The organism is Cyanobium sp. BA20m-14 (assembly GCF_024346295.1).
Window position 1 is genome coordinate 1 of sequence record NZ_JAGQCR010000003.1, and the last position, 42,098, is coordinate 42,098.

47 protein-coding genes are annotated in these 42,098 nt (G+C 63.8%); 21 read left to right on the forward strand and 26 right to left on the reverse strand.

Features of this window, described 5'->3' with window-relative positions:
* The first annotated feature begins 5 nt into the window (after nt 1–5).
* Entirely contained in the window at nt 6–305 is a 300-nt protein-coding gene (locus KBZ07_RS00560) for a ferredoxin (protein WP_197151379.1), read from the forward strand.
* Nucleotides 306–385: 80 nt separating this feature from the next.
* Nucleotides 386–769, forward strand: coding sequence for a hypothetical protein (locus KBZ07_RS00565; RefSeq protein ID WP_254929789.1), 384 nt, complete (start codon nt 386–388; stop codon nt 767–769).
* Here the strand turns inward: KBZ07_RS00565 and psbV are convergent.
* Together psbV and rnz are read right to left on the reverse strand one after the other, a co-directional pair.
* Nucleotides 760–1,281, reverse strand: a complete 522-nt coding sequence (psbV, locus tag KBZ07_RS00570) for a photosystem II cytochrome c-550 (RefSeq protein ID WP_254929790.1) — start codon at nt 1,279–1,281, stop codon at nt 760–762. The two genes, KBZ07_RS00565 and psbV, sit on opposite strands and share 10 nt — an antisense overlap.
* A gap of 99 nt (nt 1,282–1,380) precedes the next feature.
* Nucleotides 1,381–2,340 (reverse strand): ribonuclease Z, encoded by a 960-nt coding sequence (gene rnz / locus KBZ07_RS00575; protein ID WP_254929791.1) that lies wholly within the window; start codon nt 2,338–2,340, stop codon nt 1,381–1,383.
* A gap of 99 nt (nt 2,341–2,439) precedes the next feature.
* Here rnz and KBZ07_RS00580 point away from each other — a divergent pair, with 99 nt between their 5' ends.
* Together KBZ07_RS00580 and KBZ07_RS00585 are read left to right on the forward strand one after the other, a co-directional pair.
* Nucleotides 2,440–3,636 carry a SpoIID/LytB domain-containing protein gene (locus KBZ07_RS00580; protein ID WP_254929792.1) on the forward strand — a complete coding sequence of 399 codons (1,197 nt, stop codon included), beginning with the start codon at nt 2,440–2,442 and terminating at the stop codon, nt 3,634–3,636.
* Between the two features lie 17 nt (nt 3,637–3,653).
* On the forward strand, nt 3,654–4,394 hold the full coding sequence (locus tag KBZ07_RS00585) for a glucosamine-6-phosphate deaminase (protein WP_396123839.1): 741 nt from the start codon (nt 3,654–3,656) through the stop codon (nt 4,392–4,394).
* On the opposite strand, the gene KBZ07_RS00590 is transcribed toward KBZ07_RS00585, so the two are convergent.
* The 7 genes from KBZ07_RS00590 to kdpA form a co-directional block, all read right to left on the reverse strand.
* On the reverse strand, nt 4,368–4,790 hold the full coding sequence (locus KBZ07_RS00590; protein WP_254929831.1) for a DUF1214 domain-containing protein: 423 nt from the start codon (nt 4,788–4,790) through the stop codon (nt 4,368–4,370). The two genes, KBZ07_RS00585 and KBZ07_RS00590, sit on opposite strands and share 27 nt — an antisense overlap.
* 79 nt (nt 4,791–4,869) lie before the next feature.
* Complete coding sequence (locus KBZ07_RS00595; RefSeq protein WP_254929793.1) at nt 4,870–5,019, reverse strand: hypothetical protein; 150 nt, start codon at nt 5,017–5,019, stop codon at nt 4,870–4,872.
* Nucleotides 5,020–5,242: 223 nt separating this feature from the next.
* Nucleotides 5,243–6,340: a sensor histidine kinase KdpD gene (locus KBZ07_RS00600; RefSeq protein WP_254929794.1), complete on the reverse strand. Its 1,098-nt coding sequence runs from the start codon at nt 6,338–6,340 to the stop codon at nt 5,243–5,245.
* Nucleotides 6,337–6,897, reverse strand: a complete 561-nt coding sequence (locus KBZ07_RS00605; protein ID WP_254929795.1) for a potassium-transporting ATPase subunit C — start codon at nt 6,895–6,897, stop codon at nt 6,337–6,339. The genes KBZ07_RS00600 and KBZ07_RS00605 overlap by 4 nt, the downstream gene beginning before the upstream one ends.
* A complete protein-coding gene (locus KBZ07_RS00610) occupies nt 6,897–7,085 on the reverse strand; it encodes a hypothetical protein (protein WP_254929796.1) in 189 nt (62 codons plus the stop codon). Before KBZ07_RS00610 ends, KBZ07_RS00605 begins: the two co-directional genes overlap by 1 nt.
* Before the next feature lie 10 nt (nt 7,086–7,095).
* Nucleotides 7,096–9,192, reverse strand: a complete 2,097-nt coding sequence (gene kdpB, locus KBZ07_RS00615; RefSeq protein ID WP_254929797.1) for a potassium-transporting ATPase subunit KdpB — start codon at nt 9,190–9,192, stop codon at nt 7,096–7,098.
* A gap of 9 nt (nt 9,193–9,201) precedes the next feature.
* Nucleotides 9,202–10,857, reverse strand: coding sequence for a potassium-transporting ATPase subunit KdpA (gene kdpA, locus KBZ07_RS00620; protein WP_254929798.1), 1,656 nt, complete (start codon nt 10,855–10,857; stop codon nt 9,202–9,204).
* A gap of 247 nt (nt 10,858–11,104) precedes the next feature.
* On the opposite strand from kdpA, the gene KBZ07_RS00625 reads away from it, so the two are divergent.
* Nucleotides 11,105–12,040 (forward strand): proline iminopeptidase-family hydrolase, encoded by a 936-nt coding sequence (locus KBZ07_RS00625; protein ID WP_254929799.1) that lies wholly within the window; start codon nt 11,105–11,107, stop codon nt 12,038–12,040.
* A 31-nt stretch (nt 12,041–12,071) separates the two neighbouring features.
* Here the strand turns inward: KBZ07_RS00625 and KBZ07_RS00630 are convergent, their stop codons facing one another.
* Entirely contained in the window at nt 12,072–12,857 is a 786-nt protein-coding gene (locus tag KBZ07_RS00630) for a YebC/PmpR family DNA-binding transcriptional regulator (RefSeq protein WP_254929800.1), read from the reverse strand.
* Nucleotides 12,858–12,911: 54 nt separating this feature from the next.
* Nucleotides 12,912–13,799, reverse strand: coding sequence for a tRNA pseudouridine(55) synthase TruB (gene truB / locus KBZ07_RS00635; protein ID WP_254929801.1), 888 nt, complete (start codon nt 13,797–13,799; stop codon nt 12,912–12,914).
* Nucleotides 13,800–13,841: 42 nt separating this feature from the next.
* Between truB and KBZ07_RS00640 the strand changes: the two genes are divergently transcribed.
* Nucleotides 13,842–14,546, forward strand: a complete 705-nt coding sequence (locus KBZ07_RS00640) for a queuosine precursor transporter (RefSeq protein WP_254929802.1) — start codon at nt 13,842–13,844, stop codon at nt 14,544–14,546.
* A 63-nt stretch (nt 14,547–14,609) separates the two neighbouring features.
* Nucleotides 14,610–15,353 (forward strand): bifunctional 2-polyprenyl-6-hydroxyphenol methylase/3-demethylubiquinol 3-O-methyltransferase UbiG, encoded by a 744-nt coding sequence (locus KBZ07_RS00645; RefSeq protein ID WP_254929803.1) that lies wholly within the window; start codon nt 14,610–14,612, stop codon nt 15,351–15,353.
* 8 nt (nt 15,354–15,361) lie between these two features.
* Here the strand turns inward: KBZ07_RS00645 and rpmA are convergent, their stop codons facing one another.
* Both rpmA and rplU read right to left on the reverse strand, forming a co-directional pair.
* Nucleotides 15,362–15,625, reverse strand: coding sequence for a 50S ribosomal protein L27 (gene rpmA, locus KBZ07_RS00650; RefSeq protein WP_197151365.1), 264 nt, complete (start codon nt 15,623–15,625; stop codon nt 15,362–15,364).
* 41 nt (nt 15,626–15,666) lie between these two features.
* Nucleotides 15,667–16,080, reverse strand: a complete 414-nt coding sequence (rplU, locus tag KBZ07_RS00655) for a 50S ribosomal protein L21 (protein WP_254929804.1) — start codon at nt 16,078–16,080, stop codon at nt 15,667–15,669.
* Between the two features lie 173 nt (nt 16,081–16,253).
* Between rplU and KBZ07_RS00660 the strand changes: the two genes are divergently transcribed.
* The 3 genes from KBZ07_RS00660 to kaiC all read left to right on the forward strand — a co-directional run bounded on the left by KBZ07_RS00660 (nt 16,254) and on the right by kaiC (nt 19,096).
* A complete protein-coding gene (locus KBZ07_RS00660; protein ID WP_254929805.1) occupies nt 16,254–17,117 on the forward strand; it encodes a circadian clock protein KaiA in 864 nt (287 codons plus the stop codon).
* Between the two features lie 19 nt (nt 17,118–17,136).
* Nucleotides 17,137–17,472, forward strand: a complete 336-nt coding sequence (kaiB, locus tag KBZ07_RS00665) for a circadian clock protein KaiB (RefSeq protein ID WP_254929806.1) — start codon at nt 17,137–17,139, stop codon at nt 17,470–17,472.
* 82 nt (nt 17,473–17,554) lie between these two features.
* The gene (gene kaiC, locus KBZ07_RS00670) at nt 17,555–19,096 is read left to right on the forward strand and encodes a circadian clock protein KaiC (protein ID WP_254929807.1); all 1,542 of its coding nucleotides are present in this window, start codon (nt 17,555–17,557) and stop codon (nt 19,094–19,096) included.
* On the opposite strand, the gene KBZ07_RS00675 is transcribed toward kaiC, so the two are convergent.
* On the reverse strand, nt 19,093–21,078 hold the full coding sequence (locus tag KBZ07_RS00675; RefSeq protein WP_254929808.1) for an ATP-binding protein: 1,986 nt from the start codon (nt 21,076–21,078) through the stop codon (nt 19,093–19,095). The two genes, kaiC and KBZ07_RS00675, sit on opposite strands and share 4 nt — an antisense overlap.
* A complete protein-coding gene (gene purD / locus KBZ07_RS00680) occupies nt 21,075–22,391 on the reverse strand; it encodes a phosphoribosylamine--glycine ligase (RefSeq protein WP_254929809.1) in 1,317 nt (438 codons plus the stop codon). Before purD ends, KBZ07_RS00675 begins: the two co-directional genes overlap by 4 nt.
* A 66-nt stretch (nt 22,392–22,457) precedes the next feature.
* Between purD and KBZ07_RS00685 the strand changes: the two genes are divergently transcribed.
* From KBZ07_RS00685 to msrA, 8 genes are read left to right on the forward strand one after another with little or no spacing between them, the layout of a single operon-like run.
* A complete protein-coding gene (locus tag KBZ07_RS00685) occupies nt 22,458–23,471 on the forward strand; it encodes a hypothetical protein (protein WP_254929810.1) in 1,014 nt (337 codons plus the stop codon).
* A complete protein-coding gene (gene purC, locus KBZ07_RS00690) occupies nt 23,468–24,223 on the forward strand; it encodes a phosphoribosylaminoimidazolesuccinocarboxamide synthase (protein ID WP_254929811.1) in 756 nt (251 codons plus the stop codon). The genes KBZ07_RS00685 and purC overlap by 4 nt, the downstream gene beginning before the upstream one ends.
* A gap of 43 nt (nt 24,224–24,266) precedes the next feature.
* The gene (locus KBZ07_RS00695; protein ID WP_254929812.1) at nt 24,267–26,507 is read left to right on the forward strand and encodes a BamA/TamA family outer membrane protein; all 2,241 of its coding nucleotides are present in this window, start codon (nt 24,267–24,269) and stop codon (nt 26,505–26,507) included.
* The gene (lpxC, locus tag KBZ07_RS00700) at nt 26,508–27,398 is read left to right on the forward strand and encodes a UDP-3-O-acyl-N-acetylglucosamine deacetylase (RefSeq protein WP_254929813.1); all 891 of its coding nucleotides are present in this window, start codon (nt 26,508–26,510) and stop codon (nt 27,396–27,398) included.
* A 5-nt stretch (nt 27,399–27,403) separates the two neighbouring features.
* Entirely contained in the window at nt 27,404–27,922 is a 519-nt protein-coding gene (gene fabZ, locus KBZ07_RS00705) for a 3-hydroxyacyl-ACP dehydratase FabZ (protein WP_396123842.1), read from the forward strand.
* The gene (lpxA, locus tag KBZ07_RS00710; RefSeq protein ID WP_254929814.1) at nt 27,922–28,728 is read left to right on the forward strand and encodes an acyl-ACP--UDP-N-acetylglucosamine O-acyltransferase; all 807 of its coding nucleotides are present in this window, start codon (nt 27,922–27,924) and stop codon (nt 28,726–28,728) included. Before fabZ ends, lpxA begins: the two co-directional genes overlap by 1 nt.
* Complete coding sequence (lpxB, locus tag KBZ07_RS00715) at nt 28,728–29,912, forward strand: lipid-A-disaccharide synthase (RefSeq protein ID WP_254929815.1); 1,185 nt, start codon at nt 28,728–28,730, stop codon at nt 29,910–29,912. Before lpxA ends, lpxB begins: the two co-directional genes overlap by 1 nt.
* A gap of 17 nt (nt 29,913–29,929) precedes the next feature.
* Complete coding sequence (msrA, locus tag KBZ07_RS00720; RefSeq protein ID WP_254929816.1) at nt 29,930–30,565, forward strand: peptide-methionine (S)-S-oxide reductase MsrA; 636 nt, start codon at nt 29,930–29,932, stop codon at nt 30,563–30,565.
* Nucleotides 30,566–30,572: 7 nt separating this feature from the next.
* Here the strand turns inward: msrA and KBZ07_RS00725 are convergent, their stop codons facing one another.
* From KBZ07_RS00725 to KBZ07_RS00745, 5 genes are read right to left on the reverse strand one after another with little or no spacing between them, the layout of a single operon-like run.
* A complete protein-coding gene (locus KBZ07_RS00725; protein ID WP_254929817.1) occupies nt 30,573–30,830 on the reverse strand; it encodes a hypothetical protein in 258 nt (85 codons plus the stop codon).
* Nucleotides 30,831–30,859: 29 nt separating this feature from the next.
* The gene (locus tag KBZ07_RS00730; RefSeq protein WP_254929818.1) at nt 30,860–32,377 is read right to left on the reverse strand and encodes a leucyl aminopeptidase; all 1,518 of its coding nucleotides are present in this window, start codon (nt 32,375–32,377) and stop codon (nt 30,860–30,862) included.
* A 38-nt stretch (nt 32,378–32,415) separates the two neighbouring features.
* The gene (locus tag KBZ07_RS00735; RefSeq protein ID WP_254929819.1) at nt 32,416–33,015 is read right to left on the reverse strand and encodes a GIY-YIG nuclease family protein; all 600 of its coding nucleotides are present in this window, start codon (nt 33,013–33,015) and stop codon (nt 32,416–32,418) included.
* A gap of 4 nt (nt 33,016–33,019) precedes the next feature.
* Nucleotides 33,020–33,763 (reverse strand): hypothetical protein, encoded by a 744-nt coding sequence (locus KBZ07_RS00740; protein WP_254929820.1) that lies wholly within the window; start codon nt 33,761–33,763, stop codon nt 33,020–33,022.
* 32 nt (nt 33,764–33,795) lie between these two features.
* Entirely contained in the window at nt 33,796–34,509 is a 714-nt protein-coding gene (locus KBZ07_RS00745) for a response regulator transcription factor (protein ID WP_254929821.1), read from the reverse strand.
* Between the two features lie 125 nt (nt 34,510–34,634).
* Between KBZ07_RS00745 and KBZ07_RS00750 the strand changes: the two genes are divergently transcribed.
* Together KBZ07_RS00750 and tyrS are read left to right on the forward strand one after the other, a co-directional pair.
* Nucleotides 34,635–34,958, forward strand: coding sequence for a DUF1825 family protein (locus KBZ07_RS00750; protein WP_254929822.1), 324 nt, complete (start codon nt 34,635–34,637; stop codon nt 34,956–34,958).
* A gap of 64 nt (nt 34,959–35,022) precedes the next feature.
* Entirely contained in the window at nt 35,023–36,297 is a 1,275-nt protein-coding gene (gene tyrS / locus KBZ07_RS00755) for a tyrosine--tRNA ligase (RefSeq protein WP_254929823.1), read from the forward strand.
* Here the strand turns inward: tyrS and KBZ07_RS00760 are convergent.
* A complete protein-coding gene (locus KBZ07_RS00760; protein ID WP_254929824.1) occupies nt 36,294–36,536 on the reverse strand; it encodes a hypothetical protein in 243 nt (80 codons plus the stop codon). The two genes, tyrS and KBZ07_RS00760, sit on opposite strands and share 4 nt — an antisense overlap.
* A 56-nt stretch (nt 36,537–36,592) precedes the next feature.
* Here KBZ07_RS00760 and pyrF point away from each other — a divergent pair, with 56 nt between their 5' ends.
* Entirely contained in the window at nt 36,593–37,324 is a 732-nt protein-coding gene (gene pyrF, locus KBZ07_RS00765; protein ID WP_254929825.1) for an orotidine-5'-phosphate decarboxylase, read from the forward strand.
* On the opposite strand, the gene KBZ07_RS00770 is transcribed toward pyrF, so the two are convergent.
* From KBZ07_RS00770 to hpf, 5 genes are read right to left on the reverse strand one after another with little or no spacing between them, the layout of a single operon-like run.
* Nucleotides 37,310–38,512: a glycosyltransferase family 4 protein gene (locus tag KBZ07_RS00770; protein ID WP_254929833.1), complete on the reverse strand. Its 1,203-nt coding sequence runs from the start codon at nt 38,510–38,512 to the stop codon at nt 37,310–37,312. The two genes, pyrF and KBZ07_RS00770, sit on opposite strands and share 15 nt — an antisense overlap.
* Nucleotides 38,513–38,539: 27 nt before the next feature.
* Nucleotides 38,540–39,880, reverse strand: a complete 1,341-nt coding sequence (locus KBZ07_RS00775) for an MFS transporter (protein WP_254929826.1) — start codon at nt 39,878–39,880, stop codon at nt 38,540–38,542.
* 18 nt (nt 39,881–39,898) lie between these two features.
* Complete coding sequence (gene recO, locus KBZ07_RS00780; RefSeq protein ID WP_254929827.1) at nt 39,899–40,699, reverse strand: DNA repair protein RecO; 801 nt, start codon at nt 40,697–40,699, stop codon at nt 39,899–39,901.
* Nucleotides 40,700–40,706: 7 nt separating this feature from the next.
* Complete coding sequence (gene deoC / locus KBZ07_RS00785) at nt 40,707–41,375, reverse strand: deoxyribose-phosphate aldolase (RefSeq protein ID WP_254929828.1); 669 nt, start codon at nt 41,373–41,375, stop codon at nt 40,707–40,709.
* The gene (gene hpf, locus KBZ07_RS00790) at nt 41,372–41,959 is read right to left on the reverse strand and encodes a ribosome hibernation-promoting factor, HPF/YfiA family (protein ID WP_254929829.1); all 588 of its coding nucleotides are present in this window, start codon (nt 41,957–41,959) and stop codon (nt 41,372–41,374) included. Before hpf ends, deoC begins: the two co-directional genes overlap by 4 nt.
* Nucleotides 41,960–42,098: the final 139 nt, after the last annotated feature.

The following is a 42,098-nucleotide window of genomic DNA, read 5'->3' on the forward strand; positions in this document are numbered from 1 at the left end:
TTTTCATGGCTTCCTACAAGGTCACCCTCATCAGCGAGAGCGAAGGCCTCAACAAGACCATCGAGGTTCCTGATGACCAGTACATCCTCGATGCCGCTGAGGAACAGGGCGTCGATCTGCCTTACTCCTGTCGGGCGGGTGCCTGCTCCACCTGTGCCGGCAAGCTGACCACCGGCACCGTTGACCAGAGCGACCAAAGCTTCCTTGACGACGACCAGATCGAGGCAGGCTTCGTGCTCACCTGCGTGGCTTACCCCACCAGCGACTGCACCATCAAGACCCACGCTGAAGAAGAGCTCTATTGAGCGCCCGGGCTTGAGTGCTTGGCCCCTATCTGCCACCCTTCGGGGTGGCTTTTTTGTTGTCGTCCCGGAGTCGTAGATCTGTGTCTGCCCAGGCCGCCACTGCCCTGCTTGACCCAGGCAGCGAGCACGCCAGCCCCGGTGGTCAGTACACCTATCGGGTGCTGGGCCCCTGCTGTCGCTTGTTTGACCGTGAGGAATTGCCCTGGCCCTGCTGCCGGCTGGCCTGGCGCAGCAAGGAGCCCAGCTGGCGGCGGGTTGGACGTCGCTTTGTGGCAGACCTGGCTTCGCGGCGCTGTCCCACCTACGCGGTGGAGCTGCTTCAGCCGGGGGCCCGCCCGACCCGAACCGTGATCACCCTGTTTACGGAGCGACTGGGTTCGGAGTTGCAGGAGTGGTGGTACAGCAAGTTGCCGAGCTCCCTGGATCAGGTCAACAAGGAGCCGCCCCCCCGGGCTCAGAAGTAAATCTTGCCGCCGCCCCACTGGATGCCCTGCACCTTGGGGGCTACCAGGATGTAGCCGGCCATCAGGCGCAGGTCGTCATCGTCGAGGTCGCGCATTTTCACGAAGATGTCGCTGCTGCGCATGCTCGGATGCACGTCGGCGATGCTGTATTCCCCGTCGTAGGAGGTGGGGTCCTTCATGTAGTCCACCAGGGCCTCAACGCTGTCCCGGGATGGGGTGGCCAGGGCCAGGGTCTCGGGATCGAGGCCCACGTTCTGGTTGGTCTTGGTGATGCCACCGGCGTGGCACTCGCCGCAGCTGCTGTTGAACACCTTGCGGCCAGCCTTGATTTCCTGCTCGCTGAAGGTCACCAGGGTGCCGTCGGGTGTGGCGGGCACGGTGAGCTGCTCGCTGGTCCAGGCGGCCGCCAGAGCTGGGCTGCCGAAGCCCGTGAACAGCAGCAGGGCCAGCATGGTCCGAGCAAGAACGCGAACGGCCTTGCGGAGGGCAGCCGAGGGAAAGGAGGAGGCCATTGGGAAAAGCCGGCGGGTAAGCGGTAAAAAACCGCAGCGGAGATTTTGTATCACGGGGAAAGGGCCCTCCGCAGCGGAATCACTTGAACTGTTGCAGGGCTAGGCCGTGGCCGGTTCGGCGGGGGTGATGTCCAGACTGAGAAAATCCTTGGCCACCAAGGTGTTGGCAAAGATGGCGCGGGCCTCCGCCAGCAGGTCGTCCGGGGTCATGGCGTTGCCTGGCATGTAGCGGGGGCTCAGGTGAGTCAGCACCAATTGCTTGACGCCGGCCTCCAGGGCGGTCTGGGCCGCCATGGTGCTGGTGGAGTGCTGGCGCTGGTAGGCCAGTGCCGCCTCGGCGTGGGAGAAGGTGGCTTCATGGATCAGCAGGTCGGCGCCGGCGGCCAGCTTCACCGCCGCCTCGCAGAACACGGTGTCGGTGCAATACACCACGCTGGCGCCGGGGCGATCGGGGCCGCAGAGGCTGGCGCCGTTGATGATCCGGCCGTCATCGAGCGTGACGCTGTGGCCGGCCTTGAGCTCGGCGTAGATCGGCCCGGGCGCAATGCCCAGGGCCCTGGCTCGCTCCACATCGAAGTGACCGGTCCGCGGTTTCTGGTCAACCCGATAGGCAAAGGCCGGCACCCGGTGGTTGAGCGGGGTACAGCGCACGGTGAGGTCGTCGTCGTCGAGCAGCAGGGCGCCGCTGCTGGCGGCGGCCTGCACCCTGTGGGTGCGCAGGGGGTAGCCGATCCGGGTGGAGGAGGTGCGAAGCACCCCTTCGAGGTAGTCGCGCAGGGGATCGGGGCCATAGAGATCGATGCCCGTGCAGCTGCCCGCCAGCCCGAGGCTGGCCAGCAGGCCGGGCAGGCCGAACACATGGTCGCCGTGCATGTGGGTGATAAAGATCCGCCGCAGCTGGCTGACCCGCAGCTCGCTGCGCAGGAACTGGTGCTGGGTGGCCTCGCCGCAGTCGAATAGCCACAGTTCACTGCGCTGGGGCAGGCGCAGTGCCACCGCTGACACATTGCGGCCGCGGGTGGGCACTCCCGAACTGGTGCCTAGAAAGGTGACCTGCACGGTCTTGCCGCCTCTGGCGCATGCTGCCACGCCGGGCAAAATGAGGTCCCTTGCCTACAGCTGGTGTTCCGGATGGCGTCATGGTTGTTCCCCTGGCCCATGGCGACGCTCATGCTGGCCGCGGCCGTGCCTGGGGCCCTTGGAATGCAGTCTATGGAGCCCCAGATGAGGGTGCTGATCCTGGAAGCGGAAAGCCTGCCGCTGGCCGCCCAGCAGCAGCCCCTGGTGCTGCGCATAGGCGGCCAGCGATTGGCGCTAGCCGCCGGTGAGGAGGTCGTGCTGCGCCTGGCCGAAGGTGAGCTGGTGCTGGAGCGCGGCGGTGGAGTTGAGCGGCTGCAAGCGGCGAGGGAAATCTGGCTCGAGCCGGCCTCGCGGCCTGCCGAGGGGGCCGATTTCCAGCTGAAGCAGCGCGGCTACCGGGGCCGGCTGCAGGTGCTGGTTGGAGGTTCTGGCCTGCGGGCCATCAACCACGTCGGCCTCGAGTCATACCTGCCCAGCGTGGTGGGCAGCGAGATGCCGGCCAGCTGGCCCCAGGCGGCCCTGCGGGCCCAGGCCGTGGCAGCCCGCACCTACGCCCTGCGGCAGCGCAAGCCCGCCGATCCATTTGACCTGAGCGCCACCGTGTCGAGCCAGGTCTACAAAGGTGTGGACGCGGAAACCCCCTCCACCCGAGAGGCGGTGCTCAGCACCCGCGGCCAGGTGCTGATGTATGGCTCCACTCTGGCCAATGCGGTTTTCCACAGCAGCAGTGGTGGCGCGACCGAAAACAGCGGTGACCTCTGGAGCCAGCAGCTGCCCTACTTGGTCAGCGTGCCCGATTTTGACCAGGCAAGCCCGGTGCAGGCCTGGCAGCAGCGTCTTGAGCCCGAGCAGCTCCAGCAGGCTTTTGCCGAGATCGGCGGAGCCCAACGCATCGACGTGCTCTCGACCACCAGCACCGGGAGGGTGAGTCAGGCCCGGGTGAGTGGTCCCTCCGGCACCCTGGTGGTCAGTGGAGCCCAGCTCCGCAGCCGCCTCGGCCTCAGGAGCACCATGGTGCGCTTTGAGCTGGTGGCCTCAGAGCTGGCGGTCTTGCCCCCCCTACCCTTGCTGCCGGAGCAGTACCAAGTTGGGGGTGTACAGCCCCAGGTGCAACTGCCGCTCCCATCGCTGCTGGCGGTTGGCCGGGGCTACGGCCACGGGGTGGGCATGAGCCAGTGGGGTGCCCTGGGCCTGGCCCAACGGGGCCAGAGCTATGACCAAATCCTTCGCCATTACTACCGCGGCACGGAGCTGCGCCCCTACGCCAGCCCCTGAGCGTGCAATTGCTTGCATTGGCGGACGCCCAGGCCGTGGCGGCAGCTGCGGCAGAGCGGTTGCTGCAGGCCCGCCAGGCCCAGCCGCAGCGGCCCCTGGGCCTGGCCACCGGGCGCACGATGGTGCCGGTTTATGCGGCGATGCGGCAGCAGTTGGGCCGGCTTGGCAGCCAGCAGCAGCGGCAGACTCGTGCCGACTGGCTGAGCTTCAATCTCGATGAATATGTGGGCCTGGGGCCCCACGATCCGCGCTCTTTCAAGGCTTTCATGGCCGGCCAGCTGCAGGGCCCGCTGGGGTTGCGGCCTGAGCAGGTGCTGCTGCCCGATGGCCTGGCGGCCGATCCCCAGGCTGAAGCCCGGCGCTATGGGGCCGCGCTCGCGGTTGCCGGTGGCGTGGGGCTGCAGCTGCTCGGTCTGGGCTTAAACGGCCATGTGGGCTTCAACGAGCCCCCCTGCGGGGCTGAGGCCCCCTGCCGCTGCCTGACCCTCAGCGCCGCCACCCGGACCCAGAACGCTGGCGCCTTTGGCGGCGATCCCGAGGCGGTGCCGGCCCAGGCGATCACGCTTGGATTGGCGGAGATCCTTGCTGCAGGGCAAATCCTGCTGGTGGTCACCGGCGCCAGTAAGGCCGCCATCTTGAAACGGGCTTTGCAGGAGCCCCCCTGCCCTGAAGTGCCAGCCAGCTGGCTGCAGCACCACCCCCGGCTGGAGGTGGTGGCGGATCAAGCTGCCCTAGGGATGTTCCTGCAGGGCCGGTAGCTGCCATTGCCCTGAGAGGGCCGACGGGCCTGGCCCATAGAGACGGCCCACGAAGAAGAAAGGTCCGGCCGGGGCAGGGAGCCAGTTGGAGGCCTTGGCGGGGCCTGGGTTGTCGTGCTGGAGATAGATCTCCAGGGAGCCATCGGCCCCCAGCTTCAGCCCCTGGGTGCGATCCCCGATCGAATAGCGGTTGATGGGATTGGCCACCAGCAACCGCTGCGGCAGGTTGTACATCGTGATCGACCAGAACTCACTCACCGGTGGCAGCTGGCCGGCGGGGAAGCGCAGCACCCACTGGCGGCGGCCGTCGAGCACCTGGCCATCGGGCCCGGTCTGCTGGCTGGCGTAGAAGGCCTCGGCGTCACTGTTGCCATAGATCCCCAGCAGGGCCCCCATCGAGCGGTAGGTGAGGTAGTCGGCTCCCAGTTCGTCACGGCTGCCGAAGAAGCCCTTGGAACTGTTTTGGGCCAGAGCTTTAGTGCGCAGATTTGTAGCGGCGCCGGCCGGCCTCGATGGCGCTGCGGGTGGCTGGATCCAGCCGGTTCGGATCAAAGGGCCGTCCCGGGCCGATGCCGATGCGGGCGAAGCGGGTCATCATCCCCCGCTCCGACGGCACGGTGGGCATGAACGGCAGCAGGGCCAGGGTTCCCAGGGCGAGCGCGGCAGGGTGAATACGGGGCGTTTAGTGGGGTGGCAGGGGGGACGCAATAGAGGGGTTTGGGCGGCGGTTTGACCGGTGGCTTCACAGGAACAACGACGCTTGTTCCTTGTTGATAGGTCCACCGCCTTGCGTACTCTCTTGGGTGCAGCGGTGCGCTCTGAGGCGATTCGTTAGCCGCCAGTTCGGCTCAATCTATTTCTTGGGTTTTGTGTGGGGTTTCTTCGGCAATCAGGTAGAAGTCGATCTCTTCCTCTTGAAGTTTGCGCCGCAGTTGCTCGTGAATGGAATGGCCGAACAGCGCTTGCCTGCGCGAGGGCTTGCTTTGGTTGAGCACGATTTGGGTGATCTTCTCCTCGCGTGCGATTCGGGCGATCGTCTCCAGGGGATCTGAACTTTCCTCCTCTAGATAGTTTCCTCCAACATCCAGGCACATTTGCTGGCATTCTTCCATGATTAATGTCTCTTCCCGGCCGAGAAATTTGTAGGGATCATGCACGGTCAGGACCGTCAGCTGAGCATCCATGGCCAGGGCTAGGCGAGAAGCACGCCGCAGCAGGCGCTTCCTGTGAATATTTGGAACCACTTTCAGGCACACCATCATCCTCTCTCTTACAGGTTTGATGGCTGCTTCATCGTTTACTCGATCGGCAACTTGTCGCAGTGCAATTTCTCTAAGCGCGACTAGATGTTTTCGTTTAAAAAAATTCGTGAGTGCTTGCGCCACCTTCTCTGGCGCATACACTTTCCCATCCTTGAGCCGCTCTTGCAGGGTTTCCGGCGTTACGTCAACAAGCACAACCTCGTCGGCAGTGGCCAGTACGTGATTTGGAACTCTTTCGCGCACGATCACCCCGGTCAGCTCTGTAACCACGTCGTTGAGGCTTTCGATATGCTGGATGTTGAGAGTTGAGTAGACATCCATTCCTGAAAGTAGAAGGAATTCCACGTCTTCCCAGCGCTTTTCCCTTGCGCTGCCGGGAACATTGGTGTGGGCCAGCTCGTCGATTAGCACCAGCTGAGGACGCCGTGTCGCGATCGCCTCAACGTCCATTTCGTCGAGATCAACATCCTGGTACCGCAAGCATTTTCGAGGAATCAGTTCAAGACCTTCTGATGCAGCGATCGTTTCGACACGCCCATGGGTTACCAGAAGTCCTACCATCACATCGGTACCTTCGCGAAGCGCATACTTGCCTTCAAGAAGCATGCGGTAGGTTTTGCCGACACCTGGAGCCATTCCGATGAATATTTTATGGCGCCCTCGACGCTGGCTGAAGCTGGTCATGACTTCCTGCTCTTCTTTGATGCGGCGTCGAGTTTATCAAGAGCCAAATTGAAGTCCAACACATTGACCACTGGTTGGATGGAACGTAGTGATCTGAGGTCTTCCTGATTTTGTCTGACCAGCCCTTCCAGCTGGGCCATCGATACTCCCCGTTCGCGTGCCAAGGAAGGCAATTGCTGGCGGGCGGCCTCAAGGCTGATGTGGGGGTCCACGCCAGAACCAGATTTCAAGAGCAGATCGGCCGCTGGTTGATCAATTCCGGAGTCATGCCAAGCTTGGGCAGTCTGAGCAACGCGTTCGGCTAGGAGGGGATTTCCTGCAGAAAGGATGACCTTCCCAGAGGGACGTCCGTTCAGATAACGCCTGGAGCTGAACTGTTGACCAATCAGGCGGGATCCCACAACTACGCCATTGCGTTTGAGCAAACTTCCATTTGCTGAATCGGATGTCAAGATGCCTGCTAGCCCCAGCATTGGCAAGCTGATAACCACCACGGTCAGCAGCCATAGAGCGATGGTGAGGCGTGCTGCACGCCAGAGGTGAGCAGGGATTGACATCAGAATTTTTCCGGTTGAGCGATCACAGCGAATAAATAGGCCGACATTGCTGTTGTGCTACTTAGTAGGAGGGCGAGAGTATGGCTCTGCAACGGAGGATTGGAATTGGCAAATTGCGGCGCAATGATCAATGTCCCCGCAACGATCAGCAATGGGAGCAAAAAGCGAATTTGCAGAAAGCGTGTCACTTGTTTGTCCTCAGGTTAGGCGAAGAGAGCTAACGACGATATCGATCAATTTGATTCCTATAAAGGGTGCGACGATTCCACCGGCGCCGTAAATCAGCAGGTTGCGACGTAGCATCTGATCGGCACTCATAGGGTGGAATTCTACGCCGCGCAAGGCGAGGGGGACCAGTGCTGGAATTACTAAAGCGTTGAATATCATCGTTGAAAGGATCGCCGACTTTTGGGAGGTCAGATTTGTGATGTTGAGTGCCTCAAGGCCTAGATCAGAGAATAGGGCTGGCAGGATGGCAAAATATTTAGCAATGTCATTGGAAATCGAGAAGGTTGTGAGTGCCCCCCGTGTGATCAGTAGTTGCTTGCCGATGGTCACAATGTCGATGAGCTTGGTGGGGTCACTGTCGAGATCCACCATGTTCGCAGCTTCCTTGGCTGCCTGGGTGCCTGAATTCATGGCTACACCAACATTTGCTTGGGCCAATGCCGGCGCATCGTTAGAGCCATCTCCTGTCATTGCTACCAGTTTGCCAAGCCTCTGCTCTTGCTTGATGACATTGATTTTGTCTTCCGGTGTTGCTTCGGCAATGAAATCATCGACTCCTGCCTCGCGGGCAATGACTGAAGCTGTAATTGGGTTGTCGCCGGTCAGCATCACCGTCTTGATCCCCATGCGCCGCAGTTGTTCAAACCGCTCACGTATGCCTGGTTTGATAATGTCCTTGAGATAAATTACCCCGTAAATTTCGGACCCACGGCAGACGGCCAAGGGAGTGCCGCCAAGGCTGGAGACCTGCTCGAATAGATGATCAAGCTCAAGGCTGTTTTCCCCGCCACGGGATCGTACAAACCCTTTGACAGCGTCAACAGCACCTTTGCGAAACTCGCTTCCACCGGATACGTCGCAGCCACTCATGCGTGTGCGGGCTGAAAAATCGATCGCCGTAGCTCGAGCTAGATCAAATGGCAAAGCTGCACCCAGTTTTTCTGCCAGTCGCACAATCGAGCGACCTTCGGGGGTCTGGTCAAAACAACTAGATCCAAGCGACACCTCCGCCAGTTCACTCACGCTGCGGCCTGTGACCGGGAGGAACTCTTCTGCCAGGCGATTGCCGACGGTGATGGTACCTGTCTTGTCCAGGATGAGTGTATTGACATCACCGCAGGCTTCCACTGCTCGCCCTGAGGTTGCGATCACGTTGAACTGAGCAACCCTGTCCATGCCAGCGATGCCAATGGCACTCAGCAAGCCACCAATTGTGGTTGGGATCAGGGCCACGAGCAGTGCCACCAGGGTGACCACAGAGGGAGGCTCACCCACGAAATCGGCAATCGGCGAGAGGCTAGCCACACTGATCAGAAAAACCTGCGTGAGTACTGCTAGCAGTACAGTTAAGGCGATTTCGTTGGGTGTTTTGGTTCGTTCTGCGCCTTCCACTAGGGCAATCATCCGATCAATGAACCCTTTACCGGGATCGGAGGATACGCGCAGGGTCAGTTGATCGGAAAGTACCTTGGTGCCCCCGGTAACTGATCCGGCTACATCTGAGCCTGCTTCCTTGAGAACAGGAGCCGATTCACCGGTGATGGCCGATTCATCAACAGAGGCAACGCCTGCAATGACTTCAGCATCTGCCGGAATCACCTCGCCAGCCTGAACCTGCACTACATCACCGCGTCGCAGTTTGGAGGAATCAATCAGCTCAAATGACCCATCTGCGAACTCTCGTCTTGCCTGGGTGCTGGCTTGAGTGCTGCGTAAAGCATTCGCCTGCGCTTTCCCCCTCCCTTCAGCTAGGGCCTCGGCAAAATTTGAGAATAAAAGGGTCGCCAGTAGACTTAGACTGATCAGCCCATTGAATCCTCTCCCTTGGTCAGGCGCCTGGGCATTGAACAATCGGGGTTCAATGGTTAGTAACAGACAAAGTGCCGTCCCGCACCAGACCACAAACATCACAGGGTTGTGGATGGCCTGCCTTGGATCCAGTTTTCTGAATGAATCAACAATGGCTGGTTTGAGCAGCCCCCGGTTGTGGGGTTGATTGAGATGGTGTCGGTTTTCTCTTGGGCCCCGAGGCATGCGGGGGAATTGAACATGCAGGGATGTTGTCATGGATGCCGCTCAGGAAGCGAGTGAGAGGGCTTCCGCGATTGGCCCTAGAGCCATCACAGGGAAGAAGGTCAATGCGCCGAGTATCAACACCACAACTGCGGTCACCCCGGTGAACAATCCGGTGTCCGTGCGTAGCGAGCCTGGGCTTGGTTCCACGGCAGGTTTGCGCCGGAATCCGTCGGCTATCACCAGCATTGCCATTATTGGCAGATAGCGACCGCAGATCATGCATATGCTGGTTGTTAGATTCCACCAGAGGGTGTTGTCAGACAACCCTTCCAGCCCGCTGCCATTGGCTGCCGCAGCAGAGGCAAATTCGTAGACAACTTGCGAGATACCATGAGAAGTGCTCATGCTGACCGTGTTCCGCACAGGCTCAGACATCAGGGCAAAGCCCGTGGGTAGAAGAACTATGACTGGGTGAATTAGGAGCACAACACTGGCCCAGATCACTTCCGATTTCTCAACTTTTCGACCTAGGAATTCAGGTGTTCGACCGACCATTAAGCCGGTTACGAATACCGCCAGTACCAGGAACAAAAGCAGGTAGGCCACTCCAGTGCCCAGGCCTCCAAGAAGTACTTGTAGAAATAGGTTGAAAAGGGCTAGTAATATGGTGATTGGCATCGAGGAGTCCAGAGTTCCATTCAGTGAGCCAGTCATCGTGCCGGTGCTTACCATGCTCCAGAAGCCAGAGAGTTGGGCGCCGAATCTCAGCTCTTTCCCTTCCAGATTGACGCCATCAAGCCACGTACTGAGTAGGGGATTGCCTCCTTGCTCGGCCCACATTGCCAGAACTGCAGCAGTTGAGAGTAGGCAAAATACAAGGAATAGCAATAGGTTGCTCTGGCGCCTGTTGCCGGCAGAGCGACCAAACGCATCAATGGTTGCTGCCGGAAGTGCCATCATGGCCCAGGTGCTGATTAGGTTGCTCAGCAAGTTGGGATTTTCATACGGATGACTTGAATTTCCTCTGACAAAGCCTCCGCCATTGATGCCCAGTTGCTTGATCGCTTCAAATAGGGCGATCGGTCCGCGCGACAGGAGCTGTTTACCTCCCTCGAGGGTGGTGATTTCAAGCGGCGGGGCTAGAGTCATGGGTACACCGCAGAGCAATAAGGTAATTCCGAGTAGGAGTGATCCCGGAATCAGCACTCGCGTTAATGAGCGAATCAGGTCGTGATAGAAGTTTCCGATAGGCTTGCCGGTGAGCCCACGGATAAAGGCATACCCTGTCGCCAGGCCCGTTGCTGCAGAGACGAACATTAAAAATTGTATTGCCCCGAGCTGGGCCAGGTTGCCGAGGCTGGCTTCGGGTATCAGATGTTGCTGATCGCAACTGGTGACGAAGGATATTGTTGTATGAAGAGCCAAGCCCCAGCTCAAGCCCGCGAAGCTTTGGGAATTAAGCCAAGCTGGTTGATAGATCATCACCAGCAATGCGGCGGTGGCAAAAAAGGCATTGCTGATAATTAGCGGCATCAGGTACTCCATCGCCGAATCGGAGTTTTTGCCCTTGTCACCGACCCAGTGCAACAGCCGCTGCTCCAAAGGACTCAGCCAGCGGTCCCATGCCGGCTGTGGCCCTCCATCAAAAACTTCGTAGAAATGACGCCCAATGACTGGAGTTGTAAGGATCACTGCTATCAGTGTGATCAGGGCCAAGAGCCAGGAGTGCAAGCAAATCTCGTCTATCAATACCCTTACTTTTTCACCTTATCCACGATGGCGTCAATGCTTGTTATCTATTCAATACAGTGTGGGAGTAGGCTGACTTCCTTTCGCTAGGCAAAGTAGTTTCCATGACTGCTACGGCTGAGCCTAGGGACTTCCGGTGATCTCTCCCGGCAAGCTGTATGGCCAAATTTTGGTTGCCTAGGTGGCTCGTTTAGTAACTTGATTTGGCTTGCCCATGGTTTTCGATTCTGATCAAGTCCGCAGCATTCCGGTTCGCACTGACTTCGGCACTTTTGAGGTGTGGACACGCCGCAGCGGTGTGAGTCCGCACATCAAGCTGTTACTGCTCCATGGCGGACCGGGCTGCACCCACGAGTATTTCGAGGTGTTTGACAGTTTTCTGCCCCAGGCGGGAATCGAGCTCTATTTCTACGACCAGTTGGGTTCGTATCACAGCAGCCAGCCTGATCACGCTGATCTCTGGGAGATCGGGCGCTTTGTCGATGAGGTGGAGCAGGTTCGTCAAGCCCTGGCTCTCGATGGCAGCAATTTTTTCTTGCTTGGTCATTCCTGGGGCGGGATACTGGCGATTGAGTATGCGCTGCGCTACCAGCAATACCTGAAGGGATTGATAATCTCCAATATGGTCTGGAGTGTGCCGGAGTACAATCGCTACGCTGAAGAGCGTTTTCTCCGTCAGCTGCCAGCGGGTGTTCTGGCCGAGCTCCAGGCCATCGAAGCTGCCGAGGATTACGACAACCCGCGCTACATGGAGTTGTTGATCCCGCACCACTATGAGCACCACGTGTTGCGCAGGCCCTATGCCCAATGGCCCGATTCGGTTCTGCGTGCATTTGAGCACCTCAATCCGAAGGTCTATATCCCCATGCAGGGTCCAAGTGAGCTGGGTGCCCGTGGCAAGTTGGCCCAGTGGGATCGCAGGGCTGATCTATCCCGGATTCAGGTTCCCACTCTCACCATTGGTGCCGCCCACGACACCATGGATCCCCAGCAGATGGCGGCCATGGCCAAGGCTCTGCCGCGCGGTTCCCATCTCCATTGCCCGAATGGAAGCCATATGGCGATGGTTGATGACCAGGTGGTTTACATCCAGGGTCTGATCGATTTTCTGCGGCGGGTTGATGCGGAAACGATCCGAGAGGATCCTTAGATGGGTTGGCAGGTGCTTGGCGCCGCTGCTCTCAGCCCATAACCTCCGCTAGCAGCGCCTCGTCGGCCTCCAGGTTGCTGGCGACGCTGCGTCCATCCTCGAGGTCCTCAAGGGCATCGAGCAGGCGCAGGCAGGCGCGCAGGCTGTCGGCATCGCTGAGGGGGCAGGTTGTCTGGGGAATCCAGCGGTGTTCCCAGCCCACCACTGCCCAGCCCTGGCGGCGCAGGCCGTCCTGCAGGGCCTCCAGGTCGGAGAAGCCGCCGAACACCTCCAGGGTCCCTTGCTCGAGCGGGCTGTAGCCGAGGGCGGCGGGGCCGCCCTGCTCCTCCAGGGCCAGCAACCCCTCCAGCAGGGCCTCTTCATCGATGGCTTGGCCATCCCCAGCAGCCACTTGCACCACCGAGCGCTGCTCAAACAGGTAGCCGACGCAGCCCGTCTCACCCAGGCTGCCGCCCTGTTTGCCGAACGCCAGGCGTACCTCTGCGGCAGTGCGGTTGCGGTTGTCGGTGAAGGCCTCCACCAGCACCGCCACGCCGCCGGGGCCGTAGCCCTCGTAGCGCACGGCTTCAAAGGCTTCGCCGGAGCAGCTGCCCTGGCCCGAACCCTTGGCGATCGCCCGCTCGATGTTGGCGTTGGGCATCCCGGCGGCCTTGGCCTTTTCTATGGCTGTGCGCAGCTGGAAGTTGCCGGCCGGGTCGGCACCGCTGCGGGCTGCCACCGTGATTTCTCGCCCCAGCCGGGTAAATACGGCCCCCCGCTTGGCATCGACCACGGCCTTGGTGCGCTTGATCTGGGCCCACTTGCTGTGGCCGGCCATCTGAGTGGGGGGGAGAATTGAGCGAGGGGGCTGGTCTGGTTCAGCTGATCTGGTTCAGCCAGCGGCGTTGAACACCAGCTTGGGTTGCAGCAGGCCTTCGCCCCTGGCGCGGGCCATGCCGGCCAGGTTGCCATCTTGGCTAAGCACCACCACCGCTTGTCCGTTCTCCAGGGGCAGGATCTGGCCGATGGCCCGCCCGCAGCGCCAGTCCACCTGCTCCGCCTCGGCCAGCTGCCGCCGGGGTAGATGGGCCAGGGCCGCCAGGGGATCCAGCAGGGGCGGCAGGGGGAGCTGATCGAGGTATGCCAGGGGCACGGCCTGCTCCAGGTCAAAGCCCAGGGCCCCGGTGCGGCGCAGCCTGGCCAGGGCACCACCGCAGCCCAGGGCCTCCCCCAGGTCCCTAGCCAGGGCGCGGATGTAGGTGCCGGCCGAGCAGGCCACCTCCACCTCCAGGGCCCCGCTGGCGGGATCCCAGCCCAGCAGTTCCAGGCGATGCACCGTCACCGGTCGGGCTGCCAGTTCCAGTTGTTCCCCCTGGCGCACCCGCTTGTAGGCCCGTTGGCCGTCTACATGCACGGCCGACACCTGGGGAGGCACCTGCTGGATCTTGCCCCGGAAAGCCGCCAAGGCCGCAGTGAGATCCCCCGCCTCGAGGGCAGGCACCGCGGCTCGGGCCAGCACCTCCCCCTCGAGGTCGTCGCTGACGGTGCGCACCCCCAGTTGCACCACGCCCCGGTAGGTCTTGTCCCCCTCCAGGTAGGGCAGTAGCCGGGTGGCTGGTCCCAGGGCGAGTGGCAGCACCCCGGTCACGGCTGGATCGAGGGTGCCGCCATGGCCCACCCGCTTGAGCTTGTAGGCGCGCCGCACCCGGGCGACACAGGCGTGGGAAGTGAGGCCCGCGGGCTTATCGAGCACCAGAAAGCCGCAGGGCTGGTCAGGCATGGATGGGAGCGTCAGCCTTGCAGGGTCCCATGATCCGCTTCGATGACCCTGCAGCAGCGCCGGGACCTGACGTTTTTGGTGCTGGCCGGGATTTTCCTGGGCACCATGGGCATGCTCAATATCCTTGGCCTCACCCGCTTTCTCCAGCTGGGCACGATCGGCTCCTGGCCGATCGTGGTGGCGGTGGGGGCCCTGCCCTATCCGGTCACCTTCCTGTGCACAGACCTGATCAGTGAGCTGTGGGGTGAGCAGAAGGCGGGCCAGCTGGTGTGGGTCGGGCTTGCTCTCAATGGCTGGATCGTGCTGATCCTCTGGCTTGGCGGCATCCTGCCGGGGGTTGCCGGTGCGCCGGATGCCACCTTCTTCGAGGTCCGCCGTCTGGCATTCGGGGCTGTTGGGGCCTCGATGGTCGCCTACCTGGCGGCCCAGTTCACCGACGTGCGGCTGTTTCATTTCTGGAAGCGGTTTAGTGGGGGCAAGGCCCTCTGGCTGCGCAACAACGGCTCCACCCTGGTGAGCCAACTGGTCGATACCAGTGCCGTGGTGCTTATTAGTCACTACGCCAGCGGTGTGTTGCCGGTGCGGCCCGGCGAGCCCGTCTGGCCCCAGCTGGTTTCTTTCATTGCCAGTGGCTACCTGTTCAAGGCCCTGGCCGCTTTGGTTGACACCCTGCCCTTCTACGGCCTGGTGGCCTGGTTGCGCCACTGGCTGGAGGTGCCCGAAGCGGGGGCCGAGCTGCCTGACTGAGCGATGGGGCTTCCGCCCCCTGACCCTTAGCTTGAGCCTGAACTGCTCGGGGTGACTTTGGCCATGGCGGAGACGGGGCTGGGGGTTGGGCGCTTTCTGGCCGATGGTTTTGGCCTGCGCGCCCAGCTGGCCGCCTTCCTGGCGATAGCGCCCGAAGAGCTGGAGCGCCGCCTGCCCAGCAGCACTGACGATCTGGCCGCCCTCCATCCAGGCTCCTTCGATCCCGCGCAGGTGGAGCAGTTTTATGAAGATGCTGTGGGCACTGGCCACCTGCTGGAGCTGGCGGCCTGGCACCTGGGCAGTGCCGACTACATCGCCGACACCCTGCGCCTGCAGCAGCTCTTCGCCCAGGGGCAGCTGCTGGACTTCGGCGGCGGCATCGGCAGCCATGCCCTGGCGGCGGCGGCCCTTCCCCAGGTGGAGCGGGTGTGGTTCGTCGATCTCAACCCCCACAACCGCGCTTTTGTGGAGGCCCGGGCCACCGAGTTGGGCCTGGCGGCGAAGCTGGGCTGTTACCGGGATCTGGCTGATCCGGCCCTACCGCGGTGCTTCGACACGATCGTGTGTCTGGATGTGCTCGAACATCTCGCCGATCCCTCAGCCCAGCTGGAGATCTTTGCCGACAGGTTGGGCCCGGCGGGGACCGCCCTGCTCAACTGGTATTTCTTCAAGGGTTTTCAGGGGGAATACCCCTTCCATTTCGACGCCCCGGAGCTGGTGGAAAGCTTTTTCCGCACCCTCTCTGGCCGTTTCCTGGAGGTGTTTCACCCCTTCTTGATCACTACCCGGGCCTACCGGTTGGCCTGAGCCGACCGTTAGGCGACGGCGATGTTGATGCGTTTGCGGTTGCGCAGGCCGCGCTTGATGCTCTCGAATTTCACCACCCCAGCCACGAGGGCATAGAGGGTGTCGTCCGAACCCCGACCGACGTTGACGCCGGGCAGCACGGAGGTGCCCCGCTGGCGGATCAGGATCGAACCGGCGCTGACGGTTTCACCGCCATAGCGCTTGACGCCGAGGCGCTTGGAGTTTGAGTCGCGACCGTTGCGAGTGGAGCCTGTGCCTTTCTTGTGGGCCATGGATCGGAGAAATTCAGGGGGACTGGAATTTGAAACTTGCTTCAGGCGATCGGCTTGCCGCTGACGCTGATCGACTCGACCATCACCCGGGTCAGTTCCTGGCGGTGGCCGTTTTTGCGCCTGGTTTTCTTTTTGGGGCGCATCTTGTAGACAATGATTTTGGTGCCGCGGCGATGGGCCATCACCTTGAGCTCCACGGTGGCGCCTTTGACGTAGGGCTGGCCCAGGGTGGTCGCCTTGCCGTCGTTTACCAACAGCACGTTGTCGATGGTCAAGGTGCCGTCCACCTCCAGGGCGATCCGGTCGAGGTCGTAGTAGCGGTTGGGTTGCAGCCAGAACTGCTGACCTGAAGTTTCAACAATGGCGTAGGGGCCGGTTGGGGCCCCACCAGCTGGGCTGGGCTGCTCGGCTGTGGGCGAGGTGTTTTGGGAAGTGTTTTCGGGGGTTGGGCTCATGGCGGCAAGGGCGTGGCCAGGCTGACGGAGGCTCCTTGACTAGCTAAGGAGCGGGCCGTCATTGGGCCTGGCGCACAAAATGGGAAAACAAACAACAATCCTCCCGTTCCGGCCTTCCTTTCGTCAACATTTGGTGGCCTTTGCTGCGGGTTGTCCCGCCGTTGAAGCGGTCCATGCCCGAACCGGCCCTCACCATTGCTTCGCTGATCCGCGATTCCTCTCTCCAGGAGGCTTGCGGCCGCTGGCTCGCCGGCGGCCGCTGGCGGATGGTGTGGCTGGATCCCGATGCCAATCCTGTGGCGCAGCTGGAGCTGCGCCGCGAGGAGTTTGATGCCCTGGTGTTGGAGGAGGGCGCCCTGGAGAGCCAGGCCTTTCAGGCCCTTTCGGACCTGGGCCTGCAGCTGCCAGCAGTGGTGATCGGTGCGGTCAGCGGTCAGACCGAATTCCATCAAGCGGAGGTCCACCTGCCCCCAGATCAGCTCGAGCAGCTCAGCTACAGCCTCGATGCCGCCATCTCTCGGGTCCTCCAGCGCGGCCCGAGGGCCGGGGCTAGCCCGCCCCTCGGGCAGGCCAAGCCCGAGACCCTTGAGGGCTGGAAGCTGGCCAACCGGCTGAAGGGCCGCCTGGGCTTTGTGGGAGTTTTCTACAAGCGCGATCCCTCCCGCTTTTTGCGCAACCTGCCCGAGTTGGAACGGGAAGAGCTGTTCCATTCGCTCGAACGCACCTACCGAGACCTGCTGCTCAGTTACTTCCGGGATCCGGCTGCTGCCAACCAGGCCCTGGAAAGCTTTGTGAATACTGCTTTTTTTAGCGATTTGCCAATTACAAAAACTGTTGAGATTCACGTGAATCTGATTGATGCTTTCTCGCAGCGCCTCAAACTGGAAGGACACAAGAACGATTTTCTTCAGGACTATCGATTAGCCCTCCTTGATGTGATGGCCCATCTCTGCGAGATGTATCGCCGCTCCATCCCCCCCGATGCTCCCTTGGCAGCCATCCCGCTCCAGGCAACGGGCCAGCCCACAATGGTTTGAACCAGGACGCTCCTGAAACATGACTCCCCGCAAGACCTACATCCTTAAGCTTTACGTGGCGGGCAATACGCCAAACTCGATGCGCGCCCTCAAGACCCTGCGCAACATTTTGGAAACGGAGTTTCTCGGCGTCTATGCCCTCAAGGTAATAGACGTGTTGAAAAACCCCCAGTTGGCTGAAGAGGACAAGATCCTGGCCACCCCCACCCTGGCCAAGATCTTGCCCCCCCCGGTGCGGCGCATCATTGGCGACCTCTCCGATCGGGAGCGGGTGCTGATCGGCCTGGATCTTCTCTATGAGGAGCTCACTGAAGAGGGCTCGGACGAGCAGGGGCCAGAGGAAAATCCAGCCTGAGCCACGCCCGTGGCTCCTACAGATCTTCTCCCTTCTCATGGGCCGCTGCCTTGAGTAGCTTTTGATCAGACCCCAACTGTCGATGCAGGAACCAAGCCCCACCAGTAATTCCCTGATGCAGGTTCAGAAGCTCCCGACTGGGATCGAGGGCTTCGATGATGTCTGCCATGGGGGCCTGCCCATTGGCCGCTCCACCCTGATCAGCGGCACTTCCGGCACCGGCAAGACGATTTTCTCGCTCAATTTTCTCTACAACGGGATCCGCCAGTACAACGAGCCTGGCATTTTTGTGACATTTGAGGAATCGCCTCTGGATATATTGCGCAATGCGGCTAGTTTTGGCTGGGATCTTCAGAGCATGGTTGAGCAGGATAAGCTGTTTATTCTTGATGCTTCGCCGGATCCTGAAGGCCAGGACGTGGCCGGCAGTTTTGATCTCTCGGGCTTGATCGAGAGAATCAACTATGCCATCCGTAAATATAAGGCAAAGCGGGTTGCGATTGATTCGATAACCGCCGTTTTCCAGCAATATGATGCTGTTTCAGTGGTGCGGCGTGAAATCTTCAGGTTGATTGCCCGGCTCAAGGAGATTGGTGTCACTACGGTAATGACCACCGAGCGGATAGATGAGTATGGTCCGATTGCCCGCTATGGGGTGGAGGAATTTGTTTCTGACAACGTTGTAATTCTGCGCAATGTGCTCGAGGGTGAACGGCGGCGCCGCACTGCTGAGATTTTAAAACTGCGGGGCACCACCCATATGAAGGGTGAATTCCCCTTCACCATGGGTGGCCATGGCATCAGCGTTTTCCCCCTGGGTGCCATGCACCTCACCCAGCGATCTTCCAATGTGCGCATCAGCTCCGGGGTGCCCAAGCTCGACGAGATGTGTGGTGGCGGTTTCTTCAAGGACTCAATCATTTTGGCCACCGGTGCCACCGGTACGGGCAAGACCCTGCTGGTTTCCAAGTTTGTTGAGGATGCTTGCCGCAGCAGGGAGCGGGCGATTTTGTTTGCCTATGAGGAATCCCGGGCCCAGTTGCTGCGCAATGCGACCAGTTGGGGCATTGATTTTGAAAAGATGGAGCAGGACGGCCTGCTCAAAATTATCTGTGCCTATCCAGAATCGACCGGCTTGGAAGACCATCTCCAAATAATTAAAACGGAGATCAGTCAGTTCAAGCCCTCGCGTATGGCGATCGATTCGCTCTCCGCTCTGGCGAGGGGTGTCAGCCACAACGCGTTTCGACAGTTTGTTATCGGTGTGACTGGCTACGCCAAGCAGGAGGAGATCGCCGGTTTCTTTACGAACACCTCTGAGGAGTTTATGGGCAGCCACTCGATTACCGACTCCCACATCTCCACAATTACGGACACGATCCTATTGCTGCAGTATGTGGAGATCCGCGGTGAGATGGCCCGCGCCCTCAATGTGTTCAAGATGCGGGGCTCCTGGCACGACAAGGGCATCCGTGAATTTGTGATCACCAGCAATGGCCCCGAGATCAAGGATTCCTTCTCAAACTTCGAGCGGATTATTTCCGGCGTTCCCCACCGCATCACCACCGATGAGCGCAGTGAGCTCTCCCGCATTGTGCGGGGAGTTGCTGACGACGCGCTCTAGGAGTTGGCTGGCTCCAGCTGGTCGTAACGCCGCCGTTCGGAGAGGAGTTGAAGTTCGTCGTTGTCGGAGCCCTCAAGCGGCAAGTCGAACCAGAAGGTGGAGCCCGTGCCCGGTTCGCTGGCCATGCGCACCTGGGTCCCATGTTTTTCGAGAATGCCCCGCACGATCGAAAGGCCCAGGCCAGTTCCAGCTTCGGTGTGCACCGCGTTTTCGACCCTGTAGAAGCGCTCGAAGATGCGCTCCTGGTCGGCATCGCTGATGCCACAGCCGCTGTCGGAGATTTCGATGCGCAGCCTGGGCAGGGGTGAGGTCAGCTCACAGCTCGGACTTTCGCTATTCGGTTCGGTGCCTGGGGTGAGCTGGCAGAGATCTGGCCAGGGATAGGCCCGCAGTTGCAGCCTGCCACCCTTGGGGGTGAATTTGAGGGCATTGCCCACCAGGTTGTCGAACACCTGCAGCAGCAGGTCCCAGTTGCCCAGAATCCGAGGCAGTTGGGGGTCGGCGTGGAAGTCCAGGCCCACCTCCTTTTCATCGGCATTGAGCCGATAGGTGCGGAGGGTCTGTTCGATGGCGGCAGTTAGCTCCATCGGTTCGAGGGTCCAGACCCGTTCCGATTCCAGCCTGGAGAGGTCGAGCACGTCGTTGACGAGCCGGGTCAGTCGATCGGTTTCATCGTTGGCGATGCCCAGAAACTCCTTTTTCTCCGCTTCTGTGAGCTGGTCGCCCAGGTCGTGGAGGGTTTCCACGTAGCTCTTGATATTGAACAGGGGTGTGCGCAATTCGTGGGAGACGTTGCTGATGAAGCGGCTCTGGGCGGCGTTTAATTCCACCTCGCGGCTGAGATCCTGGATGGTGACGGCGATTCCCTTAAGGCTTTCGCCGGTGGCATCCCGCACTGATTGCAGCACGATCCGCAGGGTGCGGGGCGGTTCGCCAAAACGGCAGCGCACATCAGCACTGTCGCGGGCGCTGCAGATCAGACTCTCCAGGGGTGACTGGAGTTCCATCGCCAACCGTTCGGGCAGTTCGGCGATCAGGTCGCTGCCTTCGAGCTTGCGGCCCTCCCAGCGGAATAGGCGGCGGGCGGTGGGATTGGCCAGCACAATTGCCCCTTCGGCATCGAGCAGCACTGCCCCATCTGCCATGGTGGCAATCAGGGATTCCTGCTTCACCTGGGCCGCGGTCAGCTCCTCGATGTTGGCGGCCTTGTAGTCCTCCAGCTGGGCCGCCATGGCGTTGAAGCCTTCGAGCAGCTCGCCGAGCTCACCGCCCACCGGCAGGGCGAGCCTGGTTTCAAACTTGCCACCGGTGATTGAGCGCACCCCCTGGAGCAGCTCCTTGACCGGGCGGGTGATGGTGAGGGCGTTGAACACGGCCCCCAGGATCACCAGCACCCAGATCGAAATGAATACCGCCACGGTCACCTCCCGGGTGAGGGCAGCACTGGCCAGCAGGGTCTCATTGGGGTTGATGCCCAGTGCCATCACCCCTAGATATTTCCCCTCACTCACCATCGGCACAAAGACGTCAGTCACCTGGCCATCTGGGCTGAGGTGCTGGCGAATCAGGGGGGTGTCCGGGCGCTTGCGCAGATCCTCCGGCAGCTCCAGCCTGCGGCTGAGCAGCAGTTCGCTGCTGCCCGAGCTAGCACCGATGGGGATGCCTAGGTAGATCACCCCCTCAGGATCGGCAAAGAAGACATAGCGAAGGCTGCGGCTGGAGCGCCAGAAGCGATCGGCGACTGCCGCCAGCTCCCGGTCATTGCCCTCCGCCACCAGCGGGGTCACGTTGGCGGAAAGCAGCAGGCCCAGGTCGCGGGCGTAGCGGGTGTCACCCAGCTGGGCGTCCCGTTGAATGCCGTTGAGGGCCAGGAAGGTTATGCCCGTCATCAGCAGGCTTACCACCAGGGTCGCCACCGCCAGCAGCTTGGTCTGCAGGCTGAACTCCTGCCACCAGCGATTCAGGGCCTGGCGCCAGCTCATCGGCTGCGCACCTGGTGGCCGATGTCCCGCCGGTAGGTCATGCCCTCAAAGTGAACCTGGGCCAGGCCGGCGTAGGCCTGCTCGAAGGCAGCATCAAAGCTTTCGGCCTGGGCGACCACGGCCAGCACCCGGCCGCCACTGGTTTGACAGCTGCCGTCGCCGCTGAGCCGGGTGCCCGCGTGGAACAGTTGCAGGCTGTTGCTGCTCTCCAGTTCACTGCTGACCACATCGCCGCTGCGGATCTCGCCGGGGTAGCCCGCGGCGGCGGCAATTACACAGGCGCTGCAGCCGGGATGGATGGTGAGCGGCGGAGCCTGGTCGAGCTGGCCGTTGGCACAGGCCAGCAGGATCTGGGCCAGTTCCGGCCCGAGTAGCGGCATCAGGGTCTCGCATTCCGGATCGCCGAAGCGGCAGTTGAATTCGATCACGCTGGGCCCATGTTCGGTGAGCATCAGGCCGGCATAGATCACCCCGCGGTAGTCGATGCCCCGGGCCCGCAGGGCTGCCACGGTGGGTTCGAGCACCAGGCGCTTCACCTGCTGCAGCCCCCCCCCATCCAGCAGTGGCGCCGGCGCATAGGCGCCCATGCCGCCGGTGTTTGGTCCGGTGTCGCCCTCGCCGATTCGCTTGTGGTCCTGGGCGCTGGGCAGCAACACCAGCCGCTGGCCGTCACAGAGCGCGAACACCGACACCTCGGGACCATGGGTGCGTTCCTCCAGCACCAACCTGGCGCCTCCGCCCTCGCCGAAACGACCGGCAAAAATCTCCTCAATCGCGGCGCGGGCCTCTTCCAGGCTTTCGGCCACGGTCACCCCCTTGCCGGCGGCCAGGCCATCGGCCTTCACCACCAGCGGTCTGCCTGCGGCCTCCAGCACCGCCAGGGCCTCCTCCCTGCTACTGGCGCTCCAATAGCCGGCGGTGGGTATCCCGACCTCCAGCATCAGGGCCTTGGCCCATTGTTTGCTCGCCTCGAGCTGGGCCCCATCGGCGCCGGGCCCGAACACCGGGAAGCCGGCTTCGCGCAGCCGGTCCGCCAGGCCGGCGGCCAGGGGTGCCTCAGGGCCCACCACCACCAGCTCAACGGCGTGGTCACGGCAGGCTGCGAGCAGGCCCCCATGGTCGGATTCGGCGATTTCCAGCTGGCTGCAGCCTGGAATTTCAGCAGTGCCCCCATTCCCCGGTGCGATCCACACGGCCTCCACCCCTGGGCAGCGGGCCAGGGCCCAGCCCAGGGAGTTTTCGCGCCCGCCGGAGCCGACCACCAGGATCCTGGTGGGAGCTGGGCAGGAAGAGGGGCTGGGAGCTGGAGCCATGGGGCCTGGACGTTCCGAAATTGGGGTGGATTGGAGCAGAAGCTCTTCTAGGTTGGACCTTGCCAGATGGGTCCGCGGGCCCAGCCCCAGCAGATGCCGGCAAGCCCAGCGCCATTCTCCCCCCGCGCCCGGCCGCTGCTGACGGCCCTGGCCTCGGTTTCGGCCTCGATGGCCCTGGCCCTGGTTGGGCCTGCCCCCAGTGGGGCGGCTGTCAAGCCAGTGGAGCTTGATCCTGCCCTGAAGACCCTGCTGGCAAGTGGAAACCTCAGGGATTTTGACGGGGCCTGCGCCACGGCCGTCGAGCAGGGGGATGGGCCCCTCCTGCGCTTGCTGCAAGAGCGGCTGCTCGGCCTCCATCCCGCCCCCCAACCCCTGGCTGTGGTGTTCGCCAATGCCGAGGTTCTGTTGCGCTGCGAGGCCCCGGATGGGGCCCTGCAGGTGCTCGCCCGGATCAGCCCGGCAGCCGGTGCCGAGCGGATTCAGTGGTTGGTGATGCAGTGGCGGGCTGCCCAGGCCGGCCTGAACCACCAGGTGGCGGCCAATGCCCTGCGGCGACTCGCGGCTGGGAACCTGGCCCAGCTGGAGGCACTTGAGCTGCCGGTGAGCCGGCGGCAGGACGGCACCGCGGTGACGCGCTCGGCCCTGGATCTGCTGGCGGGCCACCTGGAAAGCCTGGGCCAGCGGCAGCGGGCCGCCGAGGTGTTGCTGAGTGGAACCCAGCCGGGCGCCGTCAATGCGGCGCGCCTTGCCCAGGCGGTGGCGTTGTTCGATGGGCTCCCAGCCGTTGAACAGGATCGGCTGATGGAACTCGCCCTGGAGCAGGCAGCCACCGCCGGGGCCTGGGGCCTGGTGGGCCAGATTCTCGATCAGCAGCTGGCCTTGGGCCAGGGCACCCCGGAGCGGGCCCAGCGGGCGGCGGAGCGGCGGCTGCGGCTCAGCCGTGGCATCGACGATGCCTACGCAGAATGGCTGCTGGGTCGTACGGCCCTGTCCCGTCAGGCCGAGTTGGAGCGGCAATTGCGCTCGCCGCGCTCCCCTGGCGGCCATGCCCCCCAATCGTTCTCCGATCCCCAGCCATGACGACCTACTGCCTCGGTTCGCTTCTATACGAAGGCAAGGCCAAGCGGGTCTATGCCACCGATCGCCCCGACCTGGTGGCGGTTGAGTTCAAGGATGACGCCACGGCCTTCAACGCCCTCAAAAAGGCCGAACTGGCGGGCAAGGGGGAGCTCAACTGCCAGATCTCGGCCCGACTATTTGAGTACCTCGCCGCCCGTGGGGTTCCCACCCACTATCTGGGCGTGGGGGACACCCGCTGGATGCTCGTGCGTCCGGTGCGGGTGATTCCAGTTGAAGTGGTGATCCGCAATGTGGCCGCCGGATCCCTTTGCAAGCAGATGCCGATCGAGCTGGGCACCTGCCTGGAGCCCGCCTTGCTGGATCTCTATTACAAGGATGATGCCTATGGCGATCCCCTGCTCACCGAAGCGCGGCTGGAGCTGCTTGGGCTGGTGAATGCCGATCAACGGCGCCGCCTCGAAGAGTTGGCTCGCCAGGTGAACCGGGAACTGATAGCCCTGTTCAGCTCAATCGGCCTGCAGCTGGTGGATTTTAAGATCGAGCTGGGCTTTACTGCCAGCGGTGACCTGGTGGTGGCGGATGAGATCAGTCCCGACACCTGCCGGCTCTGGGACCTGGCCGTGGCTGATGTCAGCGACCGCATTCTTGACAAGGACCGATTTCGCCAGGATCTTGGCGGCGTTGTCGAGGCCTACGGGGAGGTCTGTAAACGGGTCCAAGGGGCATGCCCCCAACCCAGGGTCTACGGGTAAGGTCATCGGCATTTGCGGCCTTGCCGCTCTGCCCCCCCCTCACATGGCTGGTTTGCTGGGTTTAAAGGCTGCGGTGTCCCTGCTGGGCTTTGCCCTGCTCGCCGCTGGTCCGGCCCTGGCCCAGTCTGGGGATGCAGCGCCGCCAGGCGGGCAACCCCAGCCCGCTGCCCAGCAGCTGGACAACCCACTGGCCGATCCGGCGGCCCCAACCCCAGCCCCAGCCCAAACGTCCCCAGCCGAAACCTCCCCAGCCCAGCAGCCGGCCGCCAGCCCCGCGCCAGCGGCCAGCACCGAGCCAGCACCCAAGGCCGAGCCCAAGGTCCTGATCGCCGAGGTGGCGATCGAGGGGCTGCAGGACCATCCCGAGCGGGAGCGGCTCGAACTGGCGGCCTATGCGGCCATGGCGGCCACCCCGGGTTCCCTTGTCACCCGCACCGAGCTGCAGACAGATCTCTCGGCGATCTACGCCAGCGGCTGGTTCTCCGATGTGCGCATCCAGCCTGTGGATGGCCCCTTGGGTGTGCGTCTGGTGGTGGTGGTGGTGGCCAACCCCGTGCTCCAGCAAATCAAGCTCGATCCGGCTGAACTCAAGCTGCCCGCCCAGGTGGTTAAGGACACCTTCGCGGCCGACTACGGCAAGACGCTCAATCTCAACACCCTGCAGTCCCGCATGCAGGAGCTGCAGCGCTGGTATGCCGACCAGGGCTATTCCCTGGCCCGCATCACCGGCCCCAGTCGGGTCAGTCCTGAAGGTGTGGTCGAGCTGTTGGTGCGCCAGGGCACCGTGGAGGGCGTTGAAGTGCAGTTCCTCAATAAGGAGGGCTCAGCCACCAACGACAAGGGTGAGACGATCCGCGGCAAGACCAAACCCTGGGTTGTGACCAGGGAGGTGTCCCTTCGCCCGGGCCAGGTGTTCAACCGCCGGGAGCTGGAGGAGGACATCAAGCGGATCTATGGCACGGGCCTGTTTAGCGACGTCAAGGTGACCCTCAGACCGGTGCCAGCTGAGCCCGGCAAGGTTGTGATCATGCTGGGCATCGTGGAGCAGTCGAGCGGCTCCCTATCTGGTGGTATTGGCTATAGCCAGAGCCAGGGTGCATTTGCTCAGATCCAGTTGAATGACAGCAACCTCTTCGGCCGCGCCTGGGACCTCGGCACCAATATTTCCTACGGCCAATATGGTGGTCTCGGTGACATCACCTTCACCGACCCCTGGATCAAGGACAACAAATATCGCACCTCCTTCCGGGCTCGCGTTTTCTTCAGCCGGGAAGTACCCCAGCTTTTCCAGAGCGAAAATTCATCGTTTAGCTATCAGCTCCAGAACTATACTGGCTCTGATTTCGACGTGGTTACCTCGTTTGACGAGAACCCTGCCGGCTCTAATCAGGGCACGGGCACAACAAACTTTGACACGGTTGCAATTCAGCGAGTCGGTGCAAACGTGCAATTTGTGCGGCCGCTTAATCGTGGCAACCCCTTCAAGAAAGCTCCCTGGAATCTGATCCTCTCCTTTGGTGGCCAGGAGGTCACCCCCATGGATTTCTCTGGGTCCAAGTATTCAAGGGGCGTGGTTGGCAATCTTCAGTCTGATGGGGGCTTTAGCACCAGCAACGGTGCTTCGGTGATCTGCCTGGCCTACAACTGCGCCTCGGAAAACCAGCTGGTGAGCTTCCGGGTTGGAGCCACTTACAGCACCCTCAACGATCCCCGTAATCCCACTAAGGGTAATTTCCTGAGCCTGGGCACTGAGCAGTTCGTCTCGGTGGGTGAGAACTCCCCCACCTTCAACCGACTGCGGGGCAGCTTCACCCACTACATCCCTGTGGAGTGGTTGAAGATCTTCAAGGGCTGCCGGCCCAAGCCCGGTGAGACCAAAGACTGCAAGCAGGCCCTGGCTTTCCAGGTGTCGGCAGGAACCCTGGTGGGTAGCGATATTCCTCCCTATGAGGCCTTCTGCCTTGGAGGCGGCAACTCGGTGAGGGGCTATTACGACTGCGATCTCGGGGTTGGCAAGAGTTTTGCCGAGGCGACGATTGAGTACCGCTTTCCCATTTTCAGCATCATCAGCGGCGAGATTTTCTTTGATGCAGGCACCACTTTCGGCAGCCAGAGCGGTATCCCAGGTAACCCGGGTGGGCTGCTTGGTAAATCAGGTGAGGGCTATTCACCTGGTGTCGGACTGATTGTCACCACCCCGGTGGGCCCCCTGCGCCTGGAGGTGGCCACCCAGGATTTCTCCAGCGAGTGGCGCTTCAACCTCGGCGTGGGCTGGAAGTTTTAGATGATGCAGTGGCCCGCCGATTACTCCGGCCGCTGGACCATTCAAGACCCGGTGGAGCGGAGGGGGGTTGGTCTGCACGGCGGCCTTGAGACCACAGTTCGGCTCCAGGCCTCTGAGTGTCCGGGCTTCTGGGTCGGCTGGCTCGACGCTCCCCAGCTGCCCCTATGCCGCCTCACCCCAAGCCAGGTGAGTGATACCCGCCTGTGTACGGCCCTGCAGCTGGATCAAAGGCGTTTGGCCACCGTGGAGCATCTGCTGGCTGCTCTGGCCGGCACCGGGGTTACCCAGGCCGAAATCCTGGTCAACGGCGAGGAGATTCCCCTGCTGGATGGCTCAGCCCTCCCCTGGGTGCAGGCTTTGGCTGAGGCGGGGCTCCAGGCGCTGCCCGGCAGCTCCGGTGGCCTGGAGCTGGACGCGCCCATCACGGTCTGCAGTGGTACCAGCTTTGCAACAGCACTTCCCCATGCGGGGCTGCGTCTGGGCGCGGCCATTGAATTTGCCGATGCGGCGATCGGCCGCCAGTTGTTTTCCCTGGACCTGAGCCCCACCAGTTTCGTTGAGCAGATCGCTCCGGCACGCACCTTCGGTCTGCGCTCCCAGGTGGACCAGTTGCGTTCAGCGGGCTTGATTCGGGGGGGGTGCCTGGAGAATGCCCTGGTATGTGACGGCGATCAGTGGCTCAATCCACCCCTGCGCTTTGTCGAGGAGCCGGTGCGCCATAAAATTCTGGACCTACTGGGGGACCTTGCCCTTGTGGGCCTGCCAAGGGCCCAGGTTTTCGCCTATCGCGGTTCCCATGGGCTCCACACCTCGATGGCGGCTGTTCTGGCTGGTCTGCCGGCAGTCAATTCCCCCTCCAGCCCCAATTCCGCCCATCCCTCTCCCGGTTGATGCCCTTGTCTGAATCCAGCGCTCCCCAGCCCCCTTTATCTGCCGCCGACACTGAACTTTCAGCCAAAGCTGAACTTCCAACAACCAGCGGGGTGATTCTGACCAACGAGCAGATCCAGGGGTTACTTCCCCACCGCTATCCCTTTGCCCTGGTCGACCGGGTGATTGAGCATGAACCGGGCAAACGGGCCGTGGCCATCAAGAACGTCAGCTGCAACGAGCCCCAGTTTCAGGGGCATTTCCCTGGTCGCCCCCTGATGCCAGGTGTGTTGATCGTCGAGGCGATGGCCCAGGTGGGTGGGTTGATCGTCACCCAGATGCCCGATCTGCCGAACGGCTTGTTTGTCTTCGCTGGAATTGATGGAGTGCGTTTTCGCCGGCCCGTCGTGCCTGGCGACCAGTTGCTGATCAGCTGTGAGCTGCTCAGCCTCAAGCGCAAGCGCTTTGGCAAGGTGAAGGCTGCAGCCACCGTGGAGGGCAAACTTGTCTGCTCCGGAGAACTGATGTTCTCGCTGGTGGACTGATGGCGACGTTGATCCATCCCACCGCCGTTGTGGATCCCAGGGCCCAGCTGGCCGATGGGGTTGAGGTGGGCCCCTACGCCGTGGTCGGCCCGGATGTGGAGATCGGAGCTGGTTGCTGGATCGGGCCCCATGTGGTGCTTGACGGTAGGGTGCGTTTGGGTAAGGGCAATCGCATCTTTCCAGGGGCCTGCATCGGCCTAGAGCCCCAGGACCTCAAGTACACCGGCGATCCCACCGAGGTGGTGCTGGGCGATGACAACACCATCAGGGAGTGCGTCACCATCAACCGCGCCACCACTGGCAACCAGCAGACCCGCCTGGGAAGTGGCAACCTGCTGATGGCTTACACCCATCTGGGGCACAACTGTGAGCTGGGCGATCGGATCGTGATTGCCAATGGGGTCGCCGTGGCCGGCCATGTGGTAGTCGGAGATCGGGCAGTTATCGGCGGTGTGCTCGGCATTCACCAATTTGTGCACATCGGCACCCTGGCGATGGTGGGGGGGATGAGCCGCATCGAGCGGGATGTGCCCCCCTTCACCCTGGTGGAGGGCCACCCCGCCCGGGTGCGGGCCCTCAACAGGATCGGTTTGCAGCGCAGTGGTTTGATTGACCTCGATGGTGGCCAGGAGTTTGAGCAGCTCAAGCGGGCCTGGACCTTGATCTATCGCCGTGGGCTCACCCTTGCCGAAGCCTTGGGGCAACTCACCCTGGAGCCCCCCCGGGGTGCCGTCGCCCAGCTCTGTGCCTTCCTGGAGGCCTCCCTGGGCCCCTCCCGCCGCGGCCCGATTCCGGGGGGGCGCTGATGCTCCGCCTGCTGGTGAGCACGGGCGAGGTGTCTGGGGATCTGCAGGGAGCGCTGTTGGTCAAGGCACTGCACCAGGAGGCCAGCCGCCGCAAGCTGGATCTGGAGATCGTGGCCCTGGGCGGCGAGCGGATGGAAAGGGCTGGTGCGGAACTGCTTGCCAACACGACCCGGATGGGGGCCATTGGCCTGCTGGAGGCCATTCCCTTTGTGCTGCCCACCCTGAGGTTGCAGCGCCGCCTGAAGCGCTGGTTCAGCACAGACCCGCCCGATGGGGTGGTGTTGATCGATTACATGGGCCCCAATGTGAGCCTGGGTTTGCGGCTCAAGCGCCGCTTCCCCCGGGTGCCGGTGACCTACTACATCGCCCCCCAGGAGTGGGCCTTCAAGTTTGGCAATGGGGGCCGCTCCAATTTGATCGGATTCACCAACCAGATCCTGGCGATTTTCCAGGAGGAAGCCCGTTTCTATCGCTGTCGCGGCGCCAAGGTCACCTACGTGGGGCACCCGCTAGTAGATACGCTCGGCGAGCTCCCCAGCCGCCAGGAGGCCCGCCGCCAACTCGGGCTGCTCGATGCTCCGGTGCTGTTGCTGATGCCTGCCTCCAGGCGCCAGGAAATCCGCTACATGCTGCCCCACATTGTGGCTGCTGCAGCGGAGCTGCAACGCCAGCGCCCGGAGCTCCAGGTGGTGGTGCCGGCTGGGCTGCCCGGCTTCGAAGCCCATCTGTCCCTGCAGTTGAGCCAGGCCGGGGTGCGCGCCGAGATCATCCCCGCCCGCGACTCCGATGAGCTCAAGGCCTGTCTCTGCGCCGCTGCCGATCTGGCCTTGGCCAAGTCGGGAACGGTGAACCTGGAGCTGGCCCTGCGGGGCGTGCCCCAGGTGGTGGTGTACCGGGTCAGCGCCGTCACCGCCTTTGTGGCCCGCCACATCCTGCGCTTCAGCGTGCCCCACATCTCGCCGGTGAACCTGGTGCTGGGCGAGCGGCTGGTGCCGGAACTGCTCCAAGAGGACCTCTCGGCTGCGGCGATCGTGCGGGAGGCCCTGCCCTTACTTGATGGCGGCAATGCAGCTCGCCAAACCATGCTAGAGGGCTACCGCAGGCTGCGGCTGGAGCTGGGCGAGCCCGGCGTGACCCAGCGGGCGGCAGTGGCCATCTTTGACCAATTATTGGCAGCCGGATGAAGCGATGGGGGAGGCCGATGGCCTGGCTGCTCGGCCTGGTGCTCTTGCTGGCCAGCTGGGCGCCAGCTCCGGCGCTGGCAGCACCTACTCAGGAAGCCGTGCTGGCGGGGGGCTGCTTCTGGTGCCTGGAGCACGACCTCGAGGTTCTTGCCGGAGTGCTGGATGCCCAGAGCGGTTACAGCGGCGGCTCGCTGGAGCAACCCACCTACGGCCAGGTTTCGGCCGGGGGGACCGGCCACCAGGAGGTGGTGCTGGTGAAGTTTGATCCGGCCCGGATCAGCTACGGCGACCTATTGCGGGCCTACTGGCGCAATATCGATCCCCTTGATGGGGGCGGCCAGTTCTGTGATCGCGGCAGCTCCTACAGCTCGGTGATCTTTGTCAGGGGGGATCAGCAGCGGAGCCAGGCCCAGGCCAGCCTGCGTGCGGCTGCAGCCGAACTGCGGCGACCTGCTGAGGCGCTGAAGGTGCAGATCAAGCCCCTCAAGCGCTTCTGGCCGGCGGAAAATTATCACCAGGATTACGCCGAGCTCAACAAGGTCAAATACAACTATTACCGCTGGGCCTGCGGCCGCGATCGGCGCCTCGACTCAGTGTGGGGCTCCCGGGCCCGCAGCGGCCGGGCCTGGATCGTGCCAGCGGCTAAAAACTAACCCCCACCTAGGGCTTGCGGCCCGGATAGCCCCGCAGCAGGCCGCTTTCGATCATCAAGCCCACCCCCGCATTGATCAGAATCAGGCCGAAGGTGCCATACCAAAACCAGGGGCCGGGTGTGGTCAGGGTCTCAACCTTTCCCGTCGCCGCCAGCACCTGGATGCCCTTGCGGATCACGGCCTCACCCAACAGGCAGAGACCGGCCGGCAGCAGCAGCACACCGAGCTGGGCTTTGACATACCAGCGGATTTTCTGAGCGGCCATCAAGGGAGCTGGGAGGCAAGGCCCCAAACCTAGGCCGTGGTTCCGGAGGTCGCACCGGAGCAGATCCAGTGCACCAAGGTGCGCACCCCAAACCCCGTTGCTCCGGCTGGATCCGCGCCCCGGCCCTTATCGCTCCAGACGGTTCCGGCAATGTCGAGGTGGGCCCAGGCCAGCTTCGGGGTGACGAAGTCCTGCAGGAAAAGGGCGGCGGTGATTGAGCCCCCCGGGCGGGGGCCGGTGTTTTTGAGGTCGGCGTACTGGCTTTTAAGCCCCGCCTTGTAGGAGGAGCGCAGCGGCATCCGCCAGAGATCCTCCCCTTCCGCCTGCCCCGCAGCCAGCAGGGCATCGGCCAAGCCATCACTGTTGGACCACAGGCCGGCCATCTCCTCGCCCAGGGCGATCACGCAGGCCCCGGTGAGGGTGGCAAGGTCGACCACCGCATCCGGTTCGAGTTTGCAGGCGTAAACCAGGGCGTCGGCCAGGGTGAGGCGGCCCTCGGCGTCGGTGTTGTTGATCTCGATGGTCTTGCCATTGGAGGCGGTGAGGATGTCGCCGGGGTGCACGGCGCCGCCGCTGATCATGTTTTCGCAGGCGGCCACGATCACATGCACCTCCACCCCGTCGGGCTTCAGCTCGGCGAGGGCCCTGGCGGCCCCCAGCACCGCAGCGCTGCCGCCCATGTCGTATTTCATCATTTCGATCTGGGAGCCCGCCGTCTTGAGGTTGTAGCCGCCGGAATCGAAGGTGAGGCCTTTGCCCACCAGCACAACCCGGCGCTGCACCGACCCGGCGGGCCTGTAGGTGAAGTGGATGAATTTCGGGGCCAGATCGGAGCCCTGGGCAACGCCGAGGTAGGCCCCCATGCCGAGGGCTTCGCAGTCGGCGCGCTCCAGAAGCTTCAGCTCCCCGCCAAAGTCGCGCGCAATGGCGGCGGCGGTGTCGGCCAGATGCTGGGGGGTGGCCACGTTGGGGGGGGCGGCCACCAGTTGCCGCGCCAGTTCAACTCCGGCGCAGATGGCCCCCACCCCTGCCAGTGATGGCTCGAAAGAGGCGGCCACCCCGATCAGGCTGATGGTTTCGGGCAGGGTGCGGGGCTCGGCCTCGCCTTTGAAGCGCTGGTCGCTGTAGGGGGCCAGCCGGGCTGCTCCAGCCATCGCTTGGGCGGCGGCTCCCGCCTCTAGGGCCTCGAGGGGCATGGCCAGGGCCAGATGGCGGCAACCTGCCGCAACGGCCGCCTGGCTGGCGGCGGCGCAGGCCTGGCGCAGGCCGGTGAGGCAGAAACTGGCCGGTTTGCCCAGGCCCACCAGGATCAGGGTTTGGGGTGTGGCCCCCAGGCGATCGAAGCTGAGCGATTCAGCCGGCTTGGCCTTGAATCGTCGCCGCTGGAGCGGCTCGGCCAGGGACTGGCCCAGGGCAGCTGTCAGCCGCTCGAGCTGGGGCTGGTCAGGCCCGTCTTCAGACCCCTGGAACAGGCCTACGGCTAGGCAGTCGCCCTGCCAGTGCTGAAGGGCTGTGGGCAGGGCGTCGGGGATGCAGCGAAACTCCATGGGCCGGCCGGGGTGAGGGGCGATCGTAGCCAGCGCCGTTAGGCCGGATCGGCCTGGAAGGGGGTGGCCCAACGGCTGCGGGTCTCCTTGTTGAAGGGCGGCAGCCAGCGGCGGATCAGCGCCTGTTCGAGGGCGCGGCGAGCTCCTAGGGCGTTGGGCACATCCAGCCAGAAGCGGATGCTGAGCTGGCAGCCCAGGTTGGCCTTGAGCAGGGCTTCGCCGTAGGCGGCCAGGTAGGCCTTGCAATCGTGCTCGCCTTTCCAGCGCTGGTCGGCCCGGCCGGTTTCACCCACGTAGAGCAGAAGGGGCTGGCTCAGGCCTGCTGGCCGATCGGCCACGAAATAGAGGGCACAGCCGTGCTGGGCGGCGGCGGGCCAGCGCCAGAAGCTGAGGGGTTGGGGCTGGAGGCTCAGGGGGTTGAAGTGCTCGGCTTGCTGCTCGGCCGTGTCGCCCCTGCTGCCGAATAGGGAAATCTGTTCGGCAGCAGCCTGCTGGTTGGCGAATAGGGGCCCTTGGTGGCATGCCAGCCGCCCCTGCCATTGCTCCAGTTGGTGGGCCAGCAGGGGGATGGCCCCGGCCCCTATCTGGCCCAGTTCGCCAAGCTGCGATCTCCCAAACAGTTCTCCCTGACGTGCCATCGGCCTAGGGCCCCTTGCTGGCCGCTCCTTTAGCGGCGGGCGGCAAGACAGGTCCGGCGGGGCCTGGACTGAACTGCACCCGGCCAATCCAGCTCTCCACCAGGGCGGCCGGAAGCTGGAGCCGCTGTTGCAGGTCGGCCAGGTCGAGGAAGGGAGCGCGGTTGCGTTCGAGCAGCAGCCGGCCCAGTCGTTGGCCGTCAAGGCCCAGCGATTGGAGTTCCCCCGCCGCTGCCCGATTGAGATCGATCCGCTTGGCGGGCATTGCTGGCGGGGCGGGCTCGCCGTACCAGCGGAACTCCAGCAGCGGTAGCCAGGTTTGCACCAGGGATTCGGGCAGCTCCAGCACCCGCTGGAGGTCTTCGCTGCAGCTGAGCTGGATTCCACTTGCCTGGAGACGCAGCAACAGATCCACCTGGGAGGCCGCCATCCCTGGCAAGCGCAGCCAGTCGGCGGCGGTGGCGCGGTTTACATCCAGGCGCCATCCCAGGGCGGAGGCCCGCTGCACCGCAGTGGCATCGTCTAGCCGCAGACCTGGATTCTGCTGCAACTTGAGGGCGAGCAGCTCACGCTCCACCTCCTCTAAGGCCAGGGCCTCAGGTCGGGTTGGTTCGCCCTGGGTTGGCTTGGTCTGGGTGGGTTTGGTAAGAGTCGCTTCGGGAGGGTTGGGCTGCTGCGCTGCCGCCGGAATTTGACCGGTTGCTCGTAGCACTTGACGCGCCAGGGGGTCCAACCAGTGCCTCTGGGCCATGGCGGAACGCTGCCGTTTCGAATTGACTGAACTTAGCTGGGGTCTTCGTCGTTCGGCCAGTCGATCAGCCCCAGGCGCAGGCCAAGTACGGCCGCGTGGGTGCGATCCCGGGCCTGGAGCTTGGCGCTCAGATTGCGCAGGTGGGTTTTGACCGTGTCGGTGGCGATGAACAGCTGCTGGCCGATCTCCCCATTTGTCTCACCGCGTGCCACCAGCGCCAACACATCCCTTTCGCGCTCGCTGAGGGGTTCGATCGGCCCCGTTGCGCCGGGCCCCTGGCGGAACAACTCCGTGAGGCTGCGGTCGATGTAGACCCCACCGCCGCTGATGGCGTGCAGGGCGGCGGCGGCGCTGCCCAGACCCAGGCGCGATTCCACCAGCAGGCCATCACAGCCTGCCTGGATTGCCTGCTGGATCGGGGCCTGCCGGTGCTCCTGGGTGATCAGTAAAAGGGTGTGGATCGAAGGCCAGCGACGCTTGATCTGCTGCACCAGGGCAATCCCCGAGCCCTGCTCGAGGGTGTCGCTCAGGAACACCATCGTGGGCTGGTGTCGCTCCACCAGGGCTAGGCCGCTGGCTTCGCAGGTGGCCGCGCCCACGAGCTGTCTCTGGCCGATCTGGCTGCCCACAAACAGGCTGAGCATGGCCCGGTTGCCCAGGCACACCACCAGCCGGGCGTCCCTCAGCAGGTTGTCGATCTGGCCAGTGTTCTGGCGGATCTGCTCGAGCCTTGGGGTGAAGTCCATGGGGGGGATTCGCGGTGACAACGCATGGCCCCATGCTGATCAAGCCCACGCAATTACGCCTATCCGCACTCCCCAGAACTGCCTGGATTCACCAGAATCAATCAACCGCAACGCTGCCCGGCTCCATGGCGTTCTTTGAATCCGAGATCGTTCAAGACGAGGCCAAGCGTCTGTTTGGCGATTACCAGCAGCTGATGCAGCTGGGCAGTGAATATGGCAAGTTCGATCGGGAGGGCAAAAAGCTCTACATCGAAAAGATGGAAGACATGATGGAGCGCTATCGGGTGTTCATGAAGCGCTTTGAGCTCTCCGAGGATTTCCAGGCCAAGCTCACCGTCGAGCAGCTACGCACCCAGCTGGGCCAGTTCGGGATGACACCCGAAACCATGTTCCAGCAGATGTACCAGACCCTCGAACGGATGAAGAGCCAGCTGGATGCTCCCGCCTAGAGGCTGCTCCCGCCTAGAGGCTGCCTACTATCCCGCCACAGAGACAGAGCGGGTCGCACTTCCAATGACAGCAGCCCATCCGCCGGTCGGGCAGATTCCCTTACCGGCTTGGCTTGAGCGGGGCATGGCGGATCTCTTCCCCGCTGGTATGGCAGGGGATCCCGACCAGCAGCTTGCCGCCCGCCTGGAGGGGGCACAGAGCAGCGGTGTGCCGTTGAGGGTGAAGCTCGGCATCGACCCCACCGGCTCCGCCATCCACTTAGGCCACTCGCTCCTGTTCCGCAAGCTGCGGGCGTTTCAGGACGCGGGCCACACAGCGGTTTTGATCATTGGCGATTTCACCGCCCGCATCGGCGATCCCACCGGCAAGGGCACCACCCGGGTGCAGCTCAGCGAAGCGGCGGTCGAGGCCAACGCCGCCACCTATCTGCAGCAGCTGGGCCAGGGGGAGGCCCCCGAGCGCGCCCTGCTGGATTTCACCACCCCCGGGCGGCTGGAAGTGCGCCGCAACAGCGAGTGGCTCGCGGGCCTGGATCTGCCCCAGGTGATCGAGCTGCTGGGCATCAGCACGGTGGGCCAGATGCTGGCCAAGGAGGACTTCGCCAACCGCTACGGCTCGGGCACGCCGATTTCCCTGCACGAATTTCTCTATCCCCTCCTGCAGGGCTACGACTCGGTGCAGGTGCGGGCCGATCTGGAGCTGGGCGGCACTGACCAGAAGTTCAACGTGGCCATGGGCCGCGACCTGCAGCGCCATTTTGGCCAGCGGCCCCAGTTCGGGATGTTGCTGCCGATCCTGCCGGGCCTCGATGGGGTGCAGAAGATGAGCAAGAGCCTGGCCAACACCGTGGGCCTGGCTGAAGACCCACTCTCGATGTATTCCAAGCTCGAGAAGGTGCCTGATGGGGTGGTGGACGACTACCTCACCCTGCTCACCGATTTGGATCTGGCGGCTCTGCCGGAAAATCCGCGGCAGCGCCAGAAACTGATGGCCCTGGAGATCACCAGGGCCCGCCATGGGGCGGCGGCGGCCGCGGCGGCCCAGGCCGATGCCGCATCCCTGGTGGGCGGCGCGGCAGGTGCCGGTGCGGCAGAGGCCGAGGTGCCAGAGGCCTCGCTGGCGGCGGTCAACTTCCCGGCCAGGGCCTTCTATCTGCTCAGTGCCGTGGGGATCTGCGCCAGCAGCAGCGAAGCTCGCCGCCAGATCCAGGGCGGCGGCGTCAAGCTTGACGGCGAAAAGCTCGCCGATCCCAACCAGGAGTTCGCCGGCCCTGAAGCCCTCGCTGGCAAGGTGCTGCAGCTGGGTAAGAAGACCTTCCGGCGCCTGGTGGCGGGCTAGCGGCTGCCTAGCAGGTCTTCCCAGCTCGGGGTCTGGACAGCTATTGCATCCCCGGAACTGCAGGGAATGGTGATGACGGCATCGCCCAAGGGGTGCCAGCCAGGCAGGGGGCAGCATGGGGCCGGCTCCAGACTGAGGGTCACCGGCAGGGGAGTGGACTCGGAGAAGGCCATGGCCACGGCTCGCGCCAGATCAGCCTGGGCGGGGGGATCGGGTCCCTGGTGCAGTCCTGATGCCATGACAATGTCGCCTGGACGACGCGCTCCCTAACCTGCAGCCATGCTGCTGGCGGCCCTTGTCCGAGCCCACCGACCGAATCATCGTGGCCCTCGATGGCATGGCGCCGGAGCAGGCCCTGGCCTTTGCCGCGGCGGTGCCGCAGCTGTGTTGGGTGAAGGTGGGCCTGGAACTGTTCGTGGCCGGCGGCCCGGCCGTGGTGCAGCAGCTGCGCTATCAGGGCAAGCGGGTGTTCCTGGATCTCAAGTTCCATGACATCCCGGCCACCATGGCCGGCGCCTGCCGCAGTGCGGCCCGGCTCGGCGCCGAGCTGATCACGGTGCACGCCTGCGCCGGCACCGAGGCCCTGGGCGCGGCCCAGGCGGCGGCGCTGGAGTCGGCCGCGGCGGTGGGTCTGCCGGCGCCCACCCTGCTGGCGGTGACGGTGCTCACCAGCTGGGAGCAGGCCCGTTTTGCTGCTGAGCTGGCGATTGGGGAGCCGCTTGCCGCCTATGTGCCCCGGCTGGCCCGGCTGGCCGCAGCGGCCGGCATCGGCGGCTGCGTCTGCTCACCGCTGGAGGTGGCTGCCCTGCGCTCTGCCCACCCCGAGCCCTTTGCCCTGGTGACTCCCGGCATTCGCCCGGCTGGAGCGGCCCATGGGGATCAGCAGCGGGTGCTGACGCCCGCCCAGGCCGTCGCCGCCGGTGCCAGCCAGCTGGTGATCGGTCGGCCGATCACGGCGGCGCCCGATCCTGCCGCGGCTTTTTCGGCCTGTTGCCGGGAGCTGGAGCTGGCCTCAGGCCACCAGTGAACCCTGGGGCACCAGCTGGCCGTAGAGCACTTCAAGGGCGTCGATGTTTCCCTCCAGGGTGTAGCGCTCCAGGGCTCGCGCCCTGGCCCGACGGCCCAGCTCAGCGGTGAGCACAGGCTGGTCGCGCAGCACCGGGATCAAGGTGCGCAGTTGGGTGGTGACCCCCTGGGTGCTGATCACGATGCCCGCACCCCCCTCCAGCACCTCGCCATCGGCGCCGGCATCGGTGGCGACGCAGGCCGTGCCGCTGGCCATGGCTTCGAGCAGGGCCAGACTCAGCCCCTCCACCAGCGAGGGCAGCAGGAATACCTCCGCCAGCTGCTGGAAGGCGACCCGCAGCTCCAGGCTGGGTTCGTAGCCCCACCACACCAGGTCTGGTTCGGCGCCGGTGGCCTGCAGGGAGCTGCGCAGGGGGCCATCGCCCACGATCACCAGCACGCAGCCCGCCGGGCGCACCAGCCGCCAGGCCTTGATCAGGGCCTCCACGTTTTTTTCAGTGGCCACCCGGCCCATGTAGAGGAAGACGCGCCGGCCGGCAAAGCGCCGGCGCAGGTCCTGCAGTTCGGGGCTGGCGGTGGGGGCAAGCGATGCCGGCCGCCACATGTCGGTGTCGACGCCGTTGGGGATCACTGCCAGTCGCTCGGCCCGCACCCCCAGGCGCTGAAGCATCTCGGCCTGTAGCTCCGAAAAGACAATCACCCGGTCGAATTTGGCCAGGGTGGGCCCATAGAGCTGGTAGGTGAGCTGCTGGGTGCCAGCAGACAGGTTGCGCAGGCTGGCATCGAAGGCCGGGTGGAAGGTTGCCACCACTGGCAGTCCGAGCTGCTGGCAGAGGTCGGGCAGGCGGAAATCGAGCGGGGAGAGGGTGAGGCTGGCGTGTACCAGGTCGGGTTTGAGCCGCTCCAGGGATTCGCGCAGCTCCCGCTGGGCCCCCAGGGACGGGATTGTGTATACCTGGGATTTCACCAGATAGGGCAAGGCCACCTCGGGGCCGCCGCCATTGCTGTCGCCTTGATTTTCAACCTCTGGCAGGCCATCAGCGGAGCGGGCCAGGCTTCCAGGCGGGGTATCGAAGTGGATGAAGCTGATCCCATGGCCCCGCCTGCGCAGCGCATGGGTGGTACTCAGTCCGTAGGTGACGTTGCCGCAGAACGGGGTTTTTTTGCCCAGCCAGGCAATGTGGACCACCGGGGCGCGCGCATTCGGCATTTCACGCTAACAGCGCTGCCACGGACGCTCCAGCAGGGCTGCTACCAGGGCGATGGCAGCCAGTGCCCACAGCACCGGCAGCAGGCCGTAGCGGCTCACCACCGCGCCCGCCAGCACCAGTGGCAGGCTCAGGGCGATGTTGATCAGGTTGTTCTGAAGGCCAAAGACCTTGCCGCGCAAGTCCTCCGGCGTCTGTTCCTGGATGGTTGTCTGGGCCGGGATCGCCAGCAGGGCCGAGCCCACCCCCAGCATCCCGCAAAGCAACAGGGTCAAGACGAGGTTGCCGCGCAATTGGCCCAGCAACACCAGGCTCCAGCCGATGGTGCCCAGTCCTGTGGCGGCCAGGCGGCGGCGGTTGAGGCCCTGACCCAGCTGGGCCACCGCTAGGGCGCCGATGGCCAGGCCCAGGCCGCTCATCGCCAGCAGGGTGCCGAACTGGGTGGGGCCCAGGCCCGGGATGGCCGAGGCCAGGCTGATCGCCAGCACATATAGGGCAGCTAGGAGGCTGTAGAGCAGCACCAGCTGCACCATGGCGCCCCGCACCCGCGGCCGTTCTCGCAGCACCTGGAGGCCTTCGCCGATTTCCTGCCACACGGAGCTGCGACTGGCGGCCCGGGGTTGCTCCTGCCAGCGGATCCGGCTGATCGCCACAGCCGCCAGGCCGTAACAGAGGGGTAGCAACAGAAATTCGCCGCCGTCGATGCCGATGCGGCGCAGGCCCAGATGGAGCAGGCGCAGGATCGGGTCGCCCAGGGCGAAACCTACGATCGTGGCCGCCATGCTGGTGGCCTGGTAGAGGGAATTGGCTGCCAGCAGCTGGTCTGAGGGCACCAGTTGGGGGATGGCGGCCTGTTCGGCCGGTGCGAAGAACTGGGTGAGCACCGACTCCAGGAAGGTCATCAGCACCAGCCCCCAGTAGCCCCAGCTCAGGCCCAGCCACAGGGGCTCCTGCACCAGGCAGAAGGGCGCCAGCAACACCAGCGCGGCCCGCAGTCCATTCGAGGCCACCATCACCGAGCGCTTGGGCCAGCGGTCGGCCCAGACGCCCGCCACCGTGCCCAGCAGCATCGCTGGAATTGTGTTGGCCACGTAGATCCCCGTGGCCAGCAGGGTGATCATTTGAGCCCGGGTCTCGGGCAGGTCGAGGCGAATCGCCGAGGCGGCTTCAGCCAGGGCGGGATTGGCTTCTGGCGTTCCCCTCACCCAGGTCTGGGCGATCAGAAACACCATCAACACGATGTAGAACTTGTCGGCCAGCTGCGAAAATATCTGGCCCACCCACAGACGCCGAAAATCCGGCAGGGCCAGTACGCCCTGCAAGCCCGTGGTGCGAGAACTGCCGCTCAATTTTGCCCGCACCTCCGCTCAATCCCATGATGGCGCAGGGCTGGCGCTGAGGCTGGAGCGCAGCATGTTCAGGGCGCGGGGCCGGCGGCCCAGATGCTCTTGGCACCAGTGCTCCACCAACTCGAGCAGGTGCAGCCACACCGCCAGGGGCCCCATCAGTTCGCCATCGCGCCGGCGGGGCAGGTTGGGCCGCAGCAGCCGCTGCAGCAGTGCCAGCTCCGAGGCGTTGAGCACCACCCGGGCGCCGGCGACAGCGCCGATCACCAGACCCTCGCTGGGGATCAGGCTGCAGCGCCAGTCCCAGTTGCCCACGGGGGGCTCGAGCGGCTCGCCACTGCGGGCGCAGCGGCCCAGGGGCAGGGCATAGCCGCCGAGGGCAAGCAGGTGGACGCTGCCCTGCACCGCAATGGCCAGGGCCTCGAGGTCGCAGCCCCGTTCCCGCACCAGGGCATCTAGACGGCCCAGCTGCATCAGCAGATCTGCCAGCACTCCCGATGCCGGGGCATCGCCGGGTACCAGGGCCAGGCAGAGCTCGCTGAGGGCCTGGGCGGCGGCAAGGGCCTCCAGCTGCTGGGCCAAACCGCTGTAGCTACGCAACACCTTCAGCTGTCGCACCCGTCGCAGGCCGCTGCCCCCGCCCACCAGCAACTTCAGGTGGCTCAGGGGGACGGCGGCGGCCAGGCTGCTGCGGGGTTTGCGCGCCCCGGGCACCGCAAGCCGGATCACGCCCTGGTCTTCGCTCAGCAGGGTGAGCAGGCGGTCGTTTTCGCCGAGGGGCTTACAGCTCAGGGCCAAACCTTCGAGGCTCTGTTCCGGCACGGCTGGATCAGCCCCGCAGCGCCTGGGCCAGGGCCACGCCGCGGCTGGTGCCCAACCGGGTGGCACCGGCCTCCACCAGGGCCAGGGCCTGCTCGAGGCTGGCGATGCCACCGGAGGCCTTGATGGCCGCGCGTCCCCTGGCCAAATCCCGCAGCTGCCCTACCTGCTCCACCGTCACCGGCGGCCCGAAACCACTGCCGGTCTTGAGGAAGCGGGCGCCGGCATCGATGCTGATCTCCACCAGCAGGGCCAGGGCCTCGGGATCGAGCCGCCCGACCTCCAGGATCACCTTCACCGGCAGGCCCAGCTCGCAGATCGCCGCCAGTTCGTCGTGGATCGGTGTGCTGCTGCGATCCGCCAAAGAACCGAAATCGGGCACCACGTCGAGTTCGTCGGCACCCGCTGCCGCCGCGGCCTCAGCCTCAGCCTGCTTCACCCCTGCCGGCACGGCCCCAAAGGGGAAGCCCACGACCGCAATCAGTTGGGGGGTAGGGCCCTTCCCTTCCCGGGGCAGCTGGTCCCTGGCGGTGGCCACCCAGCGGGAGGCGACGCACACCCCGGCAAAGCCGAAGTGGCGCGCTTCCGAGCAGCACTTCAGGATTGCGGCTGTGCCCTGGTGGGGGTCCAGCAGGGCATGGTCGATCAGGGGGGCCAGGTCGGGTCGTTCTGCCCTCATGCCTCCTTGGCCTGGATCACGCCGAACCCCCCGTGGTTGCGGTGATAGGCCACCTGGATCTGGCCGCTGGCTGAGTCGCGGAATACGTAGAAATCGTGATCGATCAGCTCCAGCTGGTGCAGGGCGTCATCGAGGCTCATCGGCGGCATGGTGAAGTACTTGCGCCGTACGCCTGGGCTGGGAAGTTCCGGCTCCTTGCCATCCACCAGGGTGCTGCCGGGTGGCGGCAGATTGGCGGCGCCTGCCTCCTCGTCGCGGGCCGAGCGGTGCACGGGCCCCTGGCTCTGTTCCTGGATGCGGTCCTTGTAGCGGTGCAGCTGGCGGCTGAGCTTGCTGGCTACTAGGTCGATGCTGGCGTAGAGGTTGTCGCTGCGCTCCTGGGCACGGATCACGGTGCCGTTGGCAAACATCGTGACTTCGACCGTTTGATGCGGCACCCGGGGGTTGCGGGCTACCGACAGGTGGACGTCGGCCTCCTTGACGAGGCCTTCAAAGTGGTGAATGGCTCGGCTCAGCTTGGTTTCGGTGTACTCCCGGATGGCGGGAGTGACGTCAAGATTGCGGCCATGGATCAGCAGTTTCATCAGATGGCAACCGCCTCAGGTGCTCTTGTGCACCAACGCTAAGAACGGCTTGTGATAACCCCCAACCTCGATGCAATCCTTTTTGAAGCGACGGGTCCGGTGCCGTTCGAACGGGCCTGGGCCGCCCAGCGCCAGCTGC

Excerpts from the sequence above, each read along its gene's own strand:
- tyrS (WP_254929823.1), top strand. The coding sequence starts at position 35,023 with ATGACAGCAGCCCATCCGCCGGTCGGGCAGATTCCCTTACCGGCTTGG.
- kdpB (WP_254929797.1), bottom strand. The coding sequence starts at position 9,192 with ATGACAACATCCCTGCATGTTCAATTCCCCCGCATGCCTCGGGGCCCA.
- deoC (WP_254929828.1), bottom strand. The coding sequence starts at position 41,375 with ATGAGGGCAGAACGACCCGACCTGGCCCCCCTGATCGACCATGCCCTG.
- KBZ07_RS00730 (WP_254929818.1), bottom strand. The coding sequence starts at position 32,377 with ATGGAGTTTCGCTGCATCCCCGACGCCCTGCCCACAGCCCTTCAGCAC.
- KBZ07_RS00560 (WP_197151379.1), top strand. The coding sequence starts at position 6 with ATGGCTTCCTACAAGGTCACCCTCATCAGCGAGAGCGAAGGCCTCAAC.
- kaiB (WP_254929806.1), top strand. The coding sequence starts at position 17,137 with ATGACTCCCCGCAAGACCTACATCCTTAAGCTTTACGTGGCGGGCAAT.
- KBZ07_RS00735 (WP_254929819.1), bottom strand. The coding sequence starts at position 33,015 with ATGGCACGTCAGGGAGAACTGTTTGGGAGATCGCAGCTTGGCGAACTG.
- KBZ07_RS00760 (WP_254929824.1), bottom strand. The coding sequence starts at position 36,536 with ATGGCATCAGGACTGCACCAGGGACCCGATCCCCCCGCCCAGGCTGAT.
- KBZ07_RS00695 (WP_254929812.1), top strand. The coding sequence starts at position 24,267 with ATGGCTGGTTTGCTGGGTTTAAAGGCTGCGGTGTCCCTGCTGGGCTTT.
- KBZ07_RS00595 (WP_254929793.1), bottom strand. The coding sequence starts at position 5,019 with ATGCCCACCGTGCCGTCGGAGCGGGGGATGATGACCCGCTTCGCCCGC.
- msrA (WP_254929816.1), top strand. The coding sequence starts at position 29,930 with ATGGCCTGGCTGCTCGGCCTGGTGCTCTTGCTGGCCAGCTGGGCGCCA.
- KBZ07_RS00685 (WP_254929810.1), top strand. The coding sequence starts at position 22,458 with ATGGGTCCGCGGGCCCAGCCCCAGCAGATGCCGGCAAGCCCAGCGCCA.
- KBZ07_RS00740 (WP_254929820.1), bottom strand. The coding sequence starts at position 33,763 with ATGGCCCAGAGGCACTGGTTGGACCCCCTGGCGCGTCAAGTGCTACGA.
- KBZ07_RS00605 (WP_254929795.1), bottom strand. The coding sequence starts at position 6,897 with ATGTCAATCCCTGCTCACCTCTGGCGTGCAGCACGCCTCACCATCGCT.
- KBZ07_RS00580 (WP_254929792.1), top strand. The coding sequence starts at position 2,440 with ATGGCGACGCTCATGCTGGCCGCGGCCGTGCCTGGGGCCCTTGGAATG.
- kaiC (WP_254929807.1), top strand. The coding sequence starts at position 17,555 with ATGCAGGAACCAAGCCCCACCAGTAATTCCCTGATGCAGGTTCAGAAG.
- psbV (WP_254929790.1), bottom strand. The coding sequence starts at position 1,281 with ATGGCCTCCTCCTTTCCCTCGGCTGCCCTCCGCAAGGCCGTTCGCGTT.
- KBZ07_RS00640 (WP_254929802.1), top strand. The coding sequence starts at position 13,842 with ATGACCCTGCAGCAGCGCCGGGACCTGACGTTTTTGGTGCTGGCCGGG.
- KBZ07_RS00675 (WP_254929808.1), bottom strand. The coding sequence starts at position 21,078 with ATGAGCTGGCGCCAGGCCCTGAATCGCTGGTGGCAGGAGTTCAGCCTG.
- rplU (WP_254929804.1), bottom strand. The coding sequence starts at position 16,080 with ATGAGCCCAACCCCCGAAAACACTTCCCAAAACACCTCGCCCACAGCC.
- truB (WP_254929801.1), bottom strand. The coding sequence starts at position 13,799 with ATGCCTGACCAGCCCTGCGGCTTTCTGGTGCTCGATAAGCCCGCGGGC.
- purD (WP_254929809.1), bottom strand. The coding sequence starts at position 22,391 with ATGGCTCCAGCTCCCAGCCCCTCTTCCTGCCCAGCTCCCACCAGGATC.
- KBZ07_RS00645 (WP_254929803.1), top strand. The coding sequence starts at position 14,610 with ATGGCGGAGACGGGGCTGGGGGTTGGGCGCTTTCTGGCCGATGGTTTT.
- KBZ07_RS00725 (WP_254929817.1), bottom strand. The coding sequence starts at position 30,830 with ATGGCCGCTCAGAAAATCCGCTGGTATGTCAAAGCCCAGCTCGGTGTG.
- KBZ07_RS00745 (WP_254929821.1), bottom strand. The coding sequence starts at position 34,509 with ATGGACTTCACCCCAAGGCTCGAGCAGATCCGCCAGAACACTGGCCAG.
- lpxA (WP_254929814.1), top strand. The coding sequence starts at position 27,922 with ATGGCGACGTTGATCCATCCCACCGCCGTTGTGGATCCCAGGGCCCAG.
- KBZ07_RS00660 (WP_254929805.1), top strand. The coding sequence starts at position 16,254 with ATGCCCGAACCGGCCCTCACCATTGCTTCGCTGATCCGCGATTCCTCT.
- KBZ07_RS00600 (WP_254929794.1), bottom strand. The coding sequence starts at position 6,340 with ATGACCAGCTTCAGCCAGCGTCGAGGGCGCCATAAAATATTCATCGGA.
- lpxB (WP_254929815.1), top strand. The coding sequence starts at position 28,728 with ATGCTCCGCCTGCTGGTGAGCACGGGCGAGGTGTCTGGGGATCTGCAG.
- KBZ07_RS00630 (WP_254929800.1), bottom strand. The coding sequence starts at position 12,857 with ATGGCCGGCCACAGCAAGTGGGCCCAGATCAAGCGCACCAAGGCCGTG.
- rpmA (WP_197151365.1), bottom strand. The coding sequence starts at position 15,625 with ATGGCCCACAAGAAAGGCACAGGCTCCACTCGCAACGGTCGCGACTCA.
- lpxC (WP_254929813.1), top strand. The coding sequence starts at position 26,508 with ATGATGCAGTGGCCCGCCGATTACTCCGGCCGCTGGACCATTCAAGAC.
- purC (WP_254929811.1), top strand. The coding sequence starts at position 23,468 with ATGACGACCTACTGCCTCGGTTCGCTTCTATACGAAGGCAAGGCCAAG.
- KBZ07_RS00590 (WP_254929831.1), bottom strand. The coding sequence starts at position 4,790 with ATGGGGGCCCTGCTGGGGATCTATGGCAACAGTGACGCCGAGGCCTTC.
- KBZ07_RS00750 (WP_254929822.1), top strand. The coding sequence starts at position 34,635 with ATGGCGTTCTTTGAATCCGAGATCGTTCAAGACGAGGCCAAGCGTCTG.
- hpf (WP_254929829.1), bottom strand. The coding sequence starts at position 41,959 with ATGAAACTGCTGATCCATGGCCGCAATCTTGACGTCACTCCCGCCATC.
- KBZ07_RS00625 (WP_254929799.1), top strand. The coding sequence starts at position 11,105 with ATGGTTTTCGATTCTGATCAAGTCCGCAGCATTCCGGTTCGCACTGAC.